This window comes from Desulfosporosinus sp. Sb-LF (assembly GCF_004766055.1).
GTDB lineage: Bacteria > Bacillota > Desulfitobacteriia > Desulfitobacteriales > Desulfitobacteriaceae > Desulfosporosinus.
The window spans coordinates 288,357-346,027 of record NZ_SPQR01000004.1 but is presented as its reverse complement, the minus strand read 5'-3'; the positions used below and the strand labels follow the sequence as shown (position 1 = coordinate 346,027).

The window sequence follows — 57,671 nt, the reverse complement described above, 5'->3', positions numbered from 1 at the left end:
AAACGTATTATCCAGGAATATGTGCCCGGCAAGCAAGTCACGCTGGCTCACATCATAGCTTCGCCCGTACAAGAGATTTATGAACGCCTGGGAATTGAAGAAACAGGAGCGATTGGAATTTCGACCCTCACTCCGAGTGAGACGGCAATAATAGCAGCCGATATTGCCACGAAGACATCGGACATCGAGATCGGTTTTCTAGATCGTTTTACAGGATCGCTGGTCATATCTGGTGATGTAGCAAGTGTAGAGGCAGCTATGATGGCCATTAATGACACCTTGGAAAAGCTGTTAGGCTTCACGCCTGCCAAAATAACACGCACATGAAGAAGCGAATTATGGTCGTCGGACCGACCAAATCTGGTAAATCCACACTGACCAATGTTTTAAATGAGTCCGCTAGACCCTTGAAAAAGACCCAGGATGTTATTTATGGAAAAAACACCATTGACACACCGGGTTCGTATCTTGAGAACGCTTCTATGTACAAATACCTTATCTCGACAGCACAAACTGCATCGCTTATGCTCCTTCTTGTGGATCAATCTAGACTCATTGAAGTCTACCCGCCCGGTTTTGCCAAATCGTTTACTTGTCCCGTCATAGGGGTAATTACCAAGATAGATTTGGCTCCCGAAAATGCCAATTCGTGTATTCAACAGTTAAAACGTATCGGGATTATAGAGCCTTACTTCTGGATTTCTCTGAAAGACAATACGGGCGTAGAAGCCTTGAAACAATATTTACTTGGGAAACAAGAAACATCTAAAAAAAACTGATGTTCTTTATATAGATAGAATCTTTGTGTTTACGTTGATACATGTTCCTGTATTTATCGCCTCAAACTATAAGCGATGGGTAATTAGGTAGAAGGAGATTTTGAGGAAGGGTAGGTGAGGCAATGAAATTCATCACAGAAATGGAATTGCGAGATTTATATAAAACAGGACCCTTTGCTACTTATGTTCTACAACCAGATACCAAGATTACACCGGGAGCCCGTCAATTTCTTACGGACAGACGTGTCACGCTGGTACAGGCTCAGTGTAAGGACGACAAGAAATCTAACAAAGACGAGACGAGGCAGACACAGGGACGAGCAAACTGGTGTACCCTGGGATTGCGTCGAAGAATGGACAGCATCGAATCCTTATTTCTCCTTATTGCGGCAGAAGTTTTACACGCTGGAGACACTGTTCTGTCAGAAGAAGTCATGGCACTGGGCAAATGCTTCCGGAACGTGCAAAATGCGGAATACGAACAGATAGCCCCGGAAAACCTTCAATTTTGGGGATGGTCAGAAGAAGAAATTAAACTACGATCCGATCATATGGAAAAATACGTTAACATTGCTCAGTTTCATGTGGGATTAGAAAACGGAAAAGCGATTGCTCTGTTAAATTACTTGCGAGCCTCCCTCCGAGAGGTCGAACCAGCCCTTTTGGAAACCTATTGGAACGAGGAGAAGCAACTCTGCTCACGGCAAGATCTGATTGATACAGTCAATCTGATCATTAACATACTCTGCATGATGATGTGGAAGTCTTCAGGAGGACAAAAATGGAAATGGTAAATTCAGCGTTTGAATACTGCGACCAACTTGTTCGTGATTTTGAGGACGTCATCACAACACCCATCTTGAATAAATCCTCCGTTTATTACACTGGTGTTGACCTGGGAACAGCCTATATTGTCCTGGCAGTTCTTGATGAGAATTATAAGCCTGTTGCCGGCGCTTATCGATTTGCTAGTGTTGTCAAAGATGGCATGGTGGTGGATTATATCGGTGCCATTCGAATCGTCAAAGAATTAAAACAAGAACTCGAAGAGAAACTGGGTGCAGAGCTGATCTATGCAGCAGCGGCGCTTCCTCCAGGAACCGTTACACTTGACTCAGGCGCAATCAAACATGTAGTACAGGGAGCTGGTTTCGAAGTTACTAATGTGTTGGATGAACCGACGGCAGCCAATGCCGTACTTAAGATTAAAGACGGTGCAATTGTCGATATCGGCGGCGGCACGACGGGGACTGCCATTCTGAAAGACGGCAAAGTGATTCATGTCGACGATGAACCTACAGGTGGCACTCACTTTTCTCTTGTCATTGCCGGTGCCTATAAAATGAGTTTTGATGATGCGGATCAATATAAACGGGATTTCAAAAACCATAGGGAATTGCTCCCTGTATTACGCCCTGTCATCGAAAAAGTCTCATCTATTATCAGCCGCCACATTAGTCAATACCCTGTCAAAGAAATTTACCTGGTCGGTGGAACCTGTTGCCTAGAAGGAATCGAAGATATTATCGCCAAACAAACCAACCTTCCTACCTATAAACCGCAAAACCCTATGTTTGTGACACCCTTGGGTATTGCTCTTAACTGCACACAGGAAATACTTTAGGCAGGAGTGACATTTACACATGGACTTTCGAATTATAAAATCTCCTTCCAGTGGGACTGTGGATCTGCTCTTTCGTCGCAAAGGCTCTGCCTCAACGATTCCCATTGAGAACTACGATGCTGTAGGTTTGGTTCAAGGGAAGCTGATTGATATGGTTTTCGCTGCCGATATTGCAGAGAAAGCAGCAGGAGTCGTCGTGGAAGACATTAAAGGTCAATGTCCCCAGAATATGATTATGATTGCTATTTTTGGGGATACGGCGTCGGTGGAAGCCGCTATTCATGAGATACAATATAAATTTAATGAAGTAAAAACAGGTGAGATTCAATGATAGCGGCAAAAGTAATAGATAGTATCTGGTCAACCAGAAAGGCTGATTCCCTCGTAGGACTGAAGTTCATGTTGGTGGAGGTCCTCGGTGGTATTGATGCAGGGCGTATCCTGATCGCTGCCGACACTATCGGCGCCGGCATTGACGAACGAGTGCTTATCTGTATTGGCAGTGCGGCCCGTAGAATGTTGGGTCGGGACGATGTACCGATTGATGCAGCCATTGTAGGAATCATCGACGAAGATTGCAAGTTCTAGAGAAAAACTGGAGGTGGGAAACGTTGGATCTACTAAACATACTCAAGGATGCAGGGGTTATCGGGGCGGGAGGCGCTGGATTTCCAACTCACGCCAAACTAACGTCTAAAGCCGAGTATATATTGCTTAATGGAGCAGAATGTGAACCCCTGCTCAGAGTGGACCAGCAATTGATGGAGCAGTTTCCTGATGAAATCATCCGGGGAATGGAAGCGGCGGGACGATATATTGAAGCTCGCAAAGCCATCATTGGTATCAAGGGCAAACACAAAGAGGTCATTATCCTCATGCGAGAAAGAATCGTCGCTCTGGGACTATCAGATTACATGGAAGTCATGGAACTTCGGGATATCTATCCTGCGGGTGATGAACAGGTTCTGGTTCATGAACTGACTCAAAGAATTGTTCCAGAAGCTTCTATTCCCCTGAAAGTGGGCTGTGTCGTAATCAATGCAGAAACAGCACTAAATATATGGAATGCCATGGCCGGGAACCCTGTCACAGAAACGTATATCACCGTCGCCGGAGATATTCCACACCGCATGACCCTCAAAGTACCTGTGGGAGTATCCATTCGGGAAGTCATTGCACAATGCGGTGTGGAAACGATTGATGATTACGCTGTTATCGACGGTGGTCCCATGATGGGATCTATCATGAACAACATCGATGGGTTTGTCACCAAAAAAAGCAAAGGCTATGTACTACTAAAAAAAGATCACTTTCTCATTCGGAAAAAATCCGTCGGTCTTGATCGAGCAAGAGTCATTGGTAAAACCGCCTGTGAACAATGTCGTATGTGTACTGATCTGTGTCCTCGCTATCTCCTAGGACACAATATGCAACCCCATAAAGTTATGCGTGCTCTGAGCTACAATCTAGAGGACGTGAAAGAACAACAAATTGCCCAATTATGTTGTGAATGTAATGCCTGCGAATTATTCTCCTGTCCGGCAAATCTCCATCCGAAATCCGTCAATATTCTCTACAAGCAGAAGCTGGCAGAACAAGGTATTAAATATCAGCCGATACAGATGGATTTCCAAGCTCGATCGGCCAGAGACTATCGTCTTATTCCGAGCAAACGTCTAGTCATCAAAATTGGCTTAACAGCCTTCGACAAACCGGCCCCTATGACTCAAGTCGAATTTCGACCTGAATATATCCAGATCGCTCTACGACAGCACATTGGAGCGCCGGCAATTCCTGTCGTCGCCGTAGGCGAACAGGTGAAAGCCGGGCAACTGATCGGTAAAATTCCGGACAACAGTCTCGGAGCTACCGTTCACTCCAGCTTCAATGGTACTGTGATAGAGCTCCGAGATAATTCTATTGTGATAAAGGTGGGTTAGTATGTATAGTGCAATAGGTATGATTGAGCTTACTAGTATTGCTAGAGGAATTTATGCGACCGATTTGATGCTTAAAACAGCCTACGTTGAAGTGGTCAGCGCAACCCCCGTCTGTCCGGGAAAATATATCGCGATCATCAAAGGGGACGTTGGCGCTGTAGAAAGCTCTATCAGCGTCGGCGTAGAAAATGCAGGAGAATATTTGGTCGATAGCTTTATCCTCGCCAATGTTCATCAGGGCGTTTTCCCGGCCATCACGGCCACAAGCATGCCTGATGCAATCGGGGCTCTAGGGATCATGGAATGTTTCTCCCTGGCATCCATGATCATTGCTGCTGATGCAGCACTCAAAGCTGCTGATGTACAGGCCTTGGAACTACGTTTGGGTAGTGGATTGGGCGGCAAAGCCTACTTCACCTTCACTGGAGATGTTGGCGCTGTAGAAGCAAGTATTGAAGCCGGGAAAGCAATCGCTATCGAGAAAGGCTTGTTAGTGGATGTTGAAGTAATTCCTTCGCCATCTGAAAAATTATGGGAATCGCTATTCTAAATTACAATCATATTCTTCTTGCTTATACGATTGAAAGGAGGTGCGAAATTGAAGAAACTTGTTTCTGCAAACGAAGTGAAAGCAGTAGCAGCAAAGGGGCAAAAACTTTTCTGCGTAGACTGCGATACTATTATTACACCGGCAGCTAAGGATCTAGCTAGGGAACTGGGTGTGGAATTTACAGCAGACCCTTCTGCTGCAGGAGATCACACTGGTACCGAAAGTGGCTTGCCGAAGAAAGATAGCAGGCAAAACGAGATCGACCCAGATATGATCTTTCAAGTTGTAAAAGCGGTATTAGCCAACAGACTCCTGGCAAGTGTTCCTAACCCATCTCCCGAAACTCCCTTCAGGGCAGAGGGTGACCCGAGTGGACTGAAAATCGTGCGCGGCAGGACAGTGAAACTCGAGACCTTTGAAACGGGCGATCCGAGCACGAACGTAGCTTATCGTGAAGTGGTCAGTAAAGATGATTCCCAAATGAGTGCAGGCTTTTTGACCATAGAGCAATCTAGCTTTGAGTGGGAATTGTGCTATGAAGAAATTGATATTGTTCTCGAGGGAAGCCTGTCCATCACTATCAATGACGAGACTTATCACGCTCACCAGGGAGATGTCCTCTTCGTACCCAAAGGTTCCAAAGTAACCTGGAGTTCGTCTGATTATGTCAAACTCTTTTACGTAACTTACCCGGCGAACTGGGCTGATCTTATGGCGCAACAATAGGAGGGTAAGCTATGCAGGCTCTTGGCTTAATTGAGACACGAGGACTCCTTCCTGCTATTGAATGTGCAGATGTCATGCTCAAAACGGCTCAAGTGGATCTCGTGGGGAGGACCTTTGTAGGTGGCGGTCTCGTAACAATTGCTGTAACGGGTGATGTGGGAGCAGTTAAAGCCGCTGTGGAAGCAGCTGTAACAGCGGTTGAAAAGATAGGCCGCTTGTCCTTGGTTTCTCAACATATAATTCCCAGACCGCACCAGGAGATTGAAGGTATAGTCGCGGTAAGGGTAAATTCTGTTGAGGATCAACCAAACTTTTTTCAGGACTCTGATCCAATCACTAGCTTAAATGATTCCTTGCCAAAGCAGGACACCGCTGCACAATCGATAGAACCAGCTAAAACCACAAAAGAAAGCTCTAAATCCCAGCAAATCATGCTGAGTCAACTCCGCAAAGAGGGAGTAGATGCTTTCGTACAGGAATTTGGACTTGAAAAGGGTGTGGACATCCTAAAATCGATTTCCGTGGTAAAACTTCGGAATCTGGCGAGAGAATACAAAGAACTCGGCGTCGCAGGTAGAGCCATTTCAAAAGCTAACAAAGAATTACTTATTCAGAAACTGAAGAGATATTACGAGCGGGGGAGCGAAAAATAACTTTAAGTGCCTGCAAATAAGTAAAGAGTGTAGGAAGGAATAGCAGATGGAAAACTTTGACTATGATTTACAATCCGTGCAAGAGACCAGAAATCTTGCTCGTCAGGCTAAACTGGCGCAAACGCAACTTGCAAAATTCAATTGCGAGCAAATTGACGTAATCATCCGTAATATGGTAAAAGTGGCAGAGGAGAATGCTGTTTCTCTGGCAAAAATGGCGGTTGAAGAAACAGGATTTGGTAAAGTAGAAGATAAAATCTTCAAAAATCGTTTTGCTTCCACAGAACTTTATGACTTCATCAAACCCATGCAAACCATCGGAGTCATTAAAGACGATAAGGTCAACAAACTCATTGAAATTGCCGAACCGGTAGGTGTACTCATGGGAATTGTTCCCTCAACCAATCCTACATCTACGGCCATTTACAAATCGATTATCGCCATTAAATCCCGTAACGGGATAGTGTTCTCACCACATCCTTCGGCTCTCAAATGTACGCTGCAGGCAGCCAGATTGATGAATGATGCGGCTGTAGCGGCTGGAGCCCCAGCCAATATTATTGGCTGTATCTCAAAACCCTCGATGAATGCGACCAATGAACTCATGAAATGCGATGAAGTCGCCATGATTATCGCCACGGGTGGTTCAGCCATGGTAAAGGCTGCCTATAGCGCGGGGAAGCCGGCATTGGGTGTAGGTCCGGGCAACGTTCCGGCCTATATCGAAAGAACTGCCAATATTTCGAAAGCCGTTAAAAATATTATTGCTAGTAAAACGTTTGACAATGGCACTATTTGTGCATCCGAGCAATCGGTGATTGTTGAAGAATGCATGCGTGACCAGGTTATGGAAGAGTTCAGACGTCAAGGTGGTTACTTCATGACCCCCGCGGAAACAAATCAAGTTGCTAAAAAATTGTTTGTTCGCGGCCATGCTATGAACGGGAAAATGGTCGGGAGGTCCGCTGCAGTCATCGCAGACGGTGCCGGTATAGCCATTCCACCGGGAACAAAAGTCTTGTTAGGTGAACAACAGGGCGTGGGTGAGGAATACCCCCTGTCTTATGAAAAATTGACGACTGTGCTGGCGTTTTATACCGTAAAAGATTGGCAGGAAGCTTGTGATCTGAGCATTAAACTCTTGAATAATGGTGGTGTCGGGCACAGCCTTTCCATTCATACGGAAAATCATGAAATGGTCATGAAATTCGCTGAAAAACCGGTATTTAGGATTTTGGTCAACACAGCATCCAGCCAAGGTGGTGTAGGCGCAAGTACCGGACTTTCCCCAGCCTTTACACTGGGTTGTGGTACTTGGGGTGGAAGTGCAACCTCCGATAATGTAACCCCTCTGCACTTGATCAATATCAAACGTGTGGCTTATGGAATCAAAGACTTCACCGAAAACACGACCCCTTCCTTCTCGGCCAGCGTGGCACAGAGCGCTAGTCTGAGTGGCATCAGTGATGATCAGATTATGAACGTTGTGAATGAAGTCATTTTGCTCCTGAAAAAACGAGGTGATAACTAAAGGTGGGAAAGTATGACGCTTTAGCAGCGCTTCTGATGGAGGCTATTAAAGAAGGGGGGTATTTAAAAAAGGACGACAATTCCATCCCTGTGGGAATATCTAACCGTCATATTCATCTTTCTCAAGCAGATCTGGAAACATTGTTTGGTTCAGGATACCAATTGACTAAGACCAAGGATTTGTCACAACCCATGCAATATGCCTGTAAGGAAACCCTGATCATAGCCGGGCCTAAAGGTGCTATTGAAAAGGTTCGTATCCTCGGACCAGTGCGAAGTGAATCGCAGATAGAAATACTCCAGGCAGATTGTTTTAAACTTGGCGTATCCGCGCCGGTAAGGTTGTCGGGAGACCTGCAAGGAACTCCGGGAATCACTCTCATTGGTCCCAAAGGAAGTGTTTTGCTTTCCAAAGGCCTAGTGATTGCGCAGCGGCATATTCATATGACCTTGGAAGATGCAAAAAACTTTGGTGTAACCGATGGAGAACAGGTAACCATCCAAATAGACGGACTTCGAGGCGGAACTTTCTCGAATGTCGTCATCAGAGCCAACAACACCTCGGCGCTTGAATTTCATATCGACACGGAAGAAGCGAACGCTATGCAGCTCGCAACCGCAAGAATAACTATTGTAAAATAAAATTTTAGGAGGCAACAACAATGAGTAAATCAGAAGCTTTAGGATTAATCGAAACCAAAGGTCTAGTAGGAGCAATAGAAGCGGCAGACGCCATGGTTAAAGCCGCGAACGTTCATCTGATTGGTCGCGAATTCGTCGGCGGTGGTCTGGTCACCATTATGGTAAGAGGCGATGTTGGAGCTGTAAAAGCAGCAACCGATGCTGGTGCTGCTGCTGCTCAGCGAGTTGGCGAACTGATTTCCGTTCATGTCATTCCGCGTCCTCACAGTGATGTAGAAATGATACTTCCTGCAGCCAAAAACGAAGCCTAATGAACCATTAGGCAGTCCATCAGACGAAGGTCAAGATCTCGTTTCGAGGTTTTGGCCTTCGTTTTTGCTTAGCGGTAATTAACTATACTTAATGGTTGATTACTCGTGGCAACTCATGGAGTGGTGCAATTCTGGACATGCTATCTAAATTACGCGAATTGCTAACCACTTGTGTTAATTTTGGGTTCGAGGATTAGTTCTATTTACATTTTCATAAGGGTGTTGTATTATAAACGAATGCATACAAATCTTTGACGATGCCTTCTTTGATGAAGTGGGTTTTTTGTATATTTGGTTGCTTGTGTATTTAATGAATTGAACTACTGCTCAAACAGTGGTTGATTCTTTTTTATTATTAAGGGCTCTCTTGTTAAACTATGTCAAGAAGTTGAATCAATTATAGAAAAGGAATATTTGGCGAATAGCATGGATGATACTAACAAAACTTTAAAAAATTTAATGGATTCCAATCTGTATTCTCGCTACAGCGGACTATTATCCCTGTCTAATATTTCATTACTGCTAGTAGATACCAGTGGCAATATTCTTCTTGAATTTAACCCGTCTCCTGATTTTTGCAAGTTTATTTGCCAGGAAGATGAAACAAGGATATGCTCAGACTATATTGCTAGGTTAAAATCGGGTAGTGGAGACCGATTTATCTGTCGGCATGGGCTGGCAAACATTCTTTTGCCGGTCGATATTAACAACCAAACCATTGGCTATGTCGTCGGTGCGCAGGTTTATTCAACGGATAGTGAATATCAGAAATATTTGATTGATATAATGAGCATTGCAAAGAATAAGAAACTCGAACCGGAATTTATCGCGAAATCAATTGCAACGATAAAAACCATAGAAGAAAACAAACTTGAAATTCATGAACAAATTTGCAACCATATTACCCAAAATATTAGCTATGATTTTTCTCAAAGTATCCATACTGCCGATAAGGCGATAGCAAGATTGTCTATTGAAAAGGAAATGCTGGAGAAAAAGATTATTGATCTCGAAGCGAAAAATATGTCTTTGGTCATTAACCCGCATTTCCTGTTTAATACCCTAAACTCTATAGCACGTATTGCCTATTTTGAAAAATCCCATACAACTGAAGAACTTATTTACTGTCTTTCAGATTTATTAAGGTACAACTTAAAGCATGACGATGAGTTGCACACCATTGGAGCCGAGATGGATAATATTGAAAAATACCTTTACATTCAGAAAATAAGATATAAAAATCGTTTGGAGTATGATATTGACATTCCTGATCATATTAAAGCCCATAGAATCCCCAATATGATTATACAGCCCATTGTTGAGAATGCCCTTATCCATGGCATTACCCCTAAAAGGGATGGGGGCAAGATAAAAATTTATGCTGAAGAAAATAAGAATGATATCAATATTTTTGTTGTGGATAATGGGAATGGTTTTCCCACAGAAGTCTTAAAAAGTTTGCAACAATCGGAAAATAAGCTTGGAATAGGTTTTCGTAGTACGGACAAACGGTTGAAACGATATTTCGGAGAACAATACGGGTTGAAAATCGAAAAATCAGACTATAGCGGAAGTACCGTCACCATCTCGATTCCCACTAAACCCAATGCGAGGTGATAGTGATGAGCGTAGTTTTAATTGTGGAAGATGAGTTACTTGAATTGGAGTTTCTTAAGTCGATTGTAACCGAAGAGCTTCTCCCAAAAGATAAAATAATCACCTGTGAAAGCGGGATTCAAGCTGTCAAACTGGCAAAACAACATAAACCGGATGTCATAGTGATGGATATACTTATTCCTGAAATGGACGGCTTACAGGCCCTTAAGGAGATAAGGAAATTCCTTCCTCAAGCAAGTGTTATGATTTTATCGGCTTGTTCAGACTTTTCCTATGCGCAAACAGCAATTCGCCTCCGCGTTCAGGATTATTTGCTGAAACCCATTAAACCGTCCGTTTTCAAGCAGGCATTCCATGATGTGTTGACTAGTATAACTACACACCAAGTACCTGTGGACGAAGAAATTGTGGAACAAGAACCCAATCAAATGTATTTTATCGAAAAATCACTAAACTATATTCATGATAACTTTAAACAAAAATTACCCCTGCAATTGGTCTCGTCCCATGTATTTTTGCACCCTCAATATTTCAGCCGCATCTTCAAAAAAGAAGTAGGGGTTACCTATATAGATTATGTCAATAGGTTAAAAATTGAGTATGCCTGCAAATTACTGGAAACAACTAGTTATCCCGCCTATCGCATTTCCAGTGAATGTGGTTTTACAGATCCCTCCTATTTTAATCGTGTCTTCGTACAGCAAATGAATATGACCCCCAAAGCGTACAGACGAAAACATCTGCTTGACAGCGAAGATGAGGGCTAAGTCCCTTTAAAAGCAGCTACGATAGGCCAAGTGCCAGGGTGGCTGCTTTTGATTTACCTATTGTTTCAGAGAACAGCCGTATCAAAGCATCTCCAGGGTACTGGCCGACACTAGGGTATCTCATTCCATTTAGAATCGAAGGGGATAAGGATATGGATTACAGAATAATTCAAAAGGAAGCATTTAAGGTCATAGGCAAGGTAATTAAAGTATCGACAAAGGATGAAGGACATCACAGGGAAATATCTGAATTCTGGGATAAATGTAATGCAGATGGAACAAGCGAAAAAATTTGTGCCATAGATAACAGACAAAATATGCTTGGCATAAGCATGGAGCTTGAAGATGATAAGGAACAATTTTCTTACATGATTGCTATAGAGGATGTCAATAATTCAGCAGAATCCGGTTTTGATATCAGAGAAATACCGACTGCTAACTGGGCAGTATTTACATCGGTAGGATTGATGCCATACGCAATAGTAAACGTATTGTCAAGAATCTACCAAGAATGGTTTCCTGCAACAGGCTTTGAGCAAGCAAATGCACCGATGCTTGAAGTTTATCTTCCTGGCAATCCATCGGCACAGGACTATAAATGTGAAGTTTGGGTACCAATAGTGAAAAAATAAAGTAGTTATTTAAGGGTATGTGCTGAGTTCATGGCATACCCTTAAAATAATTTAAACGACATATAGTCTAATAAGGAAGGGTATATACCGATGGATAGTAGTATTTAACCATTGGATGAATCACTAAAAGGAACCAGTAGAGATTATATTGTAGAAAAGGGGACAATAAGGGCTTATGGATTATTCGCGAGTTTTATTTATCGCTCCTTATACTGAACTCGCCGAGGAAGCTAAAAAAACTGTTCAAGAATTGAATAAACCTTGTCAAATTATCGTTGCCGATATGCGCGACGGGGCAGAGGCCGCTAAAAAGGCGCTTAATTATGGTGTTGAAGTTATCATTAGTCGTGGGGGAACGGCTTCATTGATTCGTCAGGCGGTTAATATCCCTGTTGTTGAAGTCGAAGTGACTGGATATGATATCTTGCGTGCCCTCTACCCTTTAAGGGATAAAGAAGGCCCGTTTGGCATTATTGGTTTTCCGACCGTTATTAAAGGGTGCCAAACTATTGCACAAATGATTGGACTCAACTGCTATATTTGTGAACTGAAAGAAGAAAATGAGACACTTCATTCCATTAAGGAATCTGATTTTGCTCAAACTAAAATAATTGTAGGAGATACGATTGCTGTTCGTTATTCCGAAATTTTGCAACGTCCCGTGCACTTAATCAAATCTGGCCCAGAGTCTATCACTACAGCGATTTTGCAGGCCGAGCACCTTATTGAGGCTCTCGAAATAGATCGGGCCAAGACGGCTCTCAGTACCGTAATTTTAAATGCAGTTCACGAAGGAGTCGTTACAATTGATAGAAACGAAAATATTTTGAACCTAAATGCCGAAGCCCAAAAAATGTTGGGAGTTAACCTGGAGATTTTAGGACAGCCTGCTAAAAAAGTGTTTCGCCCCCAACTGCTTGAAGACATTCACTCTAAGAAATTATTTGGGTATCCGGAAAGAGTGAACGGTAAGGATTTAGTCATCAATCTTTACCCGATTATTGATCGCGAGATTCATCTGGGGACGGTATTAACTTTGCAAAATACTTTAGAGATTCAACAAGCTGAATATAATATCCGCCGAAAACTACATGACAAAGGCTTAGTTTCTAAATTTTCCCTAAGAGATTTTGCAGGGAATAGTGAACCTGTCCGCTTAGTATTGGATCAGGCCCGAAAATATGCCAAGACAGATAGTAGTATTTTGATTCAAGGGGAATCGGGAACCGGAAAAGAGCTTCTAGCTCAAGGAATCCATCAGGTTAGTTTGCGCAAGAATGGACCTTTTGTGGCTATTAACTGTGCTGCTTTACCAGAGCATTTACTGGAAAGCGAACTGTTTGGCTATGAAGAAGGGGCTTTTACTGGTGCTCGTAAAGGGGGAAAAGTTGGACTTTTTGAATTAGCTCATAAAGGGACGCTTTTTTTAGATGAAGTTGGAGAGTTACCACTTCATGTTCAAGCACGTCTTTTGCGTGTACTCCAGGAAAGAGAAGTTATGAGAGTCGGTGGAGACCGAGTTATTCCAGTTGATGTTCGCCTCATCTCTGCAACACACCGTAAACTAAACGATGCGGTGGAAAAGAATGAATTCCGAGCAGACTTATTTTATCGTTTACACGTCTTAGGACTAAGGGTTCCACCCTTGCGAGAACGAAAAGGCGACATTCGGCTGTTAATGAATCGATTTCTAAGTGACCTTTCTCTTAAATTAGGAAAACCTAATCTTAAGTATTCTGAGGAAGTTTATCAAGCCTTTGAAAAATATCACTGGCCCGGAAATGTTAGAGAACTTAGAAATTGTGTTGAAAAGCTCATCGTACTAGCTGAAACAGATATGATTCAACCCGAAAGCTTGGCGGTTATATCCTTTGTTGCCCAAAACAAAGATGAATTTGCGAATCTTCTTTACCACGATGATATAACAAGCTCAATGAGCGATTTCTCTCCGCAGTTCAGCGAGAACCCTCGTGTTGAAGGTCCTAATGAATTCCAAAGGAGCAATCGATTCAGAGAAGGTGAAGCTGTATTAATTCAGGGAAGCTTAATCGAGATTGAAAAACGCGTAATTGAGAGGGTCGTAGAATTGGAGAATCAAAACCTTTCCCGCGCAGCAAAACGTCTTGGAATTGATCGTTCAACTTTATGGCGTAAAAGAAGGCTGGATAAATAGGTATGGTAACGTTGCAAAAAACAACAGTATTGCATTTTGAAACAACCCGATGTAGTAGAATGCACCACTCTGTTTATTTAAGAGCGGTGTATTCTTTTTTAAAAAAAAACTTTATAACTTTTTAAAAGGTTAGGTTAGACTCCCTATAATAACAGATTCATTAGTTATTATAGGGGATTTATTTTAGAAACAGGAAAATTGGCATAGCTTTTGCATATTAAGAAAGTGTAAAAATTCAGGAGGTGAATTCCTTTGAAGAAGCAAGCCGTTGTAATTAATGTAAAAGACAATGTAGCTACCGTAGTTGAAGATTTCACATTGGGTACCGAAATTCATTTTTTCTTAGGAGAACAAGAGCAATCTATTGAACTTATCCAAGATATCCCGCTTGGACATAAGGTCGCCATCCGCGAGATAAAAAAAGGGGAAGAGGTTATCAAGTACGGTGAAAGTCTTGGAGGAACAACCTCTGATGTTAAAATTGGCCAGCATGTCCATGTTCATAACATGGAAAGCCTACGAGGCCGAGGAGATAAGTAAGAAAGAGGAGGATAATAATTGTGGAAATTTTAGGATATCGACGCCCGGATGGACAGGTAGGAATTCGTAATCATATTTTAATTATTCCAACTGCAGTTTGTTCTAGCACGGTTGCCGCAAATATTGCTGCTCAAGTTACGGGAGCAGTTGCCATCCCAAATCAGCATGGATGCTGTCAAATCGGAGCTGACCACGAACAAACCGTTCGTACCTTGATTGGTTTTGGGAAGAATCCAAATGTTGCAGCTGTTTTAGTCATCGGACTTGGTTGTGAAGGTGTTCCTATTCGCGAGGTCGCCGAAGAAATCGCAACCACAGGGAAACCAGTCGAGGTCATTGTAATTCAAGAAGCCGGAGGAACGCTCAAAGCCACGTCTGAAGGGCTTCGCAAGGCTGGAGAACTTGCCCGCAAAGTTGCGCATTTACAACCAGAAAAAATGGACCTGAGTGAAATCGTAATGGCCATTGAATGTGGTGGTTCTGACTTTACGTCTGGCTTGGCTTCAAACCCAGCTTGTGGGGTTGCATCAGACTTGCTTGTTGCTGCTGGCGGTACGTCCATGCTTTCCGAGACCACAGAATTTATTGGTGCGGAACATGTTTTGGCCCGTCGTTGCAAAACACCGGAAATCGGAGAAAAGTTAATCCGTTATGTGCGCGAATGTGAAGGAAGAGCCAAACTCCTGAATGTTGATATTCGCGGTGGACAACCTACACCGGGTAATATTGCTGGTGGAATTAGTTCGATTGAAGAAAAATCCTTGGGCTGTATCCATAAAGCAGGACATGCTCCAATTCAGGATGTCTTAGCTTACGGAGAAGTTCCAAGTGGGAAGGGCCTATATGTAATGGATTCACCAGGCCAGGATATCGAGTCGATTACAGGGATGGTCGCGGGTGGTGCAACAGTCGTTATCTTTACAACCGGACGTGGGACCCCAACTGGTTGCCCAATTGCTCCAGTTATTAAGATTACTGGTAACGCCCGAACATTCAAAATGATGGAAGATAACATGGATATCGATGCCTCAACGATTATCTCCGGGGAAGAAACGATTGAGCAAGTGGGGCAAAGAATCTTGGACACGGTTGTTGACGTTTCCAATGGGCATATGCCTAAAGCAGAAAGTTTGGGCCACAATGAATTTGGAATTTATAAGATTGCACCGACCTATTAATTTAGTTGTTCTTTCTTGTTACAAGTTTATACAACGTTTTGAAAATCCTTCTTCGTGTCAAGAACGTTTATCAACTCTAAGTTGTTTTTGTTGAAGAAATAGTTAATGTAATATACAACGCAATTGAAGGGAGATCGAACATGCAAATTCCGATTAAAAGGACATTGGAAAAAGTGCCAGGCGGCATGATGCTTTTACCGCTACTTTTAGGAGCGGTCATCAAAACTTGGTTTCCCTCGGTCGTAAAACTTCCTTCTTTTACAGGTGGACTCATGACTGGTGCGATTCCTATCCTCGCTGTCTTCTTCTTCTGCATGGGTGCTAATATTTCTTTAAAAGCTGCACCTAAAGCAGTTGCCCGTGGAGGAGCCTTTCTAGCTACGAAAATTCTTTTAGCCACAGGTGTGGGACTTTTCATTGCGCATTTTGTACCTAATGGTATGATTTTGGGAATTTCTGCGTTAGCTTTTATCGCAGCCATGAACGATACGAATGCCGGAATGTATTGCGCACTCATGAGCGAATATGGAACCGCTGAAGATGTAGGTGCGTACTCTCTACAAAGCTTGGAAAGTGGTCCTTTTTTCACCATGGTGGCATTGGGAGCTTCTGGTTTAGCCAAAATTCCTCTGACTGATCTAATTGCTGCCATTGGCCCTATGGTTCTTGGTTTTGCAGTCGGAAACCTCGATCACGAATTACGAGATTTCCTCCACGTTGCCTCGAAACCCTTAATTCCTTTCTTTGCGTTTGCTCTAGGCTGTGGAATTGACTTCCATAACATCATCAATGCAGGACCTTCTGGTCTACTCCTTGGACTTTTCACGCTCATCATTACCGGTGGAGGACTATATATTGTAGACCGTCTCTTTAAAGGAACAGGTGTGGCCGGAATCGCTGCGGCAACAACAGCGGGTAATGCTGTTGCAACTCCCTTAGCTGTATCTCTGGCTGACCCAACTTTTAAAGCAATCCAGGCGACAGCTACAGCTCAAGTCGCAGCTTCGGTTATCATCACAGCTATTTTGGTCCCGATAATCACTGCAACACTCGCTAGGATTAAAGGAAAAGATAACACAGCTGTCATTACTCAGGTTGCGGCGAAATAACTTAACGCCATAATATTTAACCTAGACCATGAAATTATATAAATAAAGGGGTGTCCTAAGGATTTATTGCTAGGACACCCCTTTATTTTGCTTAGTCACTGACCATTAATTTATCGAGGATAAATACGCACAAATACATGCCAAAGATATCTATGGTTGCGAAAATTAAGAACCAATCCTGTTTCACATAAATCAGATTTAATTTAAAGGCAAAATAGATAATACCGTATAGAGCCAATATTACGATCGATTTCCACCGCCATTTCAAGTTTAAGAAATAGATAACAATTTTTTTGCTCTTTTCGTTGCCGCTGCTTTAGCACATTTTAGCTATTCTGTAGAGAAGCGGCGTGGCAGTGGTATTGCAACAATAGTAAGTGCATGGGGAGCGTTAGTTCCTCTTACAGTTCTACTATTGAAGTAAGAAGGCCATATCGTTTTTATCCCTAAGAAATAGGTTTTCGGAGCTTAATCTTGTGCTTCTGAAGAAAACTTATAATAGTTGAGGTTCATATAATTAAAATAGAATTTACGGTCACCACGGAGAGCACCCCTTTAAACACGGACATTGTGGAGAGCCTTCGAAGAGAAAGAATCCAGTGTAAAGAAAACAAAAAGACAGAAGAATAATAAAGATAGAGGCAACGATACTAAGTCCGAAAAATCGTCTAAAACTAAAATGGTTTTAGACGATTTTTCGCCACTGATTCTTCCGAAATTAGATTTGGTAAACTAGCCATTCTGGGCGGGGTTTTGTTTATGGCTTGGTGAATGCTGATATTTATAAAATACGGGATGGTTGGATCGTAATAAGAAGATATCCACCTAGAAACTGGCCATCTCTACTATTAAAAAAAGGGGGGTACGAAGGAAAAGGAGATCGAGGCCGGAGTGCAGAATATGCAGACGTAGACGGAGGATCAGATTTTGCAGCTTGAGCGCACAATACCGGCAGTATTCTCCAGGGTAGTATTGGAGGAGTTACCGGTTTCATGGGGCATTATCGAGGGCAGGGCACGGGTCATTTTAAAAATGGAAGACGCCTGCATAGATATCCAGGTAACCGCTAAGGAAGAACAACCCCCTAATAATTTAATGAAATTGAGGAGGTATGAGGTTGATCGACCTAATTCAGAACCAGAATAATAACACCGCTACATCTGGTTGTTGAGGAGCGACTTCTAGTGCTGGTCAGCACAATGAATTCGAAACTGAGAACTGCCAAATCTGTGGAGGGCAATTAGATTACTTCAATTCGGGACGAGAATTAACTTGCGTTCGATGCGGCAAAAAAGAGATTGGCAACATTTCTTGCCCAAATGGACACTACGTATGTGATGAATGTCACGGAAAGGGTCTATTTGAGACTGTAAAAGAATACGTTTTAGCCAATAAATCGGCAAACTCTTTTGAAATTGCCGAGTATCTGATGGAGCAGAATAACGTCCCAATGCTCGGTTGTGAAAATGCTTGGATTGCAGCAGGAGCTTTGATGGCAGCGCTCAAGAACGAAGGAACTGCTAAGGTTACGGATGAACAGATTGTTGAAGCACTGAATCGGACCAATAGACAAGCCATCGGAGGCTATTGTGGGCTGACAGGGGTCTGTGGAATTGTCCCAGCCATTGGTGCTTGTTTTAGTGTCATTTTAGGGGCAGCTTGTACTAAAGACCAAGAAACAGCTGCGACAATGAAAGTAGCCGCAAGAATTGTTGATAAAATCGCTAATGAAACCGGTCCTTGTTGCTGTAAGAACTTTGTGAGAACTGCACTCAGTGAGGCTATCACATTAGTTAAAGAGTATCTTAATATAGCCTTGCCTTCGCCTAGCCAATCAATTATTTGTACTCACAGTTTACGTCACCCTCATGGGTGCAGAGAGTTTAAATGCCTCTATTTCAAAGTAGACGAGGCACCTCAGAATCTTCAGATGGAGATGGCGGGGGAAAATATTAAAAACCCAAATATAAGTGAATTTGATGACCTTAGATAATGGCGTAAAGTGTCCTGAATTCAAAAGAATTTATAATGCAATCAAACTGAGGATGCCATGTACTGGAATCCTCAGTTTGATTGCATTTAATATTAAGCATTAGGGATTCATGATGATGTAGCAACAAAAAATCCAAGATCTCGGCGTTCAATTCATGGTAAAAGCTCTTCGATGTATAGCCGAATGGATCCTGTAAGGGCAGAAAGATGATTTTGCATTGAGGTAATGAATGAAAAGATAATGCTGGTAAGAATGAAAAACTCCTAAGGGAGAACAAGTATAGACAGCATGCTCTACCCATTCCGTGCATTAGTCATTACCTCCTTCAAGTTAAAATACGATTCCCAATGCTATAAGCAGAAGAATAATTACGACAACGGCTGCGATTCCAGCTCCAAGGCCACGTGCCGGTCCGCAAGCAACACCATCGACAGCGCCAAATGCCATTTGCGTTTCCCCCTTTGCCTATTTTCCTTAAATAAGACTCAATTTTAGTGTAGAATAGATTATATTGAAGGTGTATTACATTCTGAGGATTTATCCCCGAGATTACTAAATTGAGAAATACGGGTGAAGCTAATATAATAGGACAAAAAATGAATCAAAACCAAGGAGGAAATTATATGCAAATTAGACCATATCTTACCTTCAAGGGCGAATGCCAGGAGGCAATCAAGCTTTATTCAAGAGCGTTTAAGGCAGAGGTATCCGAAATCATACGGTTTTCGGACATTCCTCAAAATCCGGACAACCCCATGCCAATTCCTGACAGCCAAAAGAACTGGATTGTACAGGCAACTTTACCGTTTGGCGACAACTTTATGCGCCTATCCGATTGCTTGGGAGAACTGAACGACACACCGTCCGAAAGAGTATCCATCGCGGTGGAGTGCATCATAGACGAGGTTAAGCACGCTTTTGCTGTTTTGTCGGAAGAAGGAAAGGTCGGTATTCCTTTACAGCAAACCTTTTTCAGCCCTTGCCACGGGGTCGTTTTCGATAAGTTTGGCGTTATGTGGAATTTTGTGGCACTAACTGAAAATGAATAAAATCAAGATAATGTTATGGAGGGAATTACGATGGCTAGTAAATCAGTTAACCATTCGCAGGTAATCATGTCAAACGTCATGCTTCCTCAGCATGCCAATCCATCGGGTAATGTTCATGGTGGTGAGATTATGAAATTGATGGATAGTGCTGCTGGAGTAGTAGCCCGAAGACATGCCCGTAGCAACATTGTTACTGCACGAGTGGACAAACTTGAATTTCATCTTCCCATCCATGTGGGCAACGTTGTGACTTGCTATGGCAAATTAACGTTTGTTGGTAGAAGTTCAATGGAAGTTTCTGTAACCGTCACAGTTGAAGATGTGTCTAAAGATGAACCAGCTAAAACAGCTTTAACGTCATATTTCACTCTAGTTGCCTTAGATGAGAATGGAAGATCCCAACATGTACCATCTCTGGAGCTTTCAAATGAAGAAGAACGACGCTTATTTATGGAAGGGCAGCAACGTTATCAGGCTTATAAGCAACTTGGGAAAAAATCAAGCGAATTGAAATAATGATACTTGGCCTGAAATTTCGAAGTCCTAGGCTTTCACGGCCTGGGATTTTTATTTTATTAGTCATTGCGGGTTTATGAAGGTACTTAAGATATTCTTTATATAAAGGGCGCTGAACCGTAAAAGAGTACCGAAATCGTAAATGCAAGTCAAGAGTTGGATGCTGTTATAAAGCACCAATGAACAAAAATTTACTAGGGTTTCCTTGAATAATAAATAACTGAAAAGAAATAATACTATAACTGTATTTATGCATGAATTAAAGAGTACTAAATTTTCCATTAACTTTTTAGGAAGATTCTTTCGGCTGTATTTGGATTGGGTCGAATTTTTAGTTCTCTAACCACCAAGGACATGCTCCGAAGTAGCTAAAAGATAGAAGAGACGTTCCTTATCGTAGAATCATATTTTCAGGTCTTGCAATGCTTTAGTAATAAGAAGGATAATAAAAGTAAATAGACAGGATCAAACGGTATTCTTGCAGGTCATGGTAGGAGAGAGGATTAATTGTTCTTGACAGATTAATCCTCTCTCTTTATACTGTGAATATACCCCTTAGGGGTATAAAATGTGTAGAAGAGGTGCTTAGCATGAATATTACAGTTAACAATAATAGATGTCCGCAAAACCATCCTTGTCCTTCAATACGAGTTTGCTCAGTGGGTGCGATTGAACAAATAGGATTTGGTGCGCCAACCATCGACCAGGAGAAATGTATCGAATGTAAAAAATGTGTCAGATATTGCCCGATGGGGGCAATACAAGCGAATGAGTGAAAACTTGTCGTTCCGCAAATGTACCTGGAAAAGTTCCGCCGAGTATTCAATATTGGTCGCCTACTATATTGGCCTGCCGCCTCGCTGCAAACAAGGATTAAAAGAAATCAAGCACATGAGTGAATAGTGGAATGGTAATGGACTGAAAAAAGTTTATCTAGTTTCTAGGGATTCCTTTATTTGATCAAAATCATAGCCTTCAGAGACTTTAAATATTTCTTTCATCTTTGTTTCTTCAGAAACGTTTTCAGGAATCTTGAATTTAGCATAAAACACTTTTAAGTCTGTGCTGGTTGACGCTGCTGCCTCCTTGATACTCATATACCCTTTGACTTCCTCATAATTAATAGATTCTCCCGTTTTGAGTGGGGTTGGAGTGAGTCCATAGATTCCAACAGCCTGTGAAAAAGCTATTGTGCCAAAGAGCACTACTATCACCAGAACAATTACGGTCAATGGTTTCATAATCTTGCCGCCTATTTGGTGATCAAGAGCACCTGCCTTGGGGCAGTTTGTGACACAGGTCTGACAATTCAGACACTCTGCCGTCGTAATCTTCAAACTGTGCTGGACATCAATATTCATTGGACAGCCCTTATTGCATATTCCGCAGTCTATACACACATTTTGGTTCCTGACCACTTTAAAAGGGCTTATTTTACCTACAATTCCGTAAAGTCCCCCCATAGGACAAAGATATTTGCAAAAGAAACGGTCATAAGTCAGTGAACCGAGAACAGTTATCATTAGGATTATCAAACCGACTGCTGATTCCTTCCACACACTATCGAATCCCTCTCCTAGATGTGCATAAGCAGACCAGGGATCGTATGGTGCCATCCATAATCCCGCAGTTTTCCATGCATAATATACAGTAACAATAAGCACTACGTATTTTAAGTATCTTAAAGCCTTATCAATGGTAGTGGGCATTATCAATTTTCGCTTGAAGATCATGTGGCCAAGTTTTCCGAGAAATTCCTGAATTGCACCAAACGGACAAATGAAACCGCAAAAACTTCGTCTAAATAGAATTGCAACCATTAAAGTAATGACAAACAGGGTCATGGTTCCTGTGAATATTTTGCTGATAAACGTTCCTGTAGTGAATACCTGGTAAAGGCTCTCAAGCCCTCCGAAGGGACATAATGCGTGGATCGACGGCACTTTTGCTCCACCTAATACTTGATGGAGATAGGCCGCAATGCTCACAAGAACAACGAATAATGCTAATAAACCCCATCTCAAATACATCGCTATCTTAGTTTTCGTCACCAAAAGCAACTCCTTTAGTTTACTTTGATTTGACAAAATCGATTATGACCTTAATTGATACCGTCTTTAAAACTTTTCTTTAGATGGAGGTATTTTCTAACCCTTATTAAGTTATTGTTTGTAGGCAACTTTAAGCGTCTCACTGCGTAGAAGGTTCACCACAGTCGTTAATGACATACACGCTCCTTTTCTTAATTCATTTAGCCTTATGATATCGAGAGAGTGTGGCAAAAATATGGCGAAGTATAAACCCAATGGGACTAATTGAGTACACTCGGTGTTAAGCTGAAGAATGTAAAAGGTTTAGCCTCTTGGCTGGAATGAATTTGTGAAAGGGGAATATTTTCAATATAGAAAAGAGGATGTGTAATGTATTTTGAACCAGAACTCAGTTACAAAATAGAGAGAGATGCAAGAGCATATTGGTTGTTGTTTAAGGGGAATAAGATTCTTATACAAAAAGATAAAGTGCAATTTACTTTACCAGAGATTAATTTGTATAACTTAAGAAAGAAGCTGAACAGAAGTCAATATCTTGATCGAAGAGAAGGGCATTCTTTTTATGTTTCAGAACTTACCCCGGACACAGTTGCACCGGAAGGTATGTCCTTTTACGACCTAAGGCGGTTACTTGGTCAAATTCCCGAAAATTTGTTTTTCTTAGCTGGCAAGGCTCATCACATTTTACATTGGGATCGTACCCATCAATATTGTAGCCGGTGCGGAGCACATACAGAAAATAAGATAGATGAAAGGGCAAAGATTTGTCCTTCTTGTGGGTTTGTAAACTATCCGCGGATTTCCCCAGCAATGATCGTGGCTATTACTAGGGGACGCGAGATTTTGTTAGCTAAGGGGGGGCGTTTTCAAGATGGCTTTTATAGTGTTTTGGCGGGCTTTGTGGAGCCAGGGGAAACATTTGAAGAGTGCGTGCAAAGGGAAGTAGAAGAAGAAGTAGGCCTGAAAGTTAACAACATTAAATACTTTGGTAGCCAGCCTTGGCCCTTCCCAGATTCTATAATGGTAGGTTTTACAGCTGAGTATGCAAGTGGGGATATAATTATTGATAAAAAAGAAATTTTGGATGCAGGGTGGTTTACAGTAGAGCAACTCCCACTGATACCCTGCATAGGAAGTATAGCCCGGCGTTTAATTGATTGGTTTATTACGAAGGAGCTACAGGTTGGAAATGAGACACAGACACGCTGATAAGATTGACAAATTATTAAAAAAGAGATGGAGAGACTATGTGGGGTAATATCTAGTACTTTCCTTGCAATCTATTGTTTGATAAGTTTTTATGTAGCCCGTAGGGGATGGACCGCACTTAAAGCTTCAAATAACATTATCAGAAGTATTTATGGGCGTTGTTTGGGGATTCTGGTCTTAACGTTTCCTATTACGGAGATAGGGCATTTCATACCGGCCATTAGCAGAGTTTGGATAACCATGTGCAGTTGGTACTCGATGCTCGCGGTAGTATACATATTCTTTTTCCTATTGCTTATGGATTTGATTTGGTACGTTTAGTTGATAGATATGTCGGATTTGTTTCGAAAATTATTAAGAAATATAATAAAACGCCTCTATTGAGGAACTATCAATCAACAGGAATCCCAGCAACTACGGAAGGTGTTCAAACAGTTGCATTCAGAATATGGTGTTTTTGCTGCTCATGTTAACCTAGATAAATCCAATGGTCCACCTATAGAGGTTGGCACGAATATAAAGACGTAATAACTCGATTTAATGGCATAAATTAACGTTTTAGAATTCTGCCTTTTGCAGAAACTAGATTTAGATTTAATGTAAAGGAGATTAAAAACATGGCAACCTTAGGTAAAAGCAACAATACAAATTTCTTACCACGAGGAAATACTCCTAAATCAGGAATAATAACACCAAAGTCAAAAGTAATAGCAGAAAAGATGGATGTCCCAACTAATGGAAATGTAGATCCTAGTCATGATTGATTATTCAACAACATCTCACAGGACAGCTTTGGCTGTCCTGTTTTTTGACCATTAAGCTCACGTCGTTCAGTAAGAATCGTTCCAGTCGATGCAGCCATATCGGGAGTGGCATAAACCAAGGGTTGGAGCGATATCGGCTATCACATTGTGATTATGCCAGACGGTCGCTGTTAAGAAGGAAGACCCCTATCCAAGCAAGGGGCACATTGTAATGTAGCGAATCGTAATTATATCGGGATCGGAGTATGCCTTGTGGGGAATTTTAGCGAGAATCTTCTAATGAAGTAATTAAAAGAGAGCTTATAGTTTTAAGCTACAGGTTGAGTAAATTGTCTAGAGAGTCTTGGTTGGTACTCGCCGAATGAGGGACTCTTTTTTGCTTTGCGAAAGTTGAGTTAATAGGATATAGTCGGGTACAATAATAGACTCATTAATCATTGTAAATGGGGATCGTTTATATGATAGGCATAATTACCCAATTAATACTCTTGTGGTTAATTCTTAGGATAATGCAAAACAGGAATCTATCTGCAGCACTAGGCTTCTTGCCTTTGAGAAAAAGAGTAATACAATTATTATTTGGATTTTCGTTTGCGAATATATTATGCACTTTGTTTGAGGTTCTCAACTCAGAATTGACTCAACTATCTTGGAAACTAAAAAATGATTCAACGTATATAGACATACCAAACTACCATTGGTGAATTTAAAGTCCATTTTATTTGAAGAACTTATTTTCCAGAGGTGCATACTTTATATAGCCATACAAAGGTTAGGGATAGTAAAATCGATTGAATTGTCACTCTCACCTAATTAGGATATACTATACCCAACTGCTTCGTGGCATTAATATCTGGAGATATTCAGAGAATTGACTTGATTGCTGATAGGGCTAAGTACTTCCACAATATTTTTGAAAACTAAAGGAGACTGAATTTAATTGAATTTTGATCAGATTTACTACGCCAGTGCCCAACACAAAGAACATTTCTTAGCTCTTGTGAATACAAAGAAATCGAACGAGTCTGGCTATTATTCAGCGTATTACATTCTTACTTCAAGTAAGGAAATTTGGTCATTAGCAAAAAAACATACCCAATTAGAGGAAATAGATTTTGATAAAATCCTGGAACACGGTTTGGTTAATAGTTATAAATCACTCGTATTACTAGCACAGCATCTGTTCATGGCGAGTAATAGCTTTGACTTAGATCGTGCTTTAGAAAGCTGGGATCAGCCCAGTTACAGTGTTGCATTGCAAGCAATTAAACTACGATGGACGCTTTCACGCGAGAGCACGGATTGACATAATCTCAGCTTCCCATTGGTACTATAAAAGCACAAACAAACCACAAGCAACTAAGAAGGTATTGGATAACGTTAGGAGTTTAGTGTGCAACACTAAACTCCTAAATCACTTTCGGTTGAAATCTTGGTAATTATTTCTCATGTTGCTTAGCGGGGCGTACCCGCAGTATAAGGTTGTCGGATAAGTAACCTCAAAAGGTTAACACAGCCCGTGGAAGCTTATGAGTGCCTTCTCGTTTACTGGTTAGCCGCGGAAGAAATAATTTATTCGGTAGTTTGGACGCTACGGGGACGTTCAGAACGCAAAATGCCATATCGTTAAGAAGAAGGTACCAATAATGGTGCCTTCTTTTCTTTGTCTATTTAGATGAGTTCGTATGTGCGGTCTTTAGCGAAGGTTATATATATTTGATCATCGTAACTGGTGATTAAGGCCGAATAGTTACAGTGGTTCCAATTGGTACAATTCGTGAAAGCTCTAATACATCACGGTTGTGCATTCTTATACAGCCCTTAGACACATACTGACCTATAGATTGAGGATTGTTGGTGCCATGAATTCCATAGTGAGGTTTATTGAGTCCCATCCACATGGCTCCAAAAGCTCCACCAGGGTTTGGGGCCTTGTTTATTATCCTAAACGTCCCGGTAGGTGTTGCAGTAGCGATCTTTCCAATTCCAACCGGATAGGACCGAACCACTTGACCATCTTGTAATAAGTGGAGTTGTCTATTACTTAAGGAAACGTTAATAGAATACGCCATTTTACCACCCCGGTTATACTATTCAATTAAAGAAAAAATTGCTAAAGAACTGAGCCACGAAATCGACTTTCGAAAGCGCAAATCTAACTGGGTTATAATAGCAATGATCACACAAATATTTAAAAAGGAATATGAATCATGCTAGCGAATGATATAAATATGACAATAAATTAAAGTTATCGTGAATAAGTTCGCATTAAGTCTATAAACGGATTAGCCTGCGAGAAGACATTTTATTAAGAATAATGATCTGGAAGAGGCCCAAAGACGAGGGGAGAAAAATTGGTACATGAGAAAAACTACAAAAGCCTTAGCAACATTAGTTATTGCAGGTATGGCATTTACAATGGTCCCTTTTAACGTATTTGCCTCAGGGACGGTCCCAACTCGATTGGCAGGTACAACTGCTGAACAAACCGCAGTCAAAATTGCAGATCAAACAGGCTGGACTGGAACCGCAATTCTTGCTTCCTCAGCTTCTTATGGTATGGTTGATGCACTGACATCTGGTCCGCTTGCTTCCTACTTGAAAGCTCCTATCCTTCTGACCGGAGCTGGAAACGTCCTTGACCCTGCCACAAAAGACGAGCTCATTAAACTCGTAGTTACGAAGGTTTATGTGACCAGCGGAACGGCTGTTATTAGCCAAGGAGTCCTCAATGAGTTGAAAGCTATGAATATTACTGTTATTCCTCTTGGTGGAGTTGACCGCTTAGAAACATCGGTTAATATTGCTAAACTGATGGTTGCCCTCGGCGCGCCAGTGACAAAAGTTGCGGTTGCCTATGGCTGGCTGATCCAAGATGCGCTCTCTATCGCATCAATTGCTTCGCATGCGAGTCAACCCATTCTCTTAACGAATAGCACTGGACTTTCTGCTAGTGCCCAAGCATTTTTAAAAGAGGCTCCAGGTATAATAGCTTCGGACGTTATTGGCGGAACCGGCGTCATTTATGGTTCCGTATTAACTCAACTTCCAACGCCAACTCGCCACTCCGGAATCACAGCGTATGATACAAATGAACAAGTCATTAAAGACTTCGCTACTTCTCTGGAGTTTAACCAGGTATACTTGGCTAATGGGGTAACGGGTATTGATGCTCTCTCCGGTGCACCACTGGCAGCTCAAACTAAGTCTGCAATTGTTCTCACAGACGGTGTAACGTTGCCTGTAGCAGGTGCCTTCGTGAAAGGCAAAATGTCTACTAACAGTGTTGTAACAGCACTCGGGGGTGAAGCGGTAGTTAGTGAGAATCAACGTAATCTTGGAACTGCTGCAGTGGATGCAACTGTACAAACCGCCATGGTCGGTAAAAAGATAGAGGATATGGCTAATAAATACGATATTCCTCCTGTACTAGTCAAAGCCATTGCCTGGATGGAGAGCGGATGGAAACAATACAAACTGGATCCAACGACGGGACAACCTTTAACCGATCAACCATTTATTTCAGCCGATGGTGGCATAGGAATTATGCAAATTTCCCCAGCCAATTATCTCGAATACGACGTAGCTAGACTAAAAACCGATCTCGATTATAACCTTGAAGTGGGTTGCCAAATCCTTAATAATAAGTGGCGTGCTAACCCCAAGATTGGTGACGGGAACCGCAACGTTTTAGAAAATTGGTATTTTGCTGTATGGGCTTATAATGCCTGGACCGAGCAAAATAACCCGAATTACTATACGGGTCAAGACGCTTATCAGGATAAAGTATTTGGCCTTATGGGGCAGAAATATAACAGTGCAATTACGTTCGCCCCAGGTGCAACTAAGCTCCCAAAATCCCTTTTACCGCTCGTGAATCCACCCAAACTCTCCAGCTGCTGGAGTACTCCAACTCCTGCACATATCGGGGATCTGGCGTTTGATCCTGAATCGTTGATGACTAACGGGGATTACTGGTACAACTATTACATCGCGCTACAACCCAGGGGCGATTATTACGCACAAGCCTTAGGATTTTATAATACGCTCTATAGCAGCCCATTGGTCACAGTTGCTGATAAGACGATTGTCTCGCAGAAAATCCTTAGTACCTATGGCAAACTCTTAGATTCAGCAGATGCTTTGGTACTAGAGAATAAAGACACTTCGTACGCGACTGCGGCAAAATACTATTGGACCGTCCTTCAAGGGCCGATCTTAGATCCCAAGATCACAGACCGGGCTAGAACTGGCTATCAGAATGCCGCAGCTAAAGCAAACTAGTCCTTTGATTATAACCATCCACGTGTACGAAGGATGATTCATATTTTATAGATGAGTAATATAGAAGGGTAAAAATCGTTTGAGATTTTGCCCTTCTTTCATTAGAACTTATCAATAGTTTTAAATAATGGGAAGCTCCATAAATTAGCATCGTGTGGATAACGCATCAGAATGAGTTGTGTAGTGTGCCCATGTAGTCTTTTTAAACTAGTTCTTCTAAATTTCTTGTGTTGGATCGCTACTATCCTTATCTTCCGATGCATTAATAGAACTGGTCTTTGTCAAAGCATCCTGCTGAATATCAGATACCGTTGGTTTCAGGTTACTAACCAATCCTTTTCCTTTCTGAATCCAACTCTTACCGGTATTAACCGGTACTTGGGTTTTGTCCTCCACATTTTGCCAAGCACTCCGAGCTTTCTCTCTAATTACTACGGCTTTGTCTCCTAGTTTGTTAGCCTGTCCGGTTAGATCTTGGCGCAATTCCTGTCCGCTCTTTGGAGCAAGTAATAAGCCCATTACTCCTCCCACAAGACTTCCAACCATAGCCGCTATAATTACCTTAGTACCCTTTTTGATATTTTCCATCTCTTAGCCACTCCTTTAAACTATGTAGACTATCCCTATTGCCATACCCCGACTCGGTAGTCATAGGACCAACCCTAGTTTACTTATATGATATTACCCGTTTCAACAGGGCTACCATAAGGCAAGATCAGACTTAGACCGTGGTAGCATAACTATCAAGTCATCTGTTTTCAGGCCTTATTTATTATATGCACTCCGCTGGAAAATGCCTCTAGTGCAAGTGGTGGGATATAAGCATTAAAATAAAATTACCAAATTACTGGATCATAGGGCTGAAGTAAGTCGTCAATAGGCAAACGATAAAAGTTAAACAACGAACTATTTAGTAGTATTTATAGTGTGATGCCAATAGTTTTTGGTTTTCCATTATATGTCGATGCTATTCCATCACTTTTGATTTATTTGATAGAATTATTTCTAAGAATATATTAAGCGGTTTATTACTCACTAATTACGTCGAGCTTGGTAAATACTCTGCGGAACATGCTTGTGAGCCGTCATTCGAGTCGTAACGCATAGGTTCCTGGTACCTTTGCGGAACGGGCAAATTTTGCCGAGTAGGCGTTTTTGTTTTTCTAATATTTCTGATATTATTTACACTGTAAAATTAATACTTGGAGGCGTAATATGGGATAAATCAGAATTCAGAATAGACCTTTTGGTCCCTTTCCGACAGTGCTTGTAGGTGCTGATGTTAATGGTAAACCGAATTACGCCACTCTTGGGGCATATGGGGTTGTAAGTAAGTATGAAACCTGTTCTTTATATTTCGTTAAAAAGCACTCACCATACAACCTCGGGTGTTAAGGAAAATGGATATTTCAGTGTTAATATCCCCTCTGCCGATTTAGTTCAGAAGACAGATTATTGCGGTATCGTATCTGGTAAAACAACAGACACGTCTAATATTTTTGCATCATTTTACGATGATCTTGGAAAAGCACCCATGATTAGCGAATGCCCTATCAATTATCTGTGTAAAGTCATTCAAACTATACCAATTTTTGATTTTGAAATGTTTTTAGGAGAGATCGTTGCGGTATATGCAAATGAACATTGCCTGAAAAGTGGTAGGCCTGACCCTATAAAGATCAATTCGATCATTATGATGGACAATAATTACTGCGATCTGAATCATGTGGTCGGTTCTATCTTTAAAGAAGGCCAAAGTGTTGGATGAGTTACATCATAATGTTTTAAAAAATCTCAACACTTATAGAGTGGTGTTTCTAGGCGAGACCCTTTGCGCTTTAAAATGCGAAACTAAAATCAAGCAGTTCTGCTGGGACATAGAGTGCACTGGAATGCAAGGAGTGAGGGAATGAAGGAAATTATCGCAAGGCTGGATTACCTAATTCAAGTGGTTCCAATAAGAGTCAACCAGTTTTCGGAACAGGGATTTTCGGCACAGTTATTCGGTAAATGGTCGAGAAAGGAAATAATGGGGCATTTATGTGATTCTGCCACCAACAATCATCATAGATTTATTAAGATCCAGTTTGAAAGACAACCCTTAGTTTTAGTTCCTTATAACCAAAACTACTGGGTATCGATTCAGGACTATCAAAGTATACCAACTGACGAGATTGTTGGCTTTTGGACAACTCTGAATAGACATATCGCTAGAGTCATTTCGAAGACTCCAAAAGAGAAACTGTTGTACGTATGTGATATAGGTGATAATAAATACATTACTCTATCTGAGCTAATTCAAGATTACTTGAAACATATGGATCATCACCTAATACAAATCTTTGGCACAGCTGATCTTTAATGCATCGGATTATTTAGGGAAGTCATCTGTAGATAATTGGTAATACAAACGGAAAAAATTAAGGGGAAAATCCTAATGACTGATAGAAAAGTCATGCTCTACATTGCAATGAGCTTAGATGGATATATCGCAAGAGAAAATAACGATATTAGCTGGTTAGACATTGTTGAAGACCCAGGCGAAGACTATGGTTATGGAAAGTTTGTACAAGATATTGACACTGTCATAATGGGAAGAAAGACATATGAAAAAGTAATATCATTTGGAATTAAATTTCCCTACAAAGGGAAAAAGTGTTATGTCATTTCGAGAACGAAAACGGGTTACGAGGAAAGTGTAGAATATTATTCTGAGAGCCTTGAAGACTTAATTGCAGATTTGAAGAACAAAGAAGGAAAGGATATCTTTATCGATGGTGGATCTGAGATTGTAAATGAACTATTGAAGAGCAATTTGATCGATGAATTTGCAATATCTATAGTACCAAACTTTTTAGGAAGCGGAATTAGACTATTTAAAGAAGGAATCCTTGGACAAAGAATAGAATTAATAAGTTCTAAGGAATTCAAGACGGGTCTTGTTCAGTTGTGGTATCGAAAACAACCTAATCAAGATATCCGATAAATGCAATGCGGCCTCTGGCTTCGAGGGGCGTACGACATCGCATAACACCACAGTATTCCCGACACTTAGAGGATGATATGAATGTGGTTGGGAAGCGTCGGGAACCCCAAATGTTAGGCGATAGAACGAAGTCAAGGGGAAGGTGTTACGTGGGGAACTTTAAATTAAGAGGACGGCTAAAGCATCTTTTTGCTTTCTCGGCTATCATTATGATTTTATTGGGAGGCACTGCCCTTACGGTAGACAGGTATGTTGAGCGAGTCGGAACAGAATACATATTTAATATTAATGATGTTCCGGCTGCTGATGCTATCCTTGTCTTAGGGGCTTATGTCTTTCCAGATGGAACGACTTCGTCCATGCTAAATGATCGGTTGAGTGAAGGATATGAACTTTACAAAGAAGGCAAGGCTTCAAAGTTATTAGTGAGTGGGGATCATGGGCGGAAAGATTATGATGAAGTTAACGCTATGAAGAATTTCTTGAAGAACAAAGGTGTACCTAGCCAGGACGTCTTTATGGATCACGCGGGTTTTAGTACATATGAAAGCGTGTATAGAGCTAGGGATATTTTTAAAGTTCAAAGGATTATTATAGTAACTCAGGAATATCATCTCATGCGTGCCGTTTTCTTGGCTAGGGAGATGGGGCTCGAGGCGTATGGGATAGCCTCCGACAAACATGATTATGGACAAGCTATGAAGTTTTATAAAGTAAGAGAAATAGCCGCCAGAAACAAAGATTTCATATGGGCCAAAATTATCAAACCTAAACCGACATATTTAGGAGACTCGATACCTGTATTTGGAGATGGAAGAGCAACTGACGATAAGTAAGATTATAGTTTAGTACTGATTGTTCCGTAACATAACAGGAGATTGCCGGTACTTAGCCAAGATGATTGTAGTATGGCGCTACGGGACACCGCGGTTATACAAGGAGGGTATCCCTTATGAAATCAATCCAGCTAAAAAATAGACAAACAGTGCTGCTAAGGAGAGAGGGCGTTAAAGGGGATGCCGCCCGAACTCGTTGCCCACTTACATCAAATTGTGTAGAATCGGATTATCTAACCTTCGGAAGTGGTGAATTTTCAGTATCAGTAAACGATGAGGAAGCCCTGCTCGAAGACGGCTGAAATGTCTAAAATAAGATTATGCTACTTGCCTTAGTAGAGAACAAGATAATTAGTTTTTTATCTTTACCGATGGAGCCCGAGCACGGATCCAGCATACCGGAGAATTCGGTGTTTCAGTCCTCAAGGAATTGGTACTGCAATGGACAGTTTTATAATTTTATCACATGGGCCTTTGCAAAGATTAACAGAATTGTTGAACAGTGTTCGTCGTGTTATTGCCAGCTTTGCCCTAATACCTAGATGGTACACGAATATCACGAACATAAAAAGAAACACACATGTAAGACCAGTAACAATTTACCGGACATACATGTGTGTTTTTAGTCTTAAGGGATCGATTACACCGCGTTTGAGGATAAATCATATATCTTATATTTGGCCTGCTGTGGAGGGCTCAGAATGCCAACAAAATCGCCAGGATCATCTCCTGGGTGGTACTATGAATTCTCGGCTTAAAAAGATGGTAAGGATTACGCAGAACTTGACGTAAATGGATACACAGGTCAGGTTTGGTTTAGAAACTGGCAGAGACCCATACTAAATACTATTGAAGTGAAGTAAAGAAAGATTGGTTCGGCCAAAACAAGAAAAGTGCAGAGGCTCCTCAGCGAGACACTGTCCTTTATCACTATTGAAGTTGCACTTATTTACTCTTCAGGAGTGTGGTGATCTCTCAACTTTGTTGTAAAACTCATTCTAGTCCAAACCTGTTCAAGGATATTGTCCCTAAGTTTTTAAATTGATTTTTACCGTTTAACGTCTTTCGTAGGGATAACCGGGCTTTGTGTAATCGCCATTTTACTAACTCCACAGAGCAACCTAGAATCTCGGAAACCTCCTTTGTTGAACAACCATTAATTTCTCTCAAGACAAAAACTTCTTTCTGCTGTTCAGGTAATTCTGCTATGGAACTGAATATTATATTCCTCGTTGCATTTTTTTGGCAGGCCCCATCCGGTTCTGGTGAGGTATCAACCTTTGAAAAGTTGGAGTTTGTTTTCTCTGTAGCCATTTCTTTACGAACGCAGCTCTTTCGTTGATGGTCAACCGTAACGTTTACAGCTATTCGATAAAGCCAGGTAGAGAATTTTGACTTACCGCTAAATGTGTGTCTGGATTGAAATGCTTTTAAAAAAGTTTCCTGCGTTAAATCTTGAGAAAGGTAGTAATCACCTGTCATTCCATAAATTAAATTAATTATTTTTTCTTGATTCTGAGAAATTATTTCTTCAAAGGAAAGATCCTCTTCAGATGAATCTGCAGTATAAATATTTTCCTTGATCTTCACGTTGTTCACTCCTTCAGGATTTAACATTAAATTTAGGATGTCCAATAAATTGGACAATAGATTAATTGTTTGTTATTAATAGATTGAAACAGAGAACCCCCGGATGTGGTGGTCCAATGGGTTTTGTCTGTCACAATTAAATTGAAGTAAATTTATCTGCGTTGATTTCGAGCCCTAATCAGCCAATCGATAGAAACAGTTCCAGCTCCGTTAATAAATAAGAAGAGTGCGACTAACACAAGCACAAAGACATATTCGACTCCACCTTTGTCCAGAAAGAAACCATTAGGCAGATGAACGGTAACAGCAGCACCTAACATAACTATAGCTATTCCCAGAGCGGCAGGTCTAGTTAAAAAACCTATGATTAGCGCTATTCCGGCAAAGAACTCAAGTAAAATTACCAAACCCGCTATTGGAGGGGCTTCTTCTTTATGAGGACTTTTACCAAAATCACCGGTTAAATCTTTGCCTGCTTTAACCCCAGCATGTTCGCCATCCTTGAATACATTAGAGGCATCATAAACTTTTCCTTGACACCAACATAGTCAGGGTTCTTGATTCCATCAAAAGCACTTAATTGGATTACTGTACTCCCTATCCTACTTAATTCTTGCCTAGATGGTCCAACCTAAACTTCAATAATTAAGACGGATTAGTTTTAATTTGGATAGTGAAAGTGTCTTCTTTAAAAAAGGAAATTTATATTTTAAAGTACCTTGTGAACTCTTGGTTAATGAATGTTTATTTAATAAAAGGAGACAGATCAGATGCCTGGAATCCCTTTGAGGATAACACTAAACAGAAATACCTGATCTTTACAAAAAATCCTAAGAATTTCTTAAACAATGAAAAAGCCCCGATCGGCATGTACCGGTGCTTTTCTGCAACCAATAACAATCTATTCTGTGACAACAGGTATCATAAACGATGTTACATTAACGCAACCGGTACAGAAGGCTTACTAACATATTAAAATAAAATCAATAATCATTCCACTCTTAGCAGATCATATATTCAGAGAAGCCAATCATTACTTAAGCATATTAAACAGTTCAAAACGAGATTTGCAGATCTACTTTAATTTAATAACTATGAGAGTTTATTTAGGGCTGGAGAAAATGAACCTTATGTGACCATGTGACAGTTCACCTTTCAGTAACAAAAACAAATACTTTGTTACAAAAGATATGGAGTACGCCGGATTATCTCTACCAACAATTCTGCGGTTTTATAAAGGTCATTTATCTCAATGAACTCTTCATTCGTATGTACTTGTTGAGTCCCTATTCCTAAGTTTGCACAAGGAATACCATAATAGTTTAAATAATTGGCATCACTCCCCCCACCTGATGCTTTGATGTCCGGTTCCCATCCGAGTGAGCGAATAGCTTTCTCTGCGATGGCCATTACCTGCATATCCATGGTAAGTTCATAGGGGTCATAGAGTTTTAGCACCGTTACCTGAGATTTGCCACCGTGTTCATTCACCACGCGCTCTATAATGTTCATAATTTTTTCCGTTATCAATTGAAGTTCGGTTAAATTATGACTCCGTGTTCCTCCATTGATCTCCACTGCTTCCGGTACGATATTTGTGGCAACTCCACCATTGATTATGCCTATGTTTGCTGTGGTTTTTTCATTAATACGGCCATCAGGAATCTGCGATAAAGCTTTTGCCGCCAATATGATTGCGTTAAGTCCATCTTCTGGAGCAATACCAGCATGAGCAGGTCGCCCAAATATCTTAAATATTAGGCTGTTTTCTCCAGGAGCTTTATTAATAATTTTACCGGGAGAACCGCTCGAATCTAATACATATCCGAAATCCGCATGTAAAAGAGACCGATCAATGTTTTTAGCGCCTAATAGTCCTCCTTCTTCAGCAACTGTAAAGACTACTTGTATTTCACCGTGGGGAATACTCTGTTCCTGTATGACCCGTAAAGCCTCAAGGATCGAGACCAACCCTGCTTTATCATCTCCACCTAAAATTGTTTTTCCGGACGATCTGACAATGTTATCAACGACAATAGGGTTAACTTCCCGACAAGGCTCAACGCAGTCCATATGTGCTGATAATAAGAGAACCGGGGCAGATGTTAAGGTTGACGGCATTGAAGCGATTAAGTTGCCGCAGTTTCCTCCGATGGATCGTCCTGCACGATCCTCAATTACTCTCAATCCTATTGCCTCTAGTTTATGTTTAAGTACTTCGGCAATTCCCCGCTCTGAAAGAGTTGGACTCGTAATGCGCACCAATTCAAGGAATTCATTTAAGATACGTATATGATTGACCAATTTATACTCTCCTTTGGTTAACTGTTAATTGAGTAATGACCCCAAAAATATGTATTATTAGGTTAGCCATTATTACAAAGCCTACTCTAATATTATTTCCGAATATAAAGTCGAGCACGGCTCGTTAAAATTACCTTATATATACCTCATAATTCCCTTAAATCTAATAAATAAAATATAACGATTATAGGAAACATAATAGAAAGGAGTGATGAAATTATGGAAAAGCCTGTAGTAGCTCAAAAATCGCCTATTCCCGTTGATCTTAAGAATGGTGAAACTTATTATTGGTGTACTTGCGGAAAAAGCTCTAATCAACCATTTTGTAACGGCGCACATGAAGGAACTTCATTTACACCATTAGCATTTACTGCTAAAAAAGATGAAACTGCTTATTTATGTGCATGCAAGTTCACTAAAAATCCTCCTTACTGCGATGGAACACACGACAGTCTTTAAGAATTTTGGCCTCTCATTAAGCTTATAAATGGGAGTAGTTTTCATGGATGAAGTCAACACATTGGCTATTGTAGCCTAGCTTCATCGGACGATTGTCGAATTTGATTCCGCATACAAGCAGCATCAAGAGGACGTACCGACACTAATCCCGTTTATCAAGAAAAGGATTCAGCACTAATTTGGGCTGAATCCTTTTCTTGTTGTTGAGAAATTTTATAATGCCAGGCACTTTTCTACTGTTAGTTATGTAGAATAAACCAGAATAATATATGTCGGGGAGGAATTGGATGTATGTATCCTTGCACAGACACTCTAACCCAAGATATTTTCAAGGCGATAAACGGTCAGTACAGTGCTATTGCTTGTTATACCAAGTTGGCCCAAATAGCTTCGACTGAGGAAGAAAGAAAGCAAATACTTGAGATTCGAAAGGATGAGATTGCCCATTATCAAGTGTTTTCCCAAATATATCTTGCTATCACCGGGACACGGCCGACCCCACAGATAACAGAATCCTGCCCATCAAGTTACAAGGATGGTTTACAAAGTGCGTTTAAAGATGAGCAAAATACTGTGGATTTTTATCTAGATATTGCAGAAAAAGCTCAAGATCCTTATATTAAAGAAAAGTTTAAAAGGGCTGCTGCAGACGAGCAAAATCATGCCGTCTGGTTTTTATACTACTATACAAAACTCCGTTGCTAGGACCATTCTTCATGAAGAATGGTCCTAGGCGTATAGAGGCTTTTTTCATGGAGAAGATAACAACTGAAAAAGGAGGAGGGCTAAATGAGTAGCAATAGACCTAGAGTACCTGAATCCGAAAAACAGTTGGATGAACTTAAGTCCGAAGCAGCAGAGGAACTACAGTTAGACGATGATATTCAAGAAAAGGTTTCGGCAATATGACATCTCGTGAATGTGGCCAAATCGGTGGAAAAATGGTCAAGAAAATGGTCGCCTTTTCAGAAGTTGTCAGACCTAGCTTCGAACAAGGACTGGTACAAGCCTTTTTTCCACACACCTCAACAAACAAATTAACGATGATTTCAGTCCTGATTAAACGTTTTAAAAATTACAATAACACGGCGATACAAAAACGTTACATACCTATAAAACGACAACACGCTGCCTATTATAACTTGGCAGCGTGTTGTGTTAAGTTTCGCGGAGTTAGAGTGCAATAGGTTTTAATTCATCATTGACAATTAAAGCACCATAGTGTTTTAAATCAGAAAGAGAGAGTGTGGTATTATCAGAGAAAACTACTCCGGCCTTTCCGGGATAATATCTTAGGAATTTATTGAGAAGTTCAGCGGATTCGGATTTAAGGATGATGGGTTTTTTAATTAATAAGCTAAATTGGCTAACAAATTCCCACACATCAAACGTTTCTTTCATATCACCAAATTCTAATAAAAGATAATCGATCGATTCTGATTTAGAGTCTTGTATTAAATTATGAAAATCACCGTTAATTAACATAGTTATAGCATCTTGTGAAAGCCTTTTAACTGAATATTTCTGGTCTTTAGAAAGAACAAGATGATTATAGGCTGAAGCAAGGGTTGGATTAACGTTCAACTCTAACTTTGGAGTTTTGATCTCAGCAAGATCTTGCTTAATCGCACTGATAAATTCTGGAGTAGTACCACAGCATCCACCAATAAGTCGTACTCCATTCTCTACAAATTCTTGGGTGTAGGAACTAAATTGTTCGGGTTTCTGTTGATAGATTACCTCTCCATTCACTAGTTCAGGCATCCCGGCATTTGCTTTTACGCAAAGAGGAATGGATGCAACAGAAAACATTTTTTTAATGGGTTCAATTAAACTATCGGGACCCCCTGAGCAGTTAGCCCCAACGAGAGCCACGCCTAATGATTGACAGACAATAGCACATACCTCTGCTGAATTACCAAACAACGTTCGACTATTTGCATTAAAGGTTACTGAAGCAATAATCGGAAGCTTTGTAGTTTCTTTCGCTGCTAAGATAGCGGCTCTTAATTCATTTAAATCCGTAAACGTTTCAAAATTTACAAGATCTGCGCCTGCATCTTCGATGGCCTTTAAAGGCTCTTTGAAAATACTATAGGCCTTATCAAAGCTTAAATTGCCTGAGGGTTCTAAAAACGAACCAGTCGGACCCACTGAAGCAGCAACATAAGTATTTTCACCGGCTATTTCTTTCGCTAATTTCACACCGGCAAAGTTTAGTTCATATGTTTTATCCCCTATACCGTGTTTTTCTAAGGTAACTCTATTGCCTGGAAACGTGTTTGTTTGAATCACATCGGAACCGGCTTGTTGGTATTGACGATATAGGTCTTTAACTTCCTCCGGATTGGATAAATTCCACGATTCTGATGCTTCATTTCCGGTTAGACCTCTCCTTTGGAGCATAACCCCTTTAGAACCATCATATAATAAAACCTTTTCCTGGATGGAACTTAGAAAATTTTTCAATGATTAAACCTCCTAGTAAGATAGTAGCGTTAATGGGAAATAAAGTAGTGAATAATATCAATTACTTTAACTCATGTTACCACTTTTCGCAACAGATAGGTATTTGGCCTACGCACATAGGGCGGCGTTTTCAATGAGCAATTTTAGGACAACTTCTTAAGGAAATTATCAAGAGTTAAGATGTCAACGAAGAGTTCAAGGAAGCTATAACATTGGCATAAGTTAAAAGGCTATCAATTTTGTGATAGCCTTTTAACTTAAGTCGGTTTTCTTATCAAGCTTATTTTTAAGAAGTGATTTTTTAGAATATAACGCCTAATGCGATAAGAATCAAAATAGCCACTGCGATAATTCCTACTCCTACACCTGCGCCCACGCCATAAGAAGCAACTGGGGCTGCAACAGGTTGAGGACAACATGCTCCGCTCATTCCACCATAACCCATTCCATACATAAGAAGTTCCACCTTTCTATAGTTAGATTTAGAATACGATTCCCATTGCGATCAAAAGAAGAATTATTACCACAACTGCCGCGATCCCTGCGCCAAAGCCTTTTCCGCAACCGCAAGCTGCTCCATCAACGTTACCAAATGCCATTTGCGTTTCCTCCCTTCCAGTGATACCACATGATATGCAAGGTACATCAAATATGGAACAATATGGCAAAATATTTAGGGCTGATTTAATCCTAGATATCTTGTTTGCTGAGTGTGTTTTTCTTGCTTGCTTATACAATTTGTGTAATCTATAGTGTATGTGTAATCATTGAGCAACTAGGTGGCCGCTGGCCAAGGTGATATGGAAATACTAAGTAAAGGGAGACTACGTAAGATGCTAAACTTTGATACGCTTTATAATCCTTATGCGTCACGCAGAATGACCGCGTACGCTAAAAATGGTATGGTGGCCACTTCTCAGCCTCTTGCTGCTGAAGCGGGGTTGTCGGTCTTAAGAAAAGGTGGAAATGCGATTGACGCAGCGATTGCTACAGCGGCCAGTCTGACGGTGGTTGAGCCAACCTCCAATGGAATAGGAGGAGATGCTTTTGCCTTGGTCTGGACAAAGGGACAACTTTTTGGACTCAATGCCAGCGGCCCAGCACCTCAACAACTTACGTTGCAAGCTTTGAAAAGAGCTGGACACCAAGAAATGCCTACATATGGATGGTTTCCTGTCACCGTTCCTGGGGCGCCAGCAGCCTGGGCTGAGTTATCTGCCCGTTTCGGTAAGCTTCCTCTGACCGAAGTCATGTCACCTGCAGTTACATTTGCTGAACAAGGTTATCCCGTTTCACCGACGGTTGGGAGGAATTGGGAAATTGATTTCAATCGATATGCTCAAGACCTTAAAGACGAGCAATTTAAGCAATGGTTTAAGACGTTTGCTCCCCAAGGACGCGCTCCAAGAATTGGTGAGATTTGGAGTTCACAAGATCACGCCCGCACGTTACAATCGATTGCAGAAACAAACGCCCGATCGTTTTATAGTGGAGTCATCGCGGATAAGATCGATCAATTTTCTAAACTGTATGATGGTTTTCTGAGAAAAGACGACTTGGCGACCTACACACCGGAATGGGTAACCCCGATCTCCATTAATTACCGTGGATATATGGTTTGGGAAATTCCGCCCAATGGACATGGACTCGTTGCTTTAATGGCCTTAAATAGTTTAAGAGGGTTTGATTTCGAGGTGAAAGAAAGCCCCGATTCGTATCATCGGCAAATTGAAGCTCTAAAGCTGGCTTTTGCTGACGGAAAAAAATACATTGCTGATCCTTCTCAGATGAACGTAAGGATTGAAGATCTGCTATCAGATGGGTATGCTGCAGAACGTCGAAAGCTAATCGGAGAAAAAGCGCTTCTGCCTGAACCTGGCAATCCACCGAAGGGGGGGACGGTCTATTTAGCAACAGCGGATGGTGAGGGAAACATGGTTTCGATGATCCAAAGTAACTATATGGGCTTTGGATCCGGCCTGGTGGTCCCTGAAACAGGAATTAGCCTTCATAATCGCGGAAATAACTTTTCTCTGGATCCGAACCATGACAATTGTCTTCAACCAGGTAAAAGGCCTTACCATACCATCATTCCCGGTTTTTTGACGAAAGATAGCCTTCCAGTGGGCCCATTTGGTGTGATGGGAGGTTTCATGCAACCCCAAGGGCATGTGCAGGTGATCATGAACACGGTAGATTATCATTTGAATCCCCAAGCGAGTCTTGATGCACCACGTTGGCTATGGACCCATGGGAAGACTATAGAGGTTGAACACTCTTTCCCTGAGCATATTGCCCAAGAGCTAGCACGAAGGGGACATGACATCCGATGGTCCATGGATACCTCTAGTTTTGGACGTGGTCAAATTATCTGGAGAACGAAGGATGGGGTATTGGTGGGTGGTACTGAGCCGAGAGCGGATGGGCATATTGCTATGTGGTAAAGCTCATTAAAGGCTTGCTTCATACCCTATAGAACGAATAAACCCCGGTCTATTGCCGGGGTTTATTCGTTCTATAGGGTATGAAGTTCGTTCGAGTTCGAGTATAAGTCGAGTATTAAGTCTAGTTATAAATTAAGTATTGAATGGCCCTATATCAAGCCTCTATTACTTTCCCGTTGGTTGATATCGTTACGACCTCCCAGGGAACCATTTTCCCGCTGTTAATCATGGCCTTTCTTACAGCGTTAACAAGTCCACCACAGCAAGGTACTTCCATTTTCAGAATCGTTAGGCTTTTAATTTCGTGAAGTTTCAAGATAGTCGCTAATTTTTCCGAGTAATCAACATCATCTAGCTTAGGACAGGCAATTAGGGTGATTTTATCCCGCATGAACTGTTGGTGAATATTTGGATAAGCAAACGCAGTGCAGTCGGCTGCTAGCAGTAAATGGGCGTTATCAAGGTAAAGTGCGTTTGACGAAACTAATTTTAGCTGGCAGGGCCACTGACTAAGCTGCGACTGTGAGGCTTCATTGGATTGAACATGTGCAGATTCAGGCTGTTTTTTGGCAAGGAGCTTTGCCTGAGTGCCTGGACAACCAGAGGTTAGACAACCTTCAGACTTTGCCTTGCTTTTGTTCAGGTGTTTCTGGACGGCCTCTTCGTCATAATCGGCAGTTTCTCGTTCCTCAAGAGTGATGGATCCGGTCGGGCATTCGGGCAGACAGTCCCCGAGACCGTCACAATAGCTTTCAGAAATAAGCCGGGCTTTTCCATCGATCAGTTGTAAAGCCCCTTCGTGACAGGCACCAACACAAAGGCCGCAGCCATTACATTTTTCTTCATCAATGGTTATGATTTTTCGTTTCATGATTAGATCCCCCTTTATGTTAAAGGTCAATGGTCTGACCTTGATTATAGCTATTATACAAGATGACATGTGGATATAATAGAGGTAACGAAAACTTAGCTGCTGTATATGGCGGGAGCTTTCTTTAATTTGCGGAAAAAGGAGTGAATGAATCGATGAGACGTATCGGAGTCATCGGACAGTCGGGAGATATACCCCTTGAACTTCAGCAAGCGGCTGAAGAAGTAGGAAGGGAGATTGCTCTAAGAGGCGCTATACTTTTAACGGGTGGTACGAACGGGGTGATGGAGTGGGCGTCTAAAGGTGCTAAAGAGGCCAATGGGCTCGTGGTAGGAATTTTACCGGGAGACACCATGGATAGAGCCAATCAATATATCGATATTCCGATCAACACGGGATTAAGCTTTGATTATCGGAGCTTGATTCTCGTCCATTCTTCCGATGCGCTGATCATGGTGGGTGGCGGTAATGGTACGCTGGGGGAATTGTCGGCTGCCTATCTAAATCTCAAACTGGTCGTAATCCTTGAACCCTCGGGCGGATGGGCCAAAAAGGTAAGGACGATTGCGTATGAAGAGGCATTTCTGGATGAACGAAAAAGCATCAAACTCGAATATGCCCAGACGGCGAAAGAGGCATTAGATATTGTTTTAAGCCGCTCCGTGGTACCCCCTCCCAAAACGAACTACTAAATCACATATTGAAAATTGAAGTGGGAAAGATAAATGTCAGTGAACCGAAAAATGATAAAAGGAGTAAACGCATGAAACGGTATCTGACTTTAATCGTTATATCCCTTTCAATCCTAGGTACAGCACTCAGTGGGTGTACAGGCATTCGGCCTGCACCGCAGACTCCCCCCGCACAAATGGGAGTCAATGGTCAACCTCCACAAGCTGAGGCTTCCCGTGACGATGTTTTGGGAGCTGGTAAGCGAGTTGTTTTGGGTTTTTATACGGATGCCGGAGCAAAATCAAAGGATTCCTTGGCTAAAAATATTAAAACACTCGATGAAGTAGCGTTTTTCTGGTACTCCTTTGATGGAGCGGGAAAGATTAAAAGTACTGGTAATGTTGACTTAAGCCTAAAGGAAACAGCTCAGAAGGGTGGAGCAAAAGCCTATGCTTTGGTCCATAATCTGGGTGGTGATGAGGGATTTAACCCGCAATTGGCTCATCAGGTTTTGGCGAATAGCACAGTTCGTGCTGTCTTTGTTAAAAATCTAGTGGCTTTGACGACCCACGATAACTGGGATGGTATTGCGATCGATATAGAGAAAGTTCTTCCTAACGACCGTAACATTTACACAGCATTTCTGAATGAGCTGCATAGTGTGCTCAAAGCAAATGGCAAGATTCTGAATGTCTCGATTCCAGCAAAATATATAGACGATCCTAACGATTTATGGTCGGGTGCATTTGACTACGCTTCTATAGGTAAGGCAGCGGATCAAATAGTTTTAATGACTTATGAAGAACATGGTGTGGGCACAACTCAAGGCCCTATTGCCTCTCAGGGGTGGGTTGATCGCGTCATTAAGTTTGCTATTGGCAAAATTCCTAAAGAGAAACTAGTTTTGGGTCTGCCTGTCTATGGTAGTAACTGGGCTTCGAACAAACCACTTCTGCCAACGTATTTAACCTATGCTAAAGCCATTGAGTTAGCTAAGACAAAAAACGTAAGCATTCTGTATGATGAAAATCAACAAGTTGCGCACTATACCTTCACCGAGGCCGGAGTGCGTCATGAAGTTTATTTAGAGAATGTTCGTAGCCTAACTTCAAAGTTAACGAGTTCTAAGAAGAATCAACTGCATGGAGTCGCCGTTTGGCGAATGGGTATCGAAGATCCAACCTTGTGGACCGATGTCTTAAAAGGGTATGCTTCACGCAAATAAATCTTGTCATTAAAAATGCCGCCGTTTATGACAAACAGCGGCATTTTTAATGAATGTGAGCATGATTCGATGTGGATGATTTAGAATGTGGTAGAGATATTATTTGAATTAATATCCCGCTATGATCGTTTCTACAGATTTGCTAATTCTATTGGATAGAGCTTGATACCCTGCAGAATTTGGGTGTAGACCATCCTTGGCGATAAATTTACCGAGATTAAACTTCAATAGGTCGTCGGTTGGTATGAAAATTCCTTTTCCATCGTCTTCGACGAGCTGTTGGGTATTATAGTTCCAGGTATGCAAAAGTCGGATATCTTCAAGACTGTTTGCTTTTTCATACGGATTGTAAAGCCCTACAAAAATGACCTTGGAATTGGGATTGGTGGTTCGTAGGACTTTTAGAGTTTGCTTTAAATTGGCAAGATAACTGTCCTGTCTCACTTTGAATTGATCTTCCTTAGCGAGATCGTTGAGGGAAAGGATGCTTCTTATATCATTTCCACCAATCGAGACTAGGATCATCTCTGAATCTATGATAGTTTTCTCCAACTTTTTGCTTTGAAGCTGTTCTAAAAGGCCTAGGCTTTCAAGCCCGTCTATTCCTGCGTTATTGACGACGATTTCTTTAGAGGTGTTGTTTTTGAAAGACTCGGGTAGATATCCAGAAAACCCTTTGCCCTTTTCATCACCAGTCCCTTTAGCGACAGAGTCTCCCAGAATGAGCACATTAAACGAGCTGGCATTCTTGGACGATAGGTTTGTTGTCGAGTTTCCTGTGGTTTGAGTCGTTGAGGTATCTGGTGGCTGAGGATCAGTCATTGTCGTGACGATGATCGCCTGATAGAAACCGATCGATAAAACGATGAAGCCCACAAAGGCAATTGTAACAATAGAGTACCACATGCTTTTTTTTAACACGTTCATTTCTCCTTAGACAAGGATATCTTGTTTTGTAAAATAGACGAAGCTAATAAGGATCGAAGCGATAGCCCATCCTAAAAGGACTGTAATCGAAAATAGCATCGTCATTCCTTCAATCGGCTGGAAGGATCCTGATAAATAATCCGTGAGTCGTAAATTGACCATGAACATATAGCGCGTAATCTTCCAATCTGTGAGAAAGTAGCTAATAAAATTACCCGCTACGAGGGTGGACATTATTATGCCTATCGAGGCGGCGGTGCTTTTGACTAAGATGGAGATCATAAATGAGATACTGCCCACGACGACGGATACAAAAAAAGCCAAGGCATAAACCATGAGCGAATAACGCCATTGGGGGACGTTGAGGACAGTGGTGGTATCCAATTTCCCTGCCAGGACTTTGAAACCAGTCGCTACTGGGGCTAGCCATCCTCCGAAACCAAAGAAGAATCCCGAAATAATTGTTGAGAGCACAAACGAAAAGAAGATAACAACGATTTCTAAGATGACCAGGGTCAAATATTTACTCAAAAGAATCTTCCACCTTGGAACGTTCCTGACAAGAAGTAGTTTGATGGTTCCGCTAGAGGCTTCCCCTGACACCATATCAGCCGATAACATAATAATTAATAGTGGCAAGAATAAGAAAATAGCTTGTTCCATGAATTTGGTGGTAAATTTTGCAGCGGACTGTTCGAGCGGGTTAATATTATTGTTCACGTTATACTGGAGTTGTTCCATTCTTACCCGAAGGGAGGATTTACTTTTATCATCCGCATAAGGGCTATCAAGCCTGTTCTTCAAATCGATTAATTGTTGATTCGCCAGCTTTCGCCAGTCATCCGTCGCTGTAACTCCCATGCGTTGAGAGAGTTGGGCCTTGGTTCTTTCGAGAGTTTTTTGTTGACCATAAGCAAAGACCGAGATCAGCACAACCAGAATTGCCAAGACAAACACAAGTCGTTTCTTGGATATCATTTTAATGACTTCATTTTCAATTAGACTAAACAATTTGATCCCCTTCCGTAAGGTCTAAAAATAGATCTTCTAAACTGTTTTGTTTGGTAGTGCAATAGGTGAGTGATATGCCTTCTCTGATCAAAAATTCATTGATTTTATCAAGAGGTTGCTGGCTAAGAGAAGCGCTAATGGTTGTCTTTTTTAACTGAACAGCTTCGATATTCCAATGTTCCCGGAGAAGTGTTATCGCTTTCTCAGGATTATTTAACTGCCACTCGATCCGAGCTTCATCTTTTATGATTTCCTGTACACTGGCGGTTTTGATGACGCTTCCTTGCTTGATGATGGAGACGACATCACACATTTGCTGAATTTCCAACAGTAAGTGGCTCGATACAAACACCGTCATACCTTCTTCATAGGCAAGTTTTCTGATCAGATTTCTAAACTCAGTAATGCCAGCAGGGTCGAGGCCATTGGTTGGTTCGTCAAGAATTAAAAGCTTAGGTCTAGACATGATAGCTTGGGCAATTCCTAGGCGTTGGCGCATGCCCAAAGAATAGGTGCTTACTTTGTCTTTAACCCGATGCTGGAGACCCACCATTTCCACGACGTCTTTAATCCGTTGCTGAGTTATCGTTTTATTCATAGCAGCAAATTGTAACAAGTTTTCCATACCTGTTAGGTACTTGTACATATCTGGGCTCTCGATGATGCAGCCGACATTCGACAGAGCTTTTACAAAATCATGGGCTACAGAATAGCCGCAGATGGTTACTGACCCTTGCGTGGGTTTAATTAATCCTACGATCATACGGATCGTTGTTGTTTTTCCTGCGCCATTAGGGCCCAGAAAGCCGAAAATTTGGGATGGATAAAGAGTGAGATTTACTCCTCTGACTATTTCCTTTCCTTTAATTGTTTTTCTTAAGTCGGTGAGTTCTAATACTGCGGTTTGCTGCATAACTTCTCCTTTAGGACGTTATTATTCGACTAGCTACCAAGTACATTATAGATAAATTCTACCTAAATAGACAGCTTGAGTTATCCTTATTCTCAAGAATTAAAAATGCACGAGACTTTTTGTTCCCGGGAAACAATAAATAGAATAAGGGTCAGCCATTCTAGGTGAAGATGAACAGTTAGGGGGATAAGACCCTTATCAGACTTAAATTGGGTAAGGACTAGCTATAGTACAAGTTCGTATCATGGAGCTTTGTGAAAAAATAAAAGCAGGAATTATTAAATTTGCACCGAATAGGGTATATGATGAGCAATTTTTCGTATTGACTGGTTATTAAGAGGAGGTTAATCATGAGTGTCCGCGTAGCAATTACAGGTTTTGGTAGAATTGGTCGACTTTCACTGCGTGCCGCCCTAAATCAATCACTGCCCTTCGAAGTGGTGGCCATTAATGATATGGGAAGCCCCGATATGTTGGCACATTTGCTTAAGTACGATTCGGTTCATGGAATCCTTCCTAATAAAGTGGAAGTCGATGGCCACACAATGCTTATTGATGGAAAACGTATTCAACTTCTTGCAGACAGAAGCCCTCTGAATTTGCCTTGGAGTGAACTCGGAGTAGATATAGTGATCGAGTGCACCGGTCATTTCACGAAACGCGATGCCGCAGCACAACATCTTACCGCTGGAGCGAAAAAGGTTGTAATCTCTTCTCCGGCTAAAAAAGAAGATATCACGATCGTTATGGGTGTTAACGACGATAAATATGATCCACAGAAGCACCATATCGTTTCGAACGCTTCCTGCACAACCAACTGTCTTGCACCGGTTGCTAAAGTTTTAGTGGATACGTTTGGAATTGAACAAGGGATGATGACAACGACCCATTCAGTCACAAATGACCAACGCACTGTGGACGTAAAGCATAAAGACTGGCGTAGATCCCGGGCCGCTTATCAATCCATGATCCCAACAACGACGGGTGCGGCTAATGCGGTTTCCCTTGTCATCCCCGAATTGGCGGGAAAAATGAATGGACTAGCTGTTCGCGTGCCAACACCGAATGTTTCTCTTGTTGATTTCGTTGCTAATTTATCCAGACCTGCGACGAAAGAGGAAGTTAATACTGCCTTACGCCGAGCTGCAGAGGGTAAAATGAAGGGATATCTCGAATATTCGGAATTACCCCTTGTTTCACATGATTATAATGGTAATCCTGCTAGCTCGATCGTAGATGGTTTATCAACCATGATGATTGGAGATCGCATGGTTAAAGTACTGGCTTGGTATGATAACGAATGGGGCTATTCGTGCCGCGTTTTGGATCTTGTGAAGCATATTGTCAACTCAGGCTTGTAAGTTAGGAGGGAATGTTCCATGAGAAGGACAAAAATTGTCTGTACTATTGGTCCGGCAAGTGAGTCCAAGGAAAAGGTTCAAGCTCTTCTAGCTGCGGGTATGGATGTCGCTCGCCTCAATTTCTCACATGGAACCCATGAAGAACATGGTCGTAGAATCGTAATTCTAAAAGAGGAAGCTGCCAGAATAGGGAAGCATCTAGGCATCCTGCTCGATACCAAAGGGCCAGAAGTACGCACTGGAAAGGTTCCGGATGAGGGTATTACTCTTGAAAATGGCTCTGTCTTGAGTCTGGATACAGATCTAAGTCTGGGTAATCAGCAACGGGTCGGAATTACTTATGCTGATTTATGGCAAGAAGTTACCCCAGGTACTCATATCCTCATTGATGATGGTCAAATCGATTTAGAAGTGACCTCTGTAGACAGAGGTATTATTCAAACCCTTATCCGAAACGGTGGAGTGCTTAAGTCGAAAAAGGGGGTAAATGTACCAGGCACCCGAATCGATTTACCGGCTGTCACAGAAAAGGATATAGAGGATATCCGTTTTGGTATTTCTCAAGGGATTGACTTTATTGCCGCCTCCTTTACTCGTAAGGCCTTAGATGTTTTGGCCGTACGTCGGGTCGTTGAGGAAATGGGAGCAGATGTCCATATTATCGCTAAGATCGAAAGCCAAGAGGGGCTGACTAACTTAGATAATATTCTTGAGGTCGCTGACGGACTGATGGTGGCACGCGGAGACCTTGGTGTTGAAATTGCGGTCGAAGAAGTACCTATCAGCCAGAAAGAAATGATTCGAAAGTGCAATTTGTTAGGTAAGCCTGTTATAGTTGCAACTCAGATGCTTGATTCCATGATTCGTCAACCTAGGCCTACCCGGGCGGAGGCAAGTGATGTTGCCAACGCAATTTTGGACGGAACGGATGCCATTATGTTATCGGGTGAAACAGCAGCTGGGCTTTTTCCAGTGGAAGCTGTTCAAATGATGGATAAAATTGCACAACGGACGGAAAAGACGAGTTTGGTTAATCTGGCCACTCGACATACTCAGCTCAATGTTGCCGAGGCGATTTGTTTTGCGAGTTATTCCATAGCAAAAGACCTTGAAGCGGCTGCTATTTTAACGCCGACGCATTCGGGCCTAACGTCGCGTATGATTTCCAAGTATCGACCCATTGCCCTGATTGTCGCTGCAACCCCATTTGCTACCACTGCAAGAAAATTAGCGTTACAATGGGGTGTTCAAGCCTTGCTTGTGCCTGAAAGTTCAGGAACTGATCAAATGTTGTCAGTTGCTGTGAATACCTCGTTAAATCAAAACTATATTCATGCCGGTGATGTGGTGGTTATTACAGCGGGCGTTCCTATTGGTAAGGTCGGCTCTACGAATATGATTAAAGTTCAAATTATGGGAAATATCTTGGCTAAGGGGGTCGGAATCGGACGCAAGTCCTATTCCGGTTGCGCACGTAAAATTAAATTTCCTGAGCAGGACCCTTTTAATGATGGGGACATTCTCATCACAGAATCGACGGACGCGAGTTTTATACCCCTGATTGCCCGAGCTGGAGCATTAGTCGTAGAAGAGGGCGGTTTGACATCGCACGCTGCGATTGTCGCCTTACAATATGGGATTCCGGCGATCGTTGGTGCTCAAGAAGCCTTTGCCATAGTCTCTAATGGTCAGACATTGACGGTCGATGCCTTGAGTGGCATGATGTATGAGGGCTCTGTTAGTATTCTTTAAAGATTACGAGAGGAGTAAGATCGTGAGTTCAGAAAGGCAGAATGAGATTCGTTACTTACTGCAAGAACATGGGATATTAACCGTGACTGAATTAGCGCAGCGGTTTAATATATCTGAAATGACAATCCGCCGAGATCTCAAGAGCCTTGCCACGTTGGGTTTAATTCAACGGGAACACGGACGAGCAATCTACCCTCCGGTACCCCCAAAGGATACCTTATTAATGATGAGAATGGGCGAGGCTGAACGCGAGAAGGCCAGAATTGGCCGTCTAGCTGCTTCGTTGATCTCAGAAGGAGATTCAATTATTTTAGATGCCGGTACTACAACACTAGCGATTGCACAAGCCCTGAATACAAAATGTACTGTGATTACTAATTCATTGCCTATTGCCAGTGTACTCGGTAATTTGGATGAGATTACGTTGCTATTGACAGGGGGAGAAGTTCGAAACGGCACATTTGCGCTTGTCGGGCCGATGGCAAGAGACGTTTTCAAGGGCTTTAATGCCGATAAGTTGTTCTTGGGAGCTACGGGGGTAAACCTTGAACGGGGTTTGTCGACTTCCAACATGTTAGAATCTGAAGTTAAACAAGCCATGCTTGAAGTAGCCAAGGAAGTAATCCTTGTTGCCCATAGTGCCAAGATAGGGCAAGTTAGTTTTCATACGTTTGCCCTTTGGGATCGTGTGCAAACACTTGTGACCGACTCTGGTCTACCTACAAGCATAAGAGCAGAACTTAAGAGTATGGGCATCAACGTTTTAATTTCCTAACTTACGAAGTTCATACATTAGAGCTTTAACCGGTATAGCAGAATAGATATAGTAGTTAAATACAAAATAGAAGGGTGGCAGTGCTACCCTTCTATTTTTGAGTAATTCTCAATCACTCGTAAAAAGCTTGCTGGGAACTGAGCTTCGACCGCAATTTCGAGTGGCTCAACTGGATGCGGGAAGTGCAAAGAAAAGGCGTGTAAGGCTTGACCGGAAATGAGAGCTGAGCTTTTTCCGTACATCCTGTCCCCGATAATGGGGTGTCCTATATGGGTTAAATGAACACGGATCTGATGCGTCCTGCCGGTGGCTAGAGTTAGTTCCAAGAGGGAAGCTCTGGAAAAGCTTTGAACAGTCTTATAGTGTGTTATGGCTTGATCCCCTTTTTGGTTGATCGCACGACGGTTCGGCTTAGTGGGATGGGGGCCAATCGGCGCATTGATTGTGCCGACGGGAGGGTCCAGAATTCCATCCACCACGGCTTTGTAAGTGCGCTTTAGGCTTCCTTCCTTCAGGAATTTCTCTAATTGGGCTTGGGTTTGGCTGTCTTTGGCAAATACAACACACCCCGAAGTCTCTCTGTCCAGACGGTGGATTGGACGAACTGTGCAGATGGCTCCCTGTTGTTGATAATAATGAGCAAGGTAATTGCTTAACGTACCCTGGGAAGTTTGGCCTGTCGGGTGCACCAGAAGACCGGAGGGCTTGTTCAAGACGATTAGATAGCTATCTTCATATAATGGTTCGATTGGCCCTGGCTCTGGTTCGACCCCGTAGGATGAGTCCTCAAGAGTCAAAACGCGCAAAATATCTCCCTTTTTAACGTTCTTTTGCAAGAAGACGGCTTTTTTGTTCAGCAAAATTCCCTTTTGCCGGGTCAGCTTTTGGATTTTTCTTCCCGAATATTTCAGAATCTGTTTTAAGTAAACCTCAACCGTCAGGCCCTGATGCTCCTCAACGATTGGGTATGCAGTATATGACTTCATTTTAGTAATTCCAATCTATTCATTCATTCCACAACATTTCTAATCCATTGATGATATATTTATAATACATAGTTAAAACTTAATATCCGCAACACGTAAGGGGCAAAGCTCCCCCTATATTACCACATATTTCTCATTATCACCAAAAATCCTATCACCGAACTTCTTTTGACGGTACAGTGCTAGGACCTCTGTTCATTTGTATTTTATTTCGAGTAAAAGGGAGATAGTTTCAAATATCTCGGAATCGATTAGATTGTTCTACTACCCCTAAGACTAGTAACAAGAGGGAGTTGATCTCAATTTTATAGCCTGGGAATTAGTGGTATACTAGAGTAGCAAGGTTTGCGAAGTTGAGGAGATGAGTTCAATGAATGACAATAAAATTACCAAATTCGAAAGTGAACTAAGGCTAGCAGAACTTAGCCCCAAGAATTCATTAGTAAAAGCAGGATTTAAAGAGAACATGACCCTATGTGACATTGGCGCTGGTACGGGGGTATTTACGTTTCCTGCCACGGAACTAAGCAACAATGATATTTATGCGCTAGAGATCTCCGATAATATGCTAGAATTACTATCGAGTAGAATGGCTGAGCGCAATATTAAAAACCTCAAACTTAAGAAGGTTGATTCTACGACACTTCCCTTAGATAATAATAGCTGTGACATGGCAATTATGGTCACGGTATTGCATGAAGTAGAAACAAAGGAAATAATGCTTGATGAGATCAAGCGAATTTTAAAGCAAAAAGGAAGGCTTATGATCATCGAGTTTCATAAGAGAAAAACACCCATGGGTCCATCCGTTGACCAAAGGATTTCTGAAGAGTATGTAGAAGAAATAAGTAATAGTAAGGGATTTAAAACCATTAATAAAGTTTCATTAGGCGATAATTTCTATAGCGTAATATTTGAATCAGCTCTGAATTAGGCAAGGCTCGTCACCTTTGGATTTTGGCGGAGTTTTTCAAAGCGATACATAAGGGGCAAGCAAATTGTTAATCGGAGGAAAAAAGATGATAGAGAAGATCCTTATTACTGGCCGCCTATACAAGGTTATGGAGACCCTTTTAGTCGGCAAACTCAATAAAGATTTAAGGTTTTTGCCTGAAGACGGAGTTTCAGAGTCTGACCTAAAATGGGCAGATGCTTTCGTTTCTTTTAGACCGACAGCTAACTTCCAGTTTGGGAATTTGAAATGGGTCCACTCACTTGGGGCTGGGGTAGATGCTTTTCTATTCAATAAAGAATGGAAAAAGGACGTGCTTTTATCACGCACTATATGCTCTTTTGGGCAAAAAATTAGTGAGTATTGCCTTAGTTACGTTCTTAGGGTTATACAGTTCCATGATATGTTTCATCAATCAAAAGAGACTAAACTATTGAAGGTCTTTGAACCGTTCGCTATTTCTACTCAAAAAATTGTTATCTTTGGGACTGGGTCGATAGGCCAAGAAGTTGCCAGGAATTTCAGATTGTTTGGAGCCAGTGTAATAGGAGTTTCACTCAGCGGATCACAGAACGAGCATTTTAACCAAGTAGTGCCCATAGAAAATGTTGGTCATGTTCTAGAAGACGCAAATTGGGTGATTAATACTCTTCCGCTAACACCCAGTACGTTTAAATTATTCAACCATGAAATATTTAAACATTTAAGGGGTGCCTGTTTTATCAATGTAGGTCGGGGTTTATCAGTTGACGAGTCTTCCTTATTTGCAGCACTCGATCATAAAAATTTGCGGTTAGTCGTTTTGGATGTCTTCAGTAACGAACCATTGGCTTGTAATTCTCCCCTATGGAGTCGTGAGGAAATAATCATTACTCCGCATATATCGGCCCTAACGTCTCCTGAAGCGGCTGTTGATTGTTTTCTAAACACCCTTAAAACTATCGAACTAGGAAAGTTTCCGTTAATGAACCAAGTAGAAGTGGATAAAGGCTATTAAACCTGCTCTTGGGATCTTGAAACCAACATGAAAAGAATAAAGCAAGAAGGTTCCAACGAATCGTAGAATTCCTTTGGAAAGAGGGTAAAGAGTGACTAAAAAATCTATCTATGGATTAACCTTTGATCAACTCGTAGCATGGTTGTTGGGATATTCACATAAAAAGTCTCGGGCAATACAAGTCTGGGATTGGCTTTATAGGAAGCGGGTGACCCACTTCTCAGAAATGTTGAATGTTAATCAAGAGTGTCTTCAATTATTAGCGGACCATTTTGTTCTTCAATCATTAAGTGAACACTATAAGCAAGAATCGACGGATGGCACGATTAAGTTTTTGTTCAAGTTGAGAGATGATAATCTGATTGAAACGGTCTTGATGAGGCATAAATTCGGTTTATCGGTCTGTGTTACAACCCAAGTAGGCTGTAACATTGGCTGTAGTTTTTGTGCTAGTGGGTTATTAACAAAAAATCGCGATTTATCGTGTGGCGAAATCGTAGAACAGATTATACAAGTCCAACATCATCTGGATCATGCGAAACAAGATGAAAAAGTGACACACGTTGTGGTGATGGGGATTGGCGAGCCCTTTGATAATTTTAATAATGTCGTAAACTCGTTACAGATTATTAAAGATCACAAAGGACTTGCCATTGGTGGCAGGCATATTACCGTTTCGACCAGTGGCTTAGCCGATAAAATATATGAATTCGCCGATACCAATTTACAGGTGAATCTTGCGATCTCATTACATGCGCCGACGAACGAACTTCGGACACAGATCATGAAAATAAACAGCGCCTATCCAATCGACGTATTAATGCAGGCTGTTGACTACTATTTGAAAACATCGAATCGTAGAATTACGTTGGAATATATTTTACTCAAGGATCTGAATGATCAGAGGGAACATGCCCTTCAACTTGCGGCCCTGATTGGGGATAAGCTACATCTCACAAATATCAACTTAATTCCTTACAATCCGGTGGATGAACATAGTCAATACCAAAGAAGCGAGCAAGAGACGATGCTGGCTTTTTATGATACGTTGAAAAAGCAAGGAATTAATTGCAGTATCCGTCTTGAACATGGGGCAGATATCGATGCTGCTTGTGGGCAGTTAAGAAGCAAAAAAATCAAATCTATGACTCCGTAATGTCATAAATTCAATGGTCAGTTGGTTAGAGGTTTCTGAAAAACTTGAAACAGAGTATTCTAACCCTAAGAGGCTACCACTATTTAAACGTGGTAGCCTCTTTTATAAAACGCTTTTTTTAGAAGATAACGCCTAAAGCGATAAGAATCAAAATAGCTACTGCGATAATTCCCACGCCCAAGCCTACGCTTACACCTACACCTACACCAGCATAACCCATTCCGTACATAAGAAGTTCTACCTTTCTATGGTTTCTATTGTTAGAATACGATTCCCATTGCGATCAGAAGAAGAATTATTACCACAACTGCAGCGATTCCAGCGCCAAAGCCTTTCCCGCAGCCGCAAGCAGCTCCATCAACAACGTTTCCAAATGCCATTTGCATTTCCTCCCTTTCCGGTGATACGACATAATATGCAGCATTTGAGGTATGTGGAATAATATGGTAAAAATTAAACGGCCAATAAAGAGGTTTATGAGCGGTACTGCGTAGGAGTGAATTCAGTCGCTAGAAAGATGATCCAGAGAGTGTCATACCTACTAGAATACCCTAAATTTGGGTGATGTCCTATTTTAACATCAATTGTTAGCTCAACATAGGATATAAAAAAAGGGGGGCTTTAACTTGCATCATGACCACACTCCAGGCCAATCGCCTTGCCCAGTTTTAAGAGAGGGTTCCTCTGGTCCTGCCGTCAGAAATTTACAACATCACTTGATAGCTGCCGGTTTTAACCCGGGAAAAATTGACGGGATTTTTGGACCGATGACCAGAGCAGCTGTGATCGCTTTTCAAGGGAGCATGAACTTGGTTCAAGATGGAATCGTCGGTATCAAGACCTGGACTGCTCTTGGCGTAAACTGTCACATACCACCGGTCAACCACTGTCCGACTCTTGCAATAGGGAGTTCCGGGCCAGCAGTCGTAAAGCTCCAAGGGTTACTAAAAACAAGAGGATTTTACACAGGCAACGTTGATGGGATTTTCGGACCAATAACTAGAGCAGCTGTAATATCGTTTCAAGGGAGCATGTGCTTAGTCCAAGATGGAATCGTCGGTATCAAGACTTGGACCGCTCTTGGAGTAAATTGTTTTTAGGAATATAGAATATTTGAAGAGAGGTAAGTGATTACCTCTCTTCAAATATTCTTCAGCAGACAAGGGTTATAACAAACTGTAAAAAAGTTTGTTATAACCCTTGTCTGCTGAAAAGAAGTGGGAGAATGCTATATCCTAGGAATGTCGCGAATTAATAATCGGAGTGAGTGGAATAATAAATCAAAAATGGAGAGGGTATCATGCCTGAAATACCTGAGATGGAGATATACAAAGACTATTTGAACCGATGTGTTAAGGATAAACGGGTTGACGCCGTTAATGTCTTACGAATTAAAAGCGTTAACATAGAAAGTACGGATTTTTGCAAGGTCGTTACCGGAAAGCTTATCAAAGATATCATTCGTAGGGGCAAATACCTTGTTTTTCAGCTTGATGATGGCCATTTTCTCCTGACACATATGATGCTTGATGGTAGGCTTTTTTATGTACCCCCAGAAAATGTAGAAACACTTTATGGGCCTATTGCGAACCCATCGAAAAAGGCCGTAATTTCTGAAATTGTCCAGAATAATGTAGAGGATTTACGACAAAGGATTAAGGAACTGCCAGGAAAGGCAAGCGTTGTATTCGGTTTATCGGACGGTTCAATGCTCTTATTCTGTAGTCTCACATTGGGTTATTTACATTACCTTGCGCAGGAGCAGCTTGAGACAAAATTGCTCAAACTGGGAAGCGACCCCTTAGACCCTAACTTTAATGCCCAAGGTTTTGCTCAATTGCTTGATGGTAAAAAGGGTATGATTAAGCCTTGGTTAATGAATCCCAAAAATATCGCTGGAGTGGGTAATGCCTATTCAAATGAAGCTTTGTTTAGTGCGGGCATTTTGCCGACTCGATCGATTTCTAGGATAGATTTAGCTGACAAGATGACGTTATATCATTCCTTGGTCTCCGTTCTTCAGGATTCTATCCGTCTTGGAGGAGATATGGAGGAACATTTTGCACCATGGGATGATTTTACCGGTGGATATAACCCGTTTTTTAAGGTTTATGATCGGGCCGACAAACCGTGTTTAGTTTGCCACGAGGCTATCCAAAAGGCCGAGGTTGGGGGACGAAATGCGTTTTTTTGCTCGCATTGCCAAACATAACAAGGGTAATTTGCATCAGAAATGAAACGAATGGAAACATTAGTTATGACCTTTAATTTAGTATTTATAAGTTCGCGTAAACACTATTGTAATAAATAAATAAAGGTGGTTGAACATCATGAACATCGAGAAATTA

General features: G+C 41.5%; 58 protein-coding genes and 5 pseudogenes (2 of these 63 cut by a window edge). 50 read left to right on the top strand and 13 right to left on the bottom strand.

The annotated features are described in order from the left end of the window. The 25 genes and pseudogenes from E4K68_RS08100 to E4K68_RS07980 form a co-directional block, all read left to right on the top strand. Nucleotides 1-327, top strand: partial view of a BMC domain-containing protein gene (locus E4K68_RS08100; RefSeq protein ID WP_135378421.1) — the 3' portion only. 27 nt of this gene lie to the left of the window's left edge; the window shows 327 of its 354 coding nt (coding positions 28-354); the start codon falls outside the window, past its left edge; it ends in the stop codon at nucleotides 325-327. Next, nucleotides 324-779, top strand: coding sequence for a EutP/PduV family microcompartment system protein (locus E4K68_RS08095; protein WP_135378420.1), 456 nt, complete (start codon nucleotides 324-326; stop codon nucleotides 777-779). The genes E4K68_RS08100 and E4K68_RS08095 overlap by 4 nt, the downstream gene beginning before the upstream one ends. A gap of 122 nt (nucleotides 780-901) precedes the next feature. Beyond that, entirely contained in the window at nucleotides 902-1,573 is a 672-nt protein-coding gene (locus E4K68_RS08090; RefSeq protein WP_135378419.1) for a cobalamin adenosyltransferase, read from the top strand. Continuing rightward, entirely contained in the window at nucleotides 1,561-2,403 is an 843-nt protein-coding gene (eutJ, locus tag E4K68_RS08085) for an ethanolamine utilization protein EutJ (protein ID WP_135378418.1), read from the top strand. Before E4K68_RS08090 ends, eutJ begins: the two co-directional genes overlap by 13 nt. A gap of 19 nt (nucleotides 2,404-2,422) precedes the next feature. Next, nucleotides 2,423-2,734, top strand: coding sequence for a BMC domain-containing protein (locus tag E4K68_RS08080; RefSeq protein ID WP_135378417.1), 312 nt, complete (start codon nucleotides 2,423-2,425; stop codon nucleotides 2,732-2,734). Further along, nucleotides 2,731-2,991: a EutN/CcmL family microcompartment protein gene (locus E4K68_RS08075; protein WP_135378416.1), complete on the top strand. Its 261-nt coding sequence runs from the start codon at nucleotides 2,731-2,733 to the stop codon at nucleotides 2,989-2,991. Before E4K68_RS08080 ends, E4K68_RS08075 begins: the two co-directional genes overlap by 4 nt. A gap of 23 nt (nucleotides 2,992-3,014) precedes the next feature. Beyond that, nucleotides 3,015-4,343, top strand: a complete 1,329-nt coding sequence (locus E4K68_RS08070; RefSeq protein WP_135378415.1) for a 4Fe-4S dicluster domain-containing protein — start codon at nucleotides 3,015-3,017, stop codon at nucleotides 4,341-4,343. Nucleotide 4,344: 1 nt separating this feature from the next. Next, entirely contained in the window at nucleotides 4,345-4,893 is a 549-nt protein-coding gene (locus E4K68_RS08065) for a BMC domain-containing protein (RefSeq protein ID WP_135378414.1), read from the top strand. A gap of 48 nt (nucleotides 4,894-4,941) precedes the next feature. Further along, the gene (locus tag E4K68_RS08060) at nucleotides 4,942-5,619 is read left to right on the top strand and encodes a cupin domain-containing protein (RefSeq protein WP_135378413.1); all 678 of its coding nucleotides are present in this window, start codon (nucleotides 4,942-4,944) and stop codon (nucleotides 5,617-5,619) included. Nucleotides 5,620-5,630: 11 nt separating this feature from the next. Then, nucleotides 5,631-6,272: a BMC domain-containing protein gene (locus E4K68_RS08055; RefSeq protein ID WP_135378412.1), complete on the top strand. Its 642-nt coding sequence runs from the start codon at nucleotides 5,631-5,633 to the stop codon at nucleotides 6,270-6,272. A 46-nt stretch (nucleotides 6,273-6,318) separates the two neighbouring features. Next, on the top strand, nucleotides 6,319-7,803 hold the full coding sequence (locus E4K68_RS08050) for an acetaldehyde dehydrogenase (acetylating) (protein WP_135378411.1): 1,485 nt from the start codon (nucleotides 6,319-6,321) through the stop codon (nucleotides 7,801-7,803). Nucleotides 7,804-7,805: 2 nt separating this feature from the next. Beyond that, complete coding sequence (locus tag E4K68_RS08045; RefSeq protein WP_135378410.1) at nucleotides 7,806-8,444, top strand: phosphate propanoyltransferase; 639 nt, start codon at nucleotides 7,806-7,808, stop codon at nucleotides 8,442-8,444. A gap of 20 nt (nucleotides 8,445-8,464) precedes the next feature. Continuing rightward, nucleotides 8,465-8,755, top strand: a complete 291-nt coding sequence (eutM, locus tag E4K68_RS08040; RefSeq protein WP_135378409.1) for an ethanolamine utilization microcompartment protein EutM — start codon at nucleotides 8,465-8,467, stop codon at nucleotides 8,753-8,755. A 426-nt stretch (nucleotides 8,756-9,181) separates the two neighbouring features. Continuing rightward, entirely contained in the window at nucleotides 9,182-10,372 is a 1,191-nt protein-coding gene (locus tag E4K68_RS08035) for a histidine kinase (RefSeq protein ID WP_135378408.1), read from the top strand. Nucleotides 10,373-10,377: 5 nt separating this feature from the next. Further along, a complete protein-coding gene (locus tag E4K68_RS08030) occupies nucleotides 10,378-11,139 on the top strand; it encodes a response regulator (RefSeq protein ID WP_135378407.1) in 762 nt (253 codons plus the stop codon). Between the two features lie 152 nt (nucleotides 11,140-11,291). Beyond that, on the top strand, nucleotides 11,292-11,771 hold the full coding sequence (locus tag E4K68_RS08025) for a GyrI-like domain-containing protein (protein ID WP_135378449.1): 480 nt from the start codon (nucleotides 11,292-11,294) through the stop codon (nucleotides 11,769-11,771). 175 nt (nucleotides 11,772-11,946) lie between these two features. Then, entirely contained in the window at nucleotides 11,947-13,944 is a 1,998-nt protein-coding gene (locus E4K68_RS08020; protein ID WP_135378406.1) for a sigma 54-interacting transcriptional regulator, read from the top strand. Between the two features lie 252 nt (nucleotides 13,945-14,196). Continuing rightward, entirely contained in the window at nucleotides 14,197-14,484 is a 288-nt protein-coding gene (locus E4K68_RS08015; RefSeq protein ID WP_135378405.1) for a UxaA family hydrolase, read from the top strand. Nucleotides 14,485-14,504: 20 nt separating this feature from the next. Next, nucleotides 14,505-15,662: a UxaA family hydrolase gene (locus tag E4K68_RS08010; RefSeq protein WP_135378404.1), complete on the top strand. Its 1,158-nt coding sequence runs from the start codon at nucleotides 14,505-14,507 to the stop codon at nucleotides 15,660-15,662. 140 nt (nucleotides 15,663-15,802) lie between these two features. Next, nucleotides 15,803-16,771, top strand: a complete 969-nt coding sequence (locus E4K68_RS08005) for a 2-keto-3-deoxygluconate permease (RefSeq protein ID WP_135378403.1) — start codon at nucleotides 15,803-15,805, stop codon at nucleotides 16,769-16,771. A 927-nt stretch (nucleotides 16,772-17,698) separates the two neighbouring features. Beyond that, a complete protein-coding gene (locus E4K68_RS20625; protein ID WP_199241719.1) occupies nucleotides 17,699-17,917 on the top strand; it encodes a hypothetical protein in 219 nt (72 codons plus the stop codon). A 58-nt stretch (nucleotides 17,918-17,975) separates the two neighbouring features. Further along, a pseudogene (gene mbdU, locus E4K68_RS07995) lies at nucleotides 17,976-18,764 on the top strand (metal-binding double selenoprotein MbdU); the annotation flags it as partial. Nucleotides 18,765-19,387: 623 nt separating this feature from the next. Beyond that, the gene (locus E4K68_RS07990) at nucleotides 19,388-19,813 is read left to right on the top strand and encodes a VOC family protein (RefSeq protein ID WP_135378402.1); all 426 of its coding nucleotides are present in this window, start codon (nucleotides 19,388-19,390) and stop codon (nucleotides 19,811-19,813) included. 30 nt (nucleotides 19,814-19,843) lie between these two features. Beyond that, the gene (locus tag E4K68_RS07985; RefSeq protein ID WP_135378401.1) at nucleotides 19,844-20,329 is read left to right on the top strand and encodes an acyl-CoA thioesterase; all 486 of its coding nucleotides are present in this window, start codon (nucleotides 19,844-19,846) and stop codon (nucleotides 20,327-20,329) included. Nucleotides 20,330-20,919: 590 nt separating this feature from the next. Then, the gene (locus E4K68_RS07980; protein ID WP_135378400.1) at nucleotides 20,920-21,105 is read left to right on the top strand and encodes a 4Fe-4S binding protein; all 186 of its coding nucleotides are present in this window, start codon (nucleotides 20,920-20,922) and stop codon (nucleotides 21,103-21,105) included. A gap of 153 nt (nucleotides 21,106-21,258) precedes the next feature. On the opposite strand, the gene E4K68_RS07975 is transcribed toward E4K68_RS07980, so the two are convergent. Beyond that, nucleotides 21,259-22,380: a 4Fe-4S binding protein gene (locus E4K68_RS07975; protein ID WP_199241718.1), complete on the bottom strand. Its 1,122-nt coding sequence runs from the start codon at nucleotides 22,378-22,380 to the stop codon at nucleotides 21,259-21,261. A 369-nt stretch (nucleotides 22,381-22,749) separates the two neighbouring features. Here E4K68_RS07975 and nudC point away from each other — a divergent pair, with 369 nt between their 5' ends. The 3 genes from nudC to E4K68_RS07960 all read left to right on the top strand — a co-directional run bounded on the left by nudC (nucleotide 22,750) and on the right by E4K68_RS07960 (nucleotide 25,659). Beyond that, entirely contained in the window at nucleotides 22,750-23,589 is an 840-nt protein-coding gene (nudC, locus tag E4K68_RS07970; RefSeq protein ID WP_135378399.1) for an NAD(+) diphosphatase, read from the top strand. Between the two features lie 617 nt (nucleotides 23,590-24,206). Next, the gene (locus E4K68_RS20620; protein ID WP_199241717.1) at nucleotides 24,207-24,353 is read left to right on the top strand and encodes a hypothetical protein; all 147 of its coding nucleotides are present in this window, start codon (nucleotides 24,207-24,209) and stop codon (nucleotides 24,351-24,353) included. Nucleotides 24,354-25,293: 940 nt separating this feature from the next. Then, on the top strand, nucleotides 25,294-25,659 hold the full coding sequence (locus tag E4K68_RS07960) for a hypothetical protein (RefSeq protein ID WP_135378398.1): 366 nt from the start codon (nucleotides 25,294-25,296) through the stop codon (nucleotides 25,657-25,659). Nucleotides 25,660-26,089: 430 nt separating this feature from the next. On the opposite strand, the gene E4K68_RS07955 is transcribed toward E4K68_RS07960, so the two are convergent. After that, nucleotides 26,090-26,425 (bottom strand): L,D-transpeptidase, encoded by a 336-nt coding sequence (locus tag E4K68_RS07955; protein ID WP_135378397.1) that lies wholly within the window; start codon nucleotides 26,423-26,425, stop codon nucleotides 26,090-26,092. Between the two features lie 289 nt (nucleotides 26,426-26,714). Here E4K68_RS07955 and E4K68_RS07950 point away from each other — a divergent pair, with 289 nt between their 5' ends. Further along, nucleotides 26,715-28,637, top strand: coding sequence for a cell wall-binding repeat-containing protein (locus tag E4K68_RS07950; protein WP_135378396.1), 1,923 nt, complete (start codon nucleotides 26,715-26,717; stop codon nucleotides 28,635-28,637). A 216-nt stretch (nucleotides 28,638-28,853) separates the two neighbouring features. Here E4K68_RS07950 and E4K68_RS07945 read toward each other — a convergent pair whose 3' ends face one another. Beyond that, a complete protein-coding gene (locus tag E4K68_RS07945) occupies nucleotides 28,854-29,225 on the bottom strand; it encodes a YtxH domain-containing protein (RefSeq protein ID WP_135378395.1) in 372 nt (123 codons plus the stop codon). 636 nt (nucleotides 29,226-29,861) lie between these two features. Here E4K68_RS07945 and E4K68_RS07940 point away from each other — a divergent pair. The 5 genes and pseudogenes from E4K68_RS07940 (at nucleotide 29,862) to E4K68_RS07920 (ending at nucleotide 32,761) form a co-directional block, all read left to right on the top strand. After that, nucleotides 29,862-30,405, top strand: a pseudogene (locus tag E4K68_RS07940) (flavin reductase family protein). Between the two features lie 141 nt (nucleotides 30,406-30,546). Continuing rightward, complete coding sequence (locus tag E4K68_RS07935) at nucleotides 30,547-30,999, top strand: DinB family protein (protein ID WP_135378394.1); 453 nt, start codon at nucleotides 30,547-30,549, stop codon at nucleotides 30,997-30,999. Nucleotides 31,000-31,074: 75 nt separating this feature from the next. Continuing rightward, complete coding sequence (locus tag E4K68_RS07930) at nucleotides 31,075-31,623, top strand: dihydrofolate reductase family protein (protein WP_135378393.1); 549 nt, start codon at nucleotides 31,075-31,077, stop codon at nucleotides 31,621-31,623. Between the two features lie 209 nt (nucleotides 31,624-31,832). Next, a complete protein-coding gene (locus tag E4K68_RS07925) occupies nucleotides 31,833-32,459 on the top strand; it encodes an ElyC/SanA/YdcF family protein (RefSeq protein ID WP_199241723.1) in 627 nt (208 codons plus the stop codon). A 116-nt stretch (nucleotides 32,460-32,575) separates the two neighbouring features. Further along, the gene (locus tag E4K68_RS07920) at nucleotides 32,576-32,761 is read left to right on the top strand and encodes a hypothetical protein (RefSeq protein WP_135378392.1); all 186 of its coding nucleotides are present in this window, start codon (nucleotides 32,576-32,578) and stop codon (nucleotides 32,759-32,761) included. A gap of 691 nt (nucleotides 32,762-33,452) precedes the next feature. Here the strand turns inward: E4K68_RS07920 and E4K68_RS07910 are convergent. Next, nucleotides 33,453-34,049 carry an RNA polymerase sigma factor gene (locus E4K68_RS07910; protein WP_135378391.1) on the bottom strand — a complete coding sequence of 199 codons (597 nt, stop codon included), beginning with the start codon at nucleotides 34,047-34,049 and terminating at the stop codon, nucleotides 33,453-33,455. Nucleotides 34,050-34,201: 152 nt separating this feature from the next. Next, nucleotides 34,202-34,480: pseudogene (locus E4K68_RS07905) on the bottom strand (DoxX family protein); the annotation flags it as partial. 521 nt (nucleotides 34,481-35,001) lie between these two features. Here E4K68_RS07905 and E4K68_RS07900 point away from each other — a divergent pair. Further along, nucleotides 35,002-35,185, top strand: a pseudogene (locus E4K68_RS07900) (DUF2935 domain-containing protein); the annotation flags it as partial. A 43-nt stretch (nucleotides 35,186-35,228) separates the two neighbouring features. On the opposite strand, the gene E4K68_RS07895 reads toward E4K68_RS07900, so the two are convergent. Next, nucleotides 35,229-36,353 (bottom strand): M20/M25/M40 family metallo-hydrolase, encoded by a 1,125-nt coding sequence (locus E4K68_RS07895; RefSeq protein WP_135378389.1) that lies wholly within the window; start codon nucleotides 36,351-36,353, stop codon nucleotides 35,229-35,231. 219 nt (nucleotides 36,354-36,572) lie between these two features. Here E4K68_RS07895 and E4K68_RS07890 point away from each other — a divergent pair, with 219 nt between their 5' ends. From E4K68_RS07890 to E4K68_RS21035, 3 genes and pseudogenes are all read left to right on the top strand, one after another. After that, a complete protein-coding gene (locus E4K68_RS07890; RefSeq protein ID WP_135378388.1) occupies nucleotides 36,573-36,812 on the top strand; it encodes a CDGSH iron-sulfur domain-containing protein in 240 nt (79 codons plus the stop codon). Nucleotides 36,813-37,103: 291 nt separating this feature from the next. Further along, nucleotides 37,104-37,517, top strand: a complete 414-nt coding sequence (locus E4K68_RS07885) for a ferritin-like domain-containing protein (RefSeq protein WP_135378387.1) — start codon at nucleotides 37,104-37,106, stop codon at nucleotides 37,515-37,517. Nucleotides 37,518-37,601: 84 nt separating this feature from the next. After that, nucleotides 37,602-37,783, top strand: a pseudogene (locus E4K68_RS21035) (alpha/beta-type small acid-soluble spore protein); the annotation flags it as partial. Nucleotides 37,784-37,985: 202 nt separating this feature from the next. On the opposite strand, the gene E4K68_RS07875 reads toward E4K68_RS21035, so the two are convergent. Both E4K68_RS07875 and E4K68_RS20615 read right to left on the bottom strand, forming a co-directional pair. Next, nucleotides 37,986-39,281, bottom strand: coding sequence for a homocysteine S-methyltransferase family protein (locus E4K68_RS07875; RefSeq protein ID WP_135378386.1), 1,296 nt, complete (start codon nucleotides 39,279-39,281; stop codon nucleotides 37,986-37,988). 301 nt (nucleotides 39,282-39,582) lie between these two features. Continuing rightward, a complete protein-coding gene (locus tag E4K68_RS20615) occupies nucleotides 39,583-39,735 on the bottom strand; it encodes a hypothetical protein (protein ID WP_199241716.1) in 153 nt (50 codons plus the stop codon). A gap of 379 nt (nucleotides 39,736-40,114) precedes the next feature. On the opposite strand from E4K68_RS20615, the gene E4K68_RS07870 reads away from it, so the two are divergent. After that, on the top strand, nucleotides 40,115-41,725 hold the full coding sequence (locus tag E4K68_RS07870) for a gamma-glutamyltransferase family protein (protein ID WP_135378385.1): 1,611 nt from the start codon (nucleotides 40,115-40,117) through the stop codon (nucleotides 41,723-41,725). A gap of 154 nt (nucleotides 41,726-41,879) precedes the next feature. Here E4K68_RS07870 and E4K68_RS07865 read toward each other — a convergent pair whose 3' ends face one another. Then, nucleotides 41,880-42,596, bottom strand: a complete 717-nt coding sequence (locus E4K68_RS07865; RefSeq protein ID WP_135378384.1) for a 4Fe-4S binding protein — start codon at nucleotides 42,594-42,596, stop codon at nucleotides 41,880-41,882. A 155-nt stretch (nucleotides 42,597-42,751) separates the two neighbouring features. Between E4K68_RS07865 and E4K68_RS07860 the strand changes: the two genes are divergently transcribed. Together E4K68_RS07860 and E4K68_RS07855 are read left to right on the top strand one after the other, a co-directional pair. Then, complete coding sequence (locus E4K68_RS07860) at nucleotides 42,752-43,288, top strand: TIGR00725 family protein (protein WP_135378383.1); 537 nt, start codon at nucleotides 42,752-42,754, stop codon at nucleotides 43,286-43,288. Nucleotides 43,289-43,359: 71 nt separating this feature from the next. Continuing rightward, nucleotides 43,360-44,493, top strand: coding sequence for a glycosyl hydrolase family 18 protein (locus E4K68_RS07855; protein WP_135378382.1), 1,134 nt, complete (start codon nucleotides 43,360-43,362; stop codon nucleotides 44,491-44,493). Between the two features lie 108 nt (nucleotides 44,494-44,601). On the opposite strand, the gene E4K68_RS07850 is transcribed toward E4K68_RS07855, so the two are convergent. Genes E4K68_RS07850 through E4K68_RS07840 form a run of 3 tightly spaced genes read right to left on the bottom strand, consistent with a single transcriptional unit; the run spans nucleotide 44,602 to nucleotide 47,344 of the window. Further along, the gene (locus tag E4K68_RS07850; protein ID WP_135378381.1) at nucleotides 44,602-45,414 is read right to left on the bottom strand and encodes a GDSL-type esterase/lipase family protein; all 813 of its coding nucleotides are present in this window, start codon (nucleotides 45,412-45,414) and stop codon (nucleotides 44,602-44,604) included. A 12-nt stretch (nucleotides 45,415-45,426) separates the two neighbouring features. Next, nucleotides 45,427-46,431 (bottom strand): ABC transporter permease, encoded by a 1,005-nt coding sequence (locus tag E4K68_RS07845; RefSeq protein WP_135378380.1) that lies wholly within the window; start codon nucleotides 46,429-46,431, stop codon nucleotides 45,427-45,429. Further along, the gene (locus E4K68_RS07840) at nucleotides 46,424-47,344 is read right to left on the bottom strand and encodes an ABC transporter ATP-binding protein (protein WP_135378379.1); all 921 of its coding nucleotides are present in this window, start codon (nucleotides 47,342-47,344) and stop codon (nucleotides 46,424-46,426) included. The genes E4K68_RS07845 and E4K68_RS07840 overlap by 8 nt, the downstream gene beginning before the upstream one ends. A 350-nt stretch (nucleotides 47,345-47,694) precedes the next feature. On the opposite strand from E4K68_RS07840, the gene gap reads away from it, so the two are divergent. From gap to E4K68_RS07825, 3 genes are read left to right on the top strand one after another with little or no spacing between them, the layout of a single operon-like run. Continuing rightward, complete coding sequence (gene gap / locus E4K68_RS07835) at nucleotides 47,695-48,705, top strand: type I glyceraldehyde-3-phosphate dehydrogenase (RefSeq protein ID WP_135378378.1); 1,011 nt, start codon at nucleotides 47,695-47,697, stop codon at nucleotides 48,703-48,705. Nucleotides 48,706-48,723: 18 nt separating this feature from the next. Next, nucleotides 48,724-50,457 carry a pyruvate kinase gene (gene pyk / locus E4K68_RS07830; protein ID WP_135378377.1) on the top strand — a complete coding sequence of 578 codons (1,734 nt, stop codon included), beginning with the start codon at nucleotides 48,724-48,726 and terminating at the stop codon, nucleotides 50,455-50,457. Nucleotides 50,458-50,479: 22 nt separating this feature from the next. Continuing rightward, nucleotides 50,480-51,232 (top strand): DeoR/GlpR family DNA-binding transcription regulator, encoded by a 753-nt coding sequence (locus E4K68_RS07825; protein WP_135378376.1) that lies wholly within the window; start codon nucleotides 50,480-50,482, stop codon nucleotides 51,230-51,232. An 83-nt stretch (nucleotides 51,233-51,315) separates the two neighbouring features. On the opposite strand, the gene E4K68_RS07820 is transcribed toward E4K68_RS07825, so the two are convergent. After that, the gene (locus tag E4K68_RS07820) at nucleotides 51,316-52,218 is read right to left on the bottom strand and encodes an RluA family pseudouridine synthase (protein WP_135378375.1); all 903 of its coding nucleotides are present in this window, start codon (nucleotides 52,216-52,218) and stop codon (nucleotides 51,316-51,318) included. Between the two features lie 370 nt (nucleotides 52,219-52,588). Between E4K68_RS07820 and E4K68_RS07815 the strand changes: the two genes are divergently transcribed. The 6 genes from E4K68_RS07815 to E4K68_RS07790 all read left to right on the top strand — a co-directional run. Continuing rightward, nucleotides 52,589-53,152: a methyltransferase domain-containing protein gene (locus E4K68_RS07815; protein ID WP_158291392.1), complete on the top strand. Its 564-nt coding sequence runs from the start codon at nucleotides 52,589-52,591 to the stop codon at nucleotides 53,150-53,152. An 85-nt stretch (nucleotides 53,153-53,237) separates the two neighbouring features. Next, nucleotides 53,238-54,167, top strand: coding sequence for a D-2-hydroxyacid dehydrogenase (locus E4K68_RS07810; protein ID WP_135378373.1), 930 nt, complete (start codon nucleotides 53,238-53,240; stop codon nucleotides 54,165-54,167). 91 nt (nucleotides 54,168-54,258) lie between these two features. Further along, the gene (gene rlmN / locus E4K68_RS07805; RefSeq protein WP_135378372.1) at nucleotides 54,259-55,323 is read left to right on the top strand and encodes a 23S rRNA (adenine(2503)-C(2))-methyltransferase RlmN; all 1,065 of its coding nucleotides are present in this window, start codon (nucleotides 54,259-54,261) and stop codon (nucleotides 55,321-55,323) included. Nucleotides 55,324-55,949: 626 nt separating this feature from the next. Beyond that, nucleotides 55,950-56,423: a peptidoglycan-binding protein gene (locus E4K68_RS07800; RefSeq protein ID WP_135378371.1), complete on the top strand. Its 474-nt coding sequence runs from the start codon at nucleotides 55,950-55,952 to the stop codon at nucleotides 56,421-56,423. 200 nt (nucleotides 56,424-56,623) lie between these two features. Beyond that, entirely contained in the window at nucleotides 56,624-57,535 is a 912-nt protein-coding gene (locus tag E4K68_RS07795; protein ID WP_135378370.1) for a DNA-formamidopyrimidine glycosylase family protein, read from the top strand. Nucleotides 57,536-57,653: 118 nt separating this feature from the next. Further along, nucleotides 57,654-57,671, top strand: partial view of a cupin domain-containing protein gene (locus tag E4K68_RS07790; protein ID WP_135378369.1) — the start only. It continues 324 nt past the right edge of the window; 18 of the gene's 342 nt are visible here — the first part of the coding sequence; the start codon lies at nucleotides 57,654-57,656; its stop codon lies off the right edge, out of view.

Coding starts and splice junctions, on each gene's coding strand:
- E4K68_RS08050 (WP_135378411.1), top strand. CDS start 6,319: ATGGAAAACTTTGACTATGATTTACAATCCGTGCAAGAGACCAGAAAT.
- E4K68_RS07935 (WP_135378394.1), top strand. CDS start 30,547: ATGAAGGAAATTATCGCAAGGCTGGATTACCTAATTCAAGTGGTTCCA.
- E4K68_RS20615 (WP_199241716.1), bottom strand. CDS start 39,735: ATGTATGGAATGGGTTATGGTGGAATGAGCGGAGCATGTTGTCCTCAA.
- E4K68_RS08055 (WP_135378412.1), top strand. CDS start 5,631: ATGCAGGCTCTTGGCTTAATTGAGACACGAGGACTCCTTCCTGCTATT.
- nudC (WP_135378399.1), top strand. CDS start 22,750: ATGTATTTTGAACCAGAACTCAGTTACAAAATAGAGAGAGATGCAAGA.
- E4K68_RS07930 (WP_135378393.1), top strand. CDS start 31,075: ATGACTGATAGAAAAGTCATGCTCTACATTGCAATGAGCTTAGATGGA.
- eutJ (WP_135378418.1), top strand. CDS start 1,561: ATGGAAATGGTAAATTCAGCGTTTGAATACTGCGACCAACTTGTTCGT.
- gap (WP_135378378.1), top strand. CDS start 47,695: ATGAGTGTCCGCGTAGCAATTACAGGTTTTGGTAGAATTGGTCGACTT.
- E4K68_RS08090 (WP_135378419.1), top strand. CDS start 902: ATGAAATTCATCACAGAAATGGAATTGCGAGATTTATATAAAACAGGA.
- E4K68_RS07865 (WP_135378384.1), bottom strand. CDS start 42,596: ATGAAACGAAAAATCATAACCATTGATGAAGAAAAATGTAATGGCTGC.
- E4K68_RS07810 (WP_135378373.1), top strand. CDS start 53,238: ATGATAGAGAAGATCCTTATTACTGGCCGCCTATACAAGGTTATGGAG.
- E4K68_RS07920 (WP_135378392.1), top strand. CDS start 32,576: ATGAAATCAATCCAGCTAAAAAATAGACAAACAGTGCTGCTAAGGAGA.
- E4K68_RS08095 (WP_135378420.1), top strand. CDS start 324: ATGAAGAAGCGAATTATGGTCGTCGGACCGACCAAATCTGGTAAATCC.
- E4K68_RS08020 (WP_135378406.1), top strand. CDS start 11,947: ATGGATTATTCGCGAGTTTTATTTATCGCTCCTTATACTGAACTCGCC.
- E4K68_RS07885 (WP_135378387.1), top strand. CDS start 37,104: ATGTATCCTTGCACAGACACTCTAACCCAAGATATTTTCAAGGCGATA.
- E4K68_RS20620 (WP_199241717.1), top strand. CDS start 24,207: ATGGCAACCTTAGGTAAAAGCAACAATACAAATTTCTTACCACGAGGA.
- E4K68_RS07855 (WP_135378382.1), top strand. CDS start 43,360: ATGAAACGGTATCTGACTTTAATCGTTATATCCCTTTCAATCCTAGGT.
- E4K68_RS07980 (WP_135378400.1), top strand. CDS start 20,920: ATGAATATTACAGTTAACAATAATAGATGTCCGCAAAACCATCCTTGT.
- E4K68_RS08080 (WP_135378417.1), top strand. CDS start 2,423: ATGGACTTTCGAATTATAAAATCTCCTTCCAGTGGGACTGTGGATCTG.
- E4K68_RS08030 (WP_135378407.1), top strand. CDS start 10,378: ATGAGCGTAGTTTTAATTGTGGAAGATGAGTTACTTGAATTGGAGTTT.
- E4K68_RS07990 (WP_135378402.1), top strand. CDS start 19,388: ATGCAAATTAGACCATATCTTACCTTCAAGGGCGAATGCCAGGAGGCA.
- E4K68_RS08075 (WP_135378416.1), top strand. CDS start 2,731: ATGATAGCGGCAAAAGTAATAGATAGTATCTGGTCAACCAGAAAGGCT.
- E4K68_RS07890 (WP_135378388.1), top strand. CDS start 36,573: ATGGAAAAGCCTGTAGTAGCTCAAAAATCGCCTATTCCCGTTGATCTT.
- E4K68_RS07870 (WP_135378385.1), top strand. CDS start 40,115: ATGCTAAACTTTGATACGCTTTATAATCCTTATGCGTCACGCAGAATG.
- E4K68_RS07950 (WP_135378396.1), top strand. CDS start 26,715: ATGAGAAAAACTACAAAAGCCTTAGCAACATTAGTTATTGCAGGTATG.
- E4K68_RS07840 (WP_135378379.1), bottom strand. CDS start 47,344: ATGCAGCAAACCGCAGTATTAGAACTCACCGACTTAAGAAAAACAATT.
- E4K68_RS07820 (WP_135378375.1), bottom strand. CDS start 52,218: ATGAAGTCATATACTGCATACCCAATCGTTGAGGAGCATCAGGGCCTG.
- E4K68_RS07925 (WP_199241723.1), top strand. CDS start 31,833: ATGATTTTATTGGGAGGCACTGCCCTTACGGTAGACAGGTATGTTGAG.
- E4K68_RS07955 (WP_135378397.1), bottom strand. CDS start 26,425: ATGGCGTATTCTATTAACGTTTCCTTAAGTAATAGACAACTCCACTTA.
- E4K68_RS07795 (WP_135378370.1), top strand. CDS start 56,624: ATGCCTGAAATACCTGAGATGGAGATATACAAAGACTATTTGAACCGA.
- E4K68_RS07985 (WP_135378401.1), top strand. CDS start 19,844: ATGGCTAGTAAATCAGTTAACCATTCGCAGGTAATCATGTCAAACGTC.
- E4K68_RS08005 (WP_135378403.1), top strand. CDS start 15,803: ATGCAAATTCCGATTAAAAGGACATTGGAAAAAGTGCCAGGCGGCATG.
- eutM (WP_135378409.1), top strand. CDS start 8,465: ATGAGTAAATCAGAAGCTTTAGGATTAATCGAAACCAAAGGTCTAGTA.
- E4K68_RS07815 (WP_158291392.1), top strand. CDS start 52,589: ATGAATGACAATAAAATTACCAAATTCGAAAGTGAACTAAGGCTAGCA.
- E4K68_RS08065 (WP_135378414.1), top strand. CDS start 4,345: ATGTATAGTGCAATAGGTATGATTGAGCTTACTAGTATTGCTAGAGGA.
- E4K68_RS08035 (WP_135378408.1), top strand. CDS start 9,182: ATGGATGATACTAACAAAACTTTAAAAAATTTAATGGATTCCAATCTG.
- E4K68_RS08025 (WP_135378449.1), top strand. CDS start 11,292: ATGGATTACAGAATAATTCAAAAGGAAGCATTTAAGGTCATAGGCAAG.
- pyk (WP_135378377.1), top strand. CDS start 48,724: ATGAGAAGGACAAAAATTGTCTGTACTATTGGTCCGGCAAGTGAGTCC.
- E4K68_RS07945 (WP_135378395.1), bottom strand. CDS start 29,225: ATGGAAAATATCAAAAAGGGTACTAAGGTAATTATAGCGGCTATGGTT.
- E4K68_RS07860 (WP_135378383.1), top strand. CDS start 42,752: ATGAGACGTATCGGAGTCATCGGACAGTCGGGAGATATACCCCTTGAA.